Consider the following 57,671-nt stretch of genomic DNA (forward strand, 5'->3'; position numbering starts at 1 on the left):
TAGGTTGTTTTTGTCCTCCGTTAGAAATATGATTATAATTTCCAGATAGGTTGATCGCATATTTATCATTGATATGATAATTAAGCGTTAAGGACAAAGCTAGATAAAAGCTAAAATGTGTACTAAAAAGGACATTGTCAGGATTCGATTCTTCATCAAAAATAGTATCCAGATATGTTGCTCCTATTGATCCTCTTAAAGAAAGTTTTAAAGGTCCACGATATATAAAATAGGGTTCTACAAAATAATTTAGATTATAAGAATTACCTAAAACTTCTGGATTAGCATAATTGAAATATGCAAAAGAAAATCCGCTTCTTCCATAACAAAAACAAGTTTTCCAAGCCTTATCACTTGTTCGTAGTTTGCTCATTTCTATCTGAAATCCATAAGGATTAGTTTGCGAAATCGGTTTTAGATCTGGAGTATGCGCAATAATAAAACCATAGTGAGATTTTACACCATAAAATTTAGAGTTTACCTGTGCAAATAGCACCTGAGATAAACAAAAAAATACTAATAATCCTATAATTCGATACATCAATATAAAGATACGTTACCATTCGTATAATATTGAATATTAGTTATCTTATTTTTTTAATCAAATAGTTATTAATACTATAGATTTATTTTGACATTATTAGCTGTAAGGTTGCTTAGTTTTTTATAAATATAATCAATGTTAATATTGATGATTTTTATAAATAACCTATATTATAAAAAATATTAAAAATTTAGATATTACTTGACTTAATAATGAATCTTATGAATGTAGAATATGACATAGTTCTAACATGGGGTAGTCTTATTTTAGTTTTAGGATGCGTAGTCGTTCTATATTTTAATAAACATAAAATACAATATTGGTCATTACTGCAAAATAAAAAAAGAATTGAAGCCGCTAATTGTATTGTAGAGAAAGATCATATTTATTTCCCGAAAGGTTACTATTTTAAGTTCGGTTATTTAAAAAATAAAGATAAGTTACCTTTTTCGGTTATTAATGAAATAAGGACCAATACATTCCCAATTACTGCAAGGATAAATACAAATGAAATAGTATTTCTCTTAGGTTTGGATGAAGAAAAATGTATCCAACTTAAAGATCAAGCTAATATAATTTTAACTAATCCAATGGATAACTGGTCATTGATATGTGAAGAATTCCTGGATACAGAATGTAGTGTTGAACTTAAGGAAAGAATACTACAGCAGCTAGAGAAAAACGGAATTCATCCAAATGAGGTTGCTCAAATCAAAAAACATATTGCTTCAAGAATGTTGTTTCGAACCTTTATTTCATGGGAGTGGCAATATTATGGACAATTTGATGTACTTAAAGTGTTATGGTTTTTGAATTCAAAAAAATACTGGTGGACCATGGATATTGCTCTAAGAACTCATAAAAAACAATAAAAGCGAGTAAACTACAAAAGTATACTCACTTTTAAACAGGGATTATGTTTTTTACATCAAACTATACTATATGTTCTTTTTATTGTTTTACCATTTTAGTAATTATTTGCGAACCGTCATTTCCTTCAAGATTGACCAAGTAAATTCCAGGTCTGTATCCACTAATACTAATATTTATTTCCTCTCCAGAAGTATAGTTAAACCTTCCAACGATTTTGCCTCCAACGCTATATATTTCCCCTTGATAGGTGACGGCGCCTTTGGCTGTTGAATTAATTGTAAAGCTATTGGGAGTTGGATTAGGATAGATTATAAAAGTTTCCTTTTCCACAATAGGAGTTGGTTCGATAGGCGTCTCTTTTGTGTTTAAGGTAGCTTCAAACATTCCGCGACCATGTGTTGCAGCAACAATTTTGGCATCAGATTTTCGTATAGCAATCATGTCGGTTCTCACATTGGCCAAAGTCTCATTTTTAGGAAACCATTCGACATCTTCTGATTTTATATCGTCGGTAGACCATACCCCAATCTCAGTAGCTAACCATACTTCATCACTATTAAAAGGGTTAAAAAGTCCCCATCGTATGGGCATATCAGGGAGATTACTTTCTTTTTCAATCCAGGAAATTCCTCCATCGTTAGTGTACCAAACAGAACTAATCCCATAGTTAGAAAAAGTGACTAAAATTTCCTCTTCATTTTCTCCTAAATCGATACTGGATATATTAGCAGGAGGAAATAAGTCGCTTCCAATTTCTATTGTACTTGGAGTATCACTTTGCGCATTTGTAGTTTTAAAGAGTTTCCCCGATTGGGTTCCGATAAATAAGGTAGAAGTACGTGTTTTATCATATGGAGACACTTTTATACTAGAATATGGTACAGTGGATCCAGTGTTTAAAGGTGTAAATTTTGAAGTAATTTCGCTTCCTTTTATCTCTATTCGTAGAAGCTCATCAATATGCTGGTTATCTGTAGAGGTTATTGCACCACCAAGCCCCATCCCATTTGCAAAAAGCGTATTGGTTATGGAATTATAATCCGCGGCATTAATAAAAGTACCACTAAGTGCATTTACAAACTCAGAAGTTGCTCCTGCATCTCTAGAAACAATATATTGGTTGTGATAGACTGAAGTTATCACAATATTAGGTTCATTAATATCTACAAACGCAAATGCTCCATCACCTCCACTTACCATATCGTTTACATCAATAGGTGATCCATCATATCGTAAAGTACCATTATCTTGTGTCCCACCATAATAAGAATTAAACCCTTTGTTTGGGTGAATTCCAACAGTGTAATATTGTACAGTATTTAATCCTTTATTGACTTCAACAAAAGAAGGAAATACATTTGCAAGGTTTCCAATTTCGGCTACGTTGGAAGAAGTGATATCGTTTGAATAAAATACCCCTCCGTCTGTAGAAATAAATACTTCATCAGAAGAACCGGGTCTATACATGATAGTATGATGATCGGCATGAACAAACTCAGGGTAAAACTCTTGATTGGGTATCCAATAGGACATAGATTGCCATTTTAATCCTGTAGTTTCTGTATTGTCAGCTGTATCAGTTCCCGTTAATTTAAAAGAATTAAACCCTCCAAGCATAATTGTATTTTCATCATTAGCATCTACCCCTAAGGCCATTGCATGCCAGGTAAGTGATCCCCAACGTCCCCAGCCTAAATTAAGACTTGGTCCTGCAAATTCTGACCAGGTTGCACCAGCATCAAAAGACTGTAAAAGAATACAAAGACTACTAGAATCTCTAATAAAACCAGAAGGAAATTTAAATCCGCCACTAATCACTGCATATACTCTATTAGAATTAGAAGGAGCAACTGCAAATTTTATTCTTCCCGGATATATGTTGTTCATTGGATCAAACTTGTCATTAGCAAAAGAATCATTGATGGTCCAGTTTATACCATCCAAAGAACTTAATATCACTCCAGCACCATTTTCATCGGTATTTCTCATCGTACCGACAAGTAATTTCCCGCCTGCTATTTCTTCTATATCTGATGGGGCATAAGGAGTTGTATCTCCAATAATATTTGGTAATACTTGAGTCCAAGTTTGTCCTCCATCAATAGATCTATATAGTCCGTTCGTAGTATTGGATCCTTGTAATTCACCTTTATAAGTCCCAGATACAACAGCCGCATATACTACATTGATACCAGCTTCATTTCTTATCAAGATATCATTAACATAAGCAAAATCTGTGCTAGATGGTATAAGTTGCCACGTCTCACCATGATCTGTAGATTTCCATATACCAGTACCCTTACCAGACGATTCTCTATAGATATTTACAGCGGTATAGGATTCACCGGTTCCAACATACATAATGTCGTTATTGTCAGGATCAAAAGCAATAGCACCTACAGCAAGATTTTCAAAGAACCCTGAAGCATTTTCCCAAGAAGAAGCAGGGTCTGTAGCATCATTATTAAACCAAAGTCCACCTGTAACTGATCCTGCCCAAATTTTCTTATGAGTAGCATCAGAGGGGTCAAATACAATTTTTCGTACTCTACCTGCTATATTAGCTGGTACATTTTCCCATTGTATATCATCCTTTCCATCCTTTTTTATCAACTTACTTTTAAGTGCTTGTGCTTTGGTAAATTGATATGATTTTAACAAACGTTCCTTAGGTACGTTTCGGGTATTGGGATCTAAAGTAGTAAGATATTCATGCAGAGCTGCATAATCAGGTTTGTCAGGCTTTTTGCTATTTAATTCACCTTTTTCTAGATATGCCTTTTGGTAAGTATCTACAATAAAACTTTCATGAGATGTTCTGTCATCTTTGGATAAACTAGAGTGTAACAACAACCCGAATACTACAAATGTAAAAACTAGTGTTGTTATGCGATAGTACGTTGTTTGTTTTTTCATTTTACAATTGAATGTTGTTGAGTTAAATTATTGAAAATAAGATAATTGTGTTTTTGGTATTGTAAAATTACGAAAAGATATCTAAAATCATTTATTTTGATTGATAAGCTTCCGATTTAAGTGTGGTATCTAAATACTTTTAGACTAAAATAAGTGAATAAAAACCGATATAACAATTCAGTGTATCGGTATCGAATAGAATAAGATCGAAAAGATCTGAAAAAACGGTAGTTGCCATTAATTTAACACACTTCCACTGTTACCGAATTGTGAACCAATTACATTTTTCACAATTTATTTTTTTAACTCTCATTTACGGTTGGCCCATGTGTTAATTGAGAGCAATGGTACTCGGTGTTTTTTCAGATCTTTCGATTATTTATGCAGCAAGCTCCCCATTGCCTGCTGATTCTTTGCCCGTTTCGATTGCCCCCCATTTTGAATTTGTATTAAATTTAATCGTTACAGGACTTTCATGTCTAAGGGTTTCAAGGATAGATTGTAATTCGGCCTCATGAAAATATATATTCAAATTGCCATTGTTATGTTTTGTATTTTGTGGTAAAGTATTTCCATCTTTTATAATACCAAGATATCCAAGGTATTCCTGGTTCTCACCGTAGAGATATACAAATCCCATTTGGTACCCGCCGCCGCCAGCATAATTGCTTACAATTTGAAGACTAAAACGCTCTACTTTATATGAAATTAGCATTACTTAAGTTTTTAAAAATGAGTTAGATGATTTGTTACTTCAAAAGTAGTCTATAAACTATTATTGTGGTAGAGGGAAAACACGGAATTTGTACAGGGGATATTGCCCCTATACATTTTTTGACTTGATTTCTATTGAGCAATATGTTTACGTTAATTGAATAATTAAAATGATTTTGAAAGATAAAACCCTAAAGAATTTCCTGAAAATTGCGGAGCTACTGTCATTCCATTTAATTTTTTAAAAGGATTCCACGAGATAAGATGTTCAAAATGATAAACTAGTTTTACAGATAATATTCCTATTCCCGCTCCTACCAGAACATCAGATAGATAATGCATATTGTTAAGCATTCTTAAAGTTCCTGTAGTAATAGCAAAAAAATACCCACTATACGCCAAAAGGGGATTAGTATCCTTAAATTCTTCGTATAATACTGTAGCTGTTGTAAAAGCCGTGGTTGTATGACCCGATGGGAAAGAGTTAGAATTGGTAGAATCCCCAGGTCTTTTTTTATAAACTTCTTTTTTTAATAATGCCGTGGTACCATTGCTTATAATAGAAGATAGAATGAGATTTTTTGTTTGATCAAACCAATGATTTCTTGATCGTACTCCCAGTATGTCTGCGGTATATAATTGGACAACCGGAGCATACCTGGTATAATCATCTATATTTAAATAAAAATCATCGCCTACCATTTTTCTTAAATCTGTCTGAAGCGATTTTTCAAAATCACTTGTGGATAAAAGAAATCCTGTCGTAATAAGAGTAATTGGAATAATTCTTTTGGTAAATAAACTATTTTCTTGGTTAAGTTCTATTTGGCCAAAGTTAGCAAGACGAGTACTTGTAATCGGTACATCAGTAAACTGAGCATTTATAACATTGATATATAGCAATATCAATGCTAGAGGAAACATTTTTTTCATAGTATTTTTTTGGGGCTGTAGGTAATTTTTGAAATGATATATCAAGAAATACCTTATGAAATATACTATATATTTATTAAAAAAATGTTAAAAAAATATATTTTGTTAATAAATAATTAACAAATGTTACGAACTTCGAAAAGAATACGTTTTGCATTCTAATCGAATGTATAATTTGATGATTATGATGCATTCTTTTTTTTTAAATTATAAAGATGAAAATAAAATTGTATCCTCCTAGTATTCTTTAAAAAAGACGTATATTTGCACGCAATTAAATTTTAATTGCGATGACAGCACACGAATCCAAAATCGTTGGAGAAGGTTTAACCTATGACGACGTTCTTTTAGTTCCGGCATTCTCTGAAGTTCTTCCTAGAGAAGTAAGTATCAGGACTAAATTCACAAAAAATATAATACTTAATGTTCCAATCGTTTCTGCAGCGATGGATACTGTTACAGAGAGTCGTATGGCTATTGCTATGGCTCAGGAAGGAGGTATTGGTGTATTGCATAAAAATATGACAATCGAGGAGCAGGCAATTAAAGTTCGTAAGGTAAAACGAGCAGAGAGCGGGATGATCATAGATCCAGTAACGCTACCAAGAGATGCAAAAGTAATTGATGCCAAGAATAATATGCGCGAGCATAGTATTGGAGGAATCCCGATTATAGATGGTAATAATAAGTTGATTGGTATTGTTACGAATAGGGATCTTCGTTTCGAAAAGAATGATCAACGCCCAATATCTGAGGTGATGACCAGTGAAAACCTAGTTACTGTTGCAGAAGGTACATCACTTCAACAAGCAGAAGTTATTCTACAAAACAATAAAATTGAAAAATTACCAGTAGTAGATAAAGAGAATACTTTGGTAGGTCTGATCACATTTAGAGATATTACCAAACTAACACTTAAACCAATGGCAAATAAGGACGAATTTGGACGTCTGCGTGTTGCTGCAGCTATTGGTGTTACGGGAGATGCTGTTGAACGTGCAGAAGCCTTGGTTAAATCTGGTGTGGATGCTGTAGTCATTGATACCGCTCATGGTCATACTAAAGGAGTAGTAACCGTATTAAAGCAGGTAAAAGAAAAGTTTCCAAAATTAGAAGTTATAGTAGGTAATATTGCTACTGCTGAGGCGGCAAAATATTTGGTAGAAGCGGGGGCTGATGCGGTTAAAGTTGGAATAGGGCCGGGGTCTATTTGTACAACTAGAGTAGTAGCTGGTGTAGGATTTCCACAGTTCTCCGCGGTTCTAGAAGTAGCTAATGCAATAAAAGGATCAGGTGTTCCTGTAATTGCTGATGGAGGAATTAGATACACAGGAGATATCCCTAAGGCTATTGCCGCTGGTGCTGATACTGTAATGCTAGGTTCTCTCTTAGCAGGTACTAAAGAGTCTCCTGGAGAAACTGTTATTTATGAAGGAAGAAAATACAAGACGTATCGTGGTATGGGCTCTGTAGAAGCTATGAAGAAAGGATCTAAAGATAGATATTTTCAAGATGTTGAAGATGATATTAAAAAATTAGTTCCGGAAGGAATTGTAGGACAAGTGCCATATAAAGGGGATCTTATTGAAAGTATCCATCAGTTTATAGGCGGATTACGAGCGGGTATGGGGTATTGTGGAGCAAAAGATATTGCAACATTACAAGATAAAGGACGTTTTGTTAAAATTACAGCAAGTGGTATTCATGAAAGTCATCCTCATGATGTTACAATAACTAAAGAAGCTCCTAATTATAGTAGACGATAAAATTTTAGGTATACGTTACTTTAAAGTATAAAAAAAACGCATCAATTATTGATGCGTTTTTTTATAAATAAAATCCTGAGATTATTTTTTTGCTTCTTCTATTTTGATTCCCAATTTTGTCATTACCTTTTTAGTAAGATCATAATTAGAGTCTATATACGCTAAGCCACTACTTGTAATAGTAAATACTTGAGTATATTTTTCTGCTTTAGCAATTTCTTCTAGAGCTTTTCCTATTTTCTCATATAAAGGCTGTAATAATCTATTTTGTTCTAATTGAACAAGCTTAGCCCCATTTTGACGAATTTTTGCGATATCATTTTCTAAGGTAATAATTTCGTCTTGTTTTGTTTTTTTCATTGGCTCTGTAAAAGAAGCAACTTTTTCCTGATAATCTTTTACTTTGGCTTGATACTCATCAATCTTAAGTTTTAATTCTGCTTCTATTTTGCCATTATATGCTTTTAAATCCTCTTGAACTTTTGTAAGTTCCGGCATTTGAGAAAGAATATATTCTGAGTCTATTGTTCCGGTCTTAGCCTGGGCGTTGATTTGAAAACTAGCAACCAAAACTAAGATTAATGTTATTACTTTTTTCATCTTATTTTTTATTTTCTGATTTTAAAATTCTTGCAAATATATAAGGTCTTAGACAATATACGTGCCATGAATTATATTTTTTAAAAATCTATTCTTCATATAGTTGTCCGCGGTGAGGTTTTAATGCATCTCGAACAGTTTTCATCTCAGAATCTGTTACTACCATATATGCTATACTATGCATGTCATTAAGTTCTTGACAACCTGTTATGTTGAGAGATATCTTTTCTAAAGAAATATATTCTTTAAGATGAATTTCATGATGTTGCGCAGTCTTACTTGCAGTAGATCCCCTAAAATCCCAAATTAATTTCAGTTTTCGTTCCATAATGTGTTCTTAGTTTTTTAACTATAGTCCTATGTTAGCTTTAAATTGTAGAGCCTGCTATTTCGTTGTTTAAATCCTAATTTCGAATATAAATGTATAGCTGCTTTTTTTTCATTTTCTGTAAATAGATAAATTTCAGTAAGTCCTTTTTCTTTTCCAGTACTGATTAATTTTTGAATTAACTTTTCACCGATTCCCTGACCTCTGTAATCCAAATCTACAACCACATCTTCAATCCAACCTTTATGTCCAGAAATTACTTTGTAAGAGCATAATGAAGCAATTCCGACTATTTTTTTATTTAGTGTATAGCAAGCAAAAATTAGAGAGTCGTTTGTTTCTGATAGTAGGTCTTTTATTGGGATTTGTACTTTATTAGGGCTTAACTGTCTAAATAACTTTTGGATATCTTCTAAGATATAAGAGTTTATAGTTTTTTTACTTAAAATTTCAATCAATCTTTATCAATTTTAGAATTACTAACTGTTGAGTACACTTTTTCCTTCTTCAGCAAAAGATTTAAAATCCTGCATATACGAATATGACTGTTTCTTAAAGGCACTTGGCATGATAAATCCCATAAACTTCATAAAACCACTAAATTTGAATTCATTTTTTGAAGTCCATTTTGTATTTCCATTAGAAAGTTCTTCAAAATAATTTTCTTGAATATTATATACATTTTTAGCATCAAATGTAAGGTGAAGCGCCTCAGGAAGATCAAGAAAAGTAATTGTTTCAATCATTTCTATTTCTCGTTTACCCATTTTGTACGTTAATTTTGAAATAGCTCCCGTTTTTCCTTTTTGACCGCTAAGATGTTCCATGCCTATAAAACCTTTTTGCCAATATTTTAGGTTTTCTTCATTGTCGAATTTTTCAATCACCTGATTTCTAGGTAATTTGATCTCTATGTCTAGTGTATATTCCATTGTGTGATTTATTGTTTGTTAGTTGTGTAATTTGAATACAATATACATAGATCATAAAAATTTTAAAAGCTAATACTACAGCAGTATTTATGTCGTTAGAAAAGAAGCTTGTAAAACGTCTTAATATTATTATTTTTGTCCGATTAAGGACTTCATTATACACAAATCATGCGCAAAAAGTCATTATTGTTTTTTTTAGGAGGTGTTTTTTTAACATTAACTTATGCTCAGGAACCCAAAGATGTATTATTTACTATAGATAATTCTCCGGTTTATATTTCCGAATTTAAAAAGGTATATCTAAAAAATATAGATCTTGTTAAGGACGATTCGCAAAAAGATGTAGATGAATATTTAGATCTTTTTATAAACTATAAACTAAAACTCAAGGAAGCAAAGAAACTTGGTTTAGATAAGAAAGAGAGTTATTTAAAGGAATTAGATGGGTATAGAAAGCAATTAGCAAAGGGATATCTTACAGACACCAAAACGTCTGATGCGTTGATAAAAGAGGCATATGATCGATCATTGGAGCGAATACATGCAAGCCATATATTGATCACTGTGAAACCAAATGCATTAGAAAAAGATACGATAGCAGCTTATGAAAAAATAATTGAAGCCAGAAATAAGATTATTAATGGAGATTCATTTGATGCTGTAGCCAAAGCCTATAGCCAGGATCCATCTGCCATCAAAAATGGTGGAGATTTGGGATGGTTTTCTGCTTTTAGAATGGTATACCCATTTGAAGATGCAGCATTTAAAACTAAGGTCGGTGAAGTTTCTGAACCATTTAGGACACAATTTGGATATCATATTGTAAAAGTTAATGGTATAGAGAAAAAAAGGGAAGAAGTCACAGTGGCACATATAATGGTTGCTATTAATGGAAATAGAACAGCAGAAGAAGCGAAGAGTAGAGTTCAGGAAATCAATCAGCAACTTCAACAAGGAATTTCTTTTGCTTCTTTGGCAAAACAGTATAGTGATGATCCCAGTACAGCTATTAATGGGGGTAAAATTCGACGTTTCGGACAAGGAGCATTAAATTCTGAGAAATTTGAAAAAACAGCATTTAGTTTAACAGAAAAAAATGAAATTTCTGAGCCAATACAAACAAAATATGGTTGGCATATTATTCAGTTAATAGAGAAACATCCTCCAAAAACTTTTGAAGAACAAAAAGAAGAGCTTACCAAAAAAGTGAAGAGAGATAGCAGATCTAAACTCGTTACCGCATCATTTATTAATTCACTAAAAGAAAAGTATGCCATCAACAGAAATGAAGAGGCTATTTCGTATTTCAAAAAAATTGTTCCTGATGCTTTTCTTACTACAGAATGGAATATTCCTGAGGATAAGAATCTAGAGAAGCAATTTTTTAGGATAAAGGAAAAAGGATTTTCATACATGGATTTTGCAAAATTCTTACAGAATAATCAGGGCAGGGTAGCTGGTTACCAAGATGTTTCTGTTTTTCTAGAAGAAATGTACGATCGATTTGAATCTTCTTCGTTACTAGAATATTATGAGAATCATCTTGAAGAAGATAATCCAGATTTTGCAAGTGTCATTGGAGAATATCGTGACGGACTTTTACTTTTTGATCTTATGGAATCCAAAATATGGAATGTATCTAAGACTGATTCTGTTGGGCTTAAGAAATTTTACGAGATTCAAAAAGATAAGTATACACAGAATGAAACGTATAAGGTAGTCAAGGCTTCTTCTTCAAAACCAGAAGTGATAACTAAAGTAGAGAAGTTGTTAAAAGCTCAAAAATCAATAGAAGAAATCAAAAAAGAAATCAATAAGGATGATATTGTTCTAGTGATTTTTTCTGAAGAGGAATTCATAAAAGGTGAGGATACATTCCCTAAAGATTTGTCTCCAGAAAAAGGGAAAATAATGATTACAGAAGGAGAGAGTTTTGTGACTTTGATTATGATAAAAGAAATCTTACCTTCAAGAATCAAAACATTTGAAGAAATCAAAGGCGAAGTTATTAATGATTTTCAAGAAAATGTAGAAGAACTATGGCTTAATCAATTGAGAACAAAATACTCGGTAAAAGTCAATAAGAAAATATTAAAAAGGGCTAAAAAAGAATTATCTATATAAATAAAGTAAATATAATAGCCTCTAAATATTTACTTCAAACCGAAATTATTATTGGTTTTACAATTTTTGGGATTGTTTTTGGATAAATAAAAAGATTAAGACTTGTGAAATATTATAACTTAATACTATTGTTATTAATAGTTGTTTCTTGCCAGAATTTTAAAAATCAAATTAAAAAAGAAGCAATAGCCAGAGTAAATGAGACCTATTTGTATAAAGAGGACATCAAAACACTAGTGCCCAAAAACACTTCTGAAGCAGACAGTGTAAATATTGTCAATAATTACATCAATACCTGGGCAACTCGTCAATTATTTATTGATAAGGCTAAACTAAACCTTACTGAAGAAGAATTAAAAGAATTTGATGATTTAGTAGAAAGTTACAAAAGCACTTTATATATCAATGCGTATAAGAATGCTGTTATTAATAAAGCGATCAATATGGATATAACAAATCAGGATTTGGAGACGTATTATGATCAAAATTTGAAAAATTTTAATCTCAATGAGGAGTTAGTAAAATTACGTTACTTACATTTGCCACCTGATTATGGAAATATTGTTGCAACGCAACGACAATTAAATCGTTTTAATGAAGAGGATGTAGAGGAATTAGGAGGAAAAAAAAATGAATACCTATCCTATTCTTTAAATGATTCTGTCTGGATAAAGCTAGAACAGGTGTTTAGTAAAATACCAGTTTTAAGAAAACAGGAGAAGACAAAATTTCTGAAAGAAGGAAAATATATACAACTTAGAGATTCTACTGGGGTATATATGGTAAAAATAAAAGATGTTTTAAAACATAATGAAATAGCTCCATTAGAGTATATAAAACCTACAATACGGCAAATTATCCTGAATAGGAGAAAGCTGGAACTGATTAAAAAAATAGAAAAAGATATTACAAGAGATGCAGTTGAGAACAAACAATTTGAAGTCTATGATTAAAACTACCGCGCTTTGCGTTATGTTCATTATTGGTGTAGGAGTAGAACTTTATTCCCAAGAGATTATTGAAGAAGTATCTCAGGATACCATAGTGAAACAAGATACCATCGCAGGCCAGAGCGCTGCTATTGTTAATGATAGTATTAACCCAAAGATCGATACTGTAAAACCACCTTTCCAAAGAGTAAAAATAGATGGTGTAGCGGCAGTGATTGGAGAAAATGTGATTCTGGATAGTGATGTTGATATAGCTTACAGACAATTACTTAGTGAAGGAGTTTCGTCCTCGGATGTAAGCCGTTGTGAGCTCGCCGGAAGTTTGTTTGAAACAAAATTATATGCGCATCATGCCGTTCAGGATAGTATAGTAGTAAAAGATGCCGAAGTTAATTCTATGGTTGATCAACAGTTAAACTATATGACGAATGAGTTGGGGACTGTAGAAAAAGTATTAAGATTTTATAAAAAAGATAACTTAGAAGATTTTAAGAAAGAACTTTTTGAAATCAACAAATCAAATAGGTTATCAGAGCAGATGAGAGCTAAGATTATTGAAGATATTGAAATCACACCAGAAGAAATTAGAGAATTCTTTGATGATATTCCAGAAGAAGAAAGACCGCTTTTTGGAACCGAACTCGAGCTAGCTCAAATTGTAATAGAACCAGAAATTCCTCAAGAGGAAGAACAAAAGGTGATCGATAGGTTAAATCAGTTTAGAGAAGATATTGTTGAGAATGGGAGCAGTTTTGCAACCAAAGCGGTACTGTATTCTCAAGATCCGGGATCTAAATCTACAGGTGGTAAATATACATTAGATCGCCAGACAAACTTTGCAAAAGAATTTAAAGATGTTGCTTTTAGCTTACAAGAAGAAGAAGTAAGCGAACCTTTTAAAACAGATTTTGGATGGCATATTGTAAAAGTAGATAAAATAAGAGGAGAAGAAATAGATGTAAGACATATACTTCTTGTTCCTGATGTAACAAGAGCAAGTGTAGACGAAGCTAAAAGATTAATAGATTCTCTTCGTACAAGTATCGTTTCTGGTTCTATTGAATTTAAGGAAGCTGCTAGAAAATTCAGTGATGAAAAAGAGACTAGAGAAGACGGTGGACAACTACTTAATCCAACTACAGGAGATACTCATTTTGAACTTACCAAAATTGACCCTATATTGTACGATCAAGTATCCAAATTAAAAACGAATGACATCTCTTTGGTTATTCCAGATCAGGATCGTCAAGGTAGAAAAAAGTTTAAATTGATTACAGTACTTAACCGATATGATGAACATATAGCAGATTATGCTAATGATTATCGAAAAATACAAGAATTAGCGTTGAGGAAAAAACAAATTGACGCTATTCGTAAATGGCAGAGTGAAAAAATCATGGATACCTATATAAAAGTAAACGGTGAGTACAGAGACTGCGAGTATAGTGGTAACTGGTTAAAAAACGAAAAATAATATGTCAGACGACGTAGCAGCTATTGAAACCTTAGTAAAAAAACATTCAGAACTTAAAAAAGAAATTTCCAAAGTAATTATTGGGCAGGAGAAGGTTATCGATCAGATACTTCTTTCAGTTTTTTCTGGGGGGCATGCATTACTTATCGGTGTGCCTGGTTTGGCTAAAACACTCATGGTAAATACAATTTCGCAAGCTCTGGGATTAGATTTTAAAAGAATTCAATTTACGCCGGATTTAATGCCTAGTGATATATTAGGTAGTGAGATTTTAGATGAAACAAGGCATTTTAAATTTATTAAAGGTCCTATTTTTTCTAACATTATTCTTGCAGACGAGATAAACCGTACTCCTCCTAAAACTCAAGCTGCACTATTAGAGGCTATGCAAGAAAGAGCTGTAACCGTTGCAGGACATCATTATAAACTTGATTTACCCTACTTTGTTTTGGCAACACAGAACCCTATAGAACAAGAAGGGACATATCCTTTGCCAGAAGCACAATTGGATAGATTTATGTTTGCAATAGAATTAAAGTATCCAAGTTTTCAGGAAGAAGTAGATGTTGTAAAGAGTACCACAGGAGATAAAACTAATACTGTTAATTCGTTATTTAAAGCACAGGAAATTATTGATTTTCAACATCTGATTCGTAGAATACCAGTTGCAGATAATGTAATCGAATATGCAGTAGGTATGGTTGGTAAAACAAGACCTAATGGAGAAACAGCTACAGAATTAGTGAAAAATTATATTGACTGGGGAGCAGGGCCAAGAGCATCTCAAAACCTTATTCTTGCTGCCAAGGCTAATGCTGCGGTAAAAGGTAAATTTTCTCCTGATATAGAAGATGTGCAAGCAGTTGCTATGGGAATTCTTCGCCATAGAATTATAAAGAATTATAAAGCTGAAGCTGAAAATGTAACTGTAGAAGATGTGATTAGTAGCTTATTCTAAAAAACTACTATAATTATTATCTTAATGTAAGAAACTTATAAAATTTTTGCTCTTGTACGAATAAAATTTACAGATTCTTCACTAATTACTATTGTGTCAATCAAAATTAAACCTTCTTTATTTTTGAAAGTCTAATGTATAGAACGTTCAAAAGAAATGTATTGTTTAATAAAAAGATAATAATAGAATGAAAAATTATGTAATATATGCTTTGGTGTTTTCGGTATTTATTGGAGTTTCATCAGTCTCTGCACAATCAAATGAAGAACATGTAAAGCGTAAAGAATTAAGAAAAGAGTTTCATCAAAGTCTCTCAGAAAATCAAAAGGCTCAATTAGAAACCAAAAAGAAATTACGAAAGGAGCATAAAAATACTATGAAAGCTACCTTTACCGAAGAACAACTTGCGATTGTTAAAAATCGCGAGATTTCTAGAAAAGAGAGAAAAAAAACCTTGGACTCTACCTTAAGTGCCGAACAAAAAGAATTGTCTAAAAACCATAAAGAAATGATGAAAATAGAGGATGAAAAATTTAAAGCAACACTTTCAGAAACTCAATTGGTACAATATGAAGAATTAAGGAAGAGAAAAGGTAAAAAAAGAAGAGGACGTAAATAAGGATAATTAATATTTGTAGATAAAAATGAAGTTATAATATGACTTCATTTTTTATATATAGACAATTTTGCTATTATTTTAATTAATTTTTAAGAGTTAACTATAACGTTTTCGTAAATCGATTTAATGAGCAAGTATTTTCTTTTATAAAATTTTATTGATTCTGTAGTATTCATAAATTTAATTTGTGAATTTCGATAAATGACCCCCCTATTTTTTTTAAAAACGTAAAAAGATAGGATTAGAACTATTCATTTAAGAAAATCCTTTAAAATTCGTATTTTCGCAGGACTTTTCAATACTTAAAAATAATAAGATATGGCATTCGATATCAATATGATAAAAATGGTATATGCCTGAATTGTAGAAGAAGTATGTATTACTTGTAAAGTCTTACATATCTGTTATTATATGTTGAAAAAGTTTTATGTTCACACCTTTTGAAAACTAAAACAATTAAAATATATACAAGCTGTAAGGATGATGTAGATTTATCTACTGATTTTATAATTTGTCATGAGACAACTATACAAATTGAATTGTTGTAATTTCAAGAGGCAAGAAAAGGAAATTTATGTGCTATCTAAATAATCACATTTGACATTCGAAGAATTCTATTTTATACTATATGAACACTTATAAGGATTACATCAGGGAGATCGAAGAAAGAAAATCTCAGGGATTACACCCCAAGCCAATTGATGGAGCTGAGTTATTAAGCGAAATTATTTCGCAAATCAAAGATAAGAATAACGAACATCGAGAAGATTCCCTTAGTTTTTTTATTTATAATACTTTACCTGGGACGACAAGTGCCGCTAGTGTAAAAGCTAAATTTTTAAAAGAAATTATTCTTGGTGAATCTGTTGTTGAAGAGATTACGCCTGCTTTTGCATTTGAGCAATTATCACATATGAAAGGTGGTCCTTCAGTAGAAGTATTATTAGATTTGACTTTGGGGAATGATGAGGCTGTTTCTCAAGAAGCAGCTAAAGTTTTAAAAACGCAAGTTTTTCTTTATGAGGCTGATACAGAACGTTTGAAACTGGCTTATGATGCAGGAAGTGTTGTTGCTAGAGATATTATTGAAAGCTATGCTCAAGCAGAATTTTTTACTAAATTACCAGAGATTGATGAAGAAATAGAGGTTGTTACCTATATCGCGGGAGTAGGTGATATTTCTACAGATTTATTATCTCCGGGAGCAGATGCACATTCAAGATCAGATCGTGAATTACATGGTCAGTGTATGTTTGAGCACAATAAAGATATGCAAAATGAATTGTTAGCGCTAAAAGAGCAACACCCTGATAAACGTGTAATGTTAATTGCAGAAAAAGGAACCATGGGAGTGGGATCTTCACGAATGTCAGGTGTAAACAATGTAGCATTATGGACAGGTATTTCATCTAGCCCATATGTTCCATTTATTAATATAGCGCCAGTAATAGCTGGTACAAATGGTATTGCACCAATTTTCTTAACAACAGTTGGGGTAACAGGTGGTATTGGTATTGATTTAAAAAACTGGGTGAAGCAAAAAGATGCTGATGGAAACACGGTCGTTGATGAAAATGGAGAACCAGTATTAAAGCAAACATATTCCGTTGATACAGGTACAGTGCTTACCATAAATACGAAGACAAAGAAATTGTATAACGGAGATAAAGAATTAAAAGATATTTCAACAGCGTTGACTCCTCAAAAAATGGAGTTTATCAAGGCAGGAGGTTCTTATGCCGTCGTTTTTGGTAAAAAATTACAAACGTTTGCCGCTAAAACTTTAGGAATTGATGTTCCTCAAGTATATGCTGAATCAAAAGAAATCTCTATAGAAGGACAAGGGTTAACTGCTGTTGAAAAAATATTCAATAAAAATGCAGTAGGAACTACTCCGGGTAAAACATTACATGCTGGTTCTAACGTTAGAGTTGAAGTAAACATTGTAGGTTCTCAAGACACTACTGGTTTAATGACTTCTCAAGAATTAGAGATGATGGCTGCTACAGTAATCTCTCCAATTGTAGATGCAGGGTATCAATCAGGATGTCATACAGCTTCAGTTTGGGATGATAAGTCTAAAGCTAATATTCCAAGATTAATGAAGTTTATGAATGACTTCGGATTAGTTACTGCGCGTCATCCTGAAGGGAAATATCATGCAATGACTGATGTAATTCATAAAGTATTAAATGATATAGCAGTTGATGATTGGGATGTAATCATTGGTGGAGATTCGCATACACGTATGGCAAAAGGTGTTGCCTTTGGAGCGGATTCAGGAACAGTTGCTTTAGCATTGGCTACAGGTGAGGCTACGATGCCAATTCCACAATCTGTAAAAGTAACTTTTAAAGGCAATATGAAAAGTTACATGGATTTCCGTGATGTTGTTCATGCTACTCAGGAACAGATGTTAAATCAGTTTGAAGGTGAAAATGTTTTCCAAGGAAAAATTATTGAAGTGCATATTGGTACATTAACTTCTGATCAAGCATTTACATTTACAGATTGGACTGCCGAAATGAAAGCAAAAGCATCTATCTGTATTTCTGAGGATGATACTTTAATCGAGTCATTAGAAATCTCTAGAGATCGTATTCAGATTATGATTGATAAAGGGATGGATAATCCGAAGCTGGATCTTAAAGGGTTAGTTGATAAAGCAAACAACCGTATCACTGAAATTAAAACAGGAACTAAACCGGCATTAAAACCAGATGCAGACGCTAAATATTATGCTGAAGTTGTCATTGATCTAGATAAGATTGTGGAACCAATGATAGCTGATCCAGATGTGAATAATGAAGATGTATCTAAGCGTTATACGCATGATAATATTCAACCATTATCTTTCTATGGAGGAACAAAGAAGGTAGATTTAGGTTTCGTAGGATCTTGTATGATCCATAAAGGAGATATGAAAATTTTAGCTCAAATGTTAAAAAACATTGAAGCTCAACAGGGTGAAGTTAACTTTAATGCTCCCTTAGTTGTAGCGCCTCCAACATACAATATTGTGGATGAGTTAAAAGCAGAAGGCGATTGGGATGTTTTAGTTAAATATTCAGGTTTTGAGTTCGATGATAGTGCACCAAAAGGGTTGGCACGTACAAAGTATGAGAATATGTTATACTTAGAACGTCCTGGATGTAACCTGTGTATGGGTAACCAAGAAAAAGCAGAACCAGGGGATACGGTGATGGCTACTTCTACACGTTTATTTCAAGGAAGAGTTGTTAGAGATGCTGATGATAAAAAAGGAGAATCTCTGTTATCTTCTACGCCAGTTGTGGTTTTATCTGCTATTTTAGGCAGAACGCCTACTATGGAAGAGTATGAAGCTGCTGTTGATGGAATTATATTAACTAAATTTAAACCCTCACAAAAACAATTAGTAGTTTAGTAATTAAGTTACTTTTTTAAAAATAAAAATAAAGCCTGAGTGAAAACTTGGGCTTCTTCTATTTATAAATCATGTTTCTTTTGTGATAAGTGTACTATCAATTTTTTGCTTATTTATAATCGATATAATCAATAGCATTCTGGGTGTTTTCAATTTGTTTTTTTGTTAAATTCGTAGAGATAACATAAATAAAATAATTGTCCTATGGCATTCGATATCGAAATGATAAAAAAGGTCTACAATCAAATAGCTGATCGTGTAAATGCGGCACGTGAGGTTACCGGTAAGCCTTTAACATTAGCAGAGAAAATTTTATATGCCCACCTTTGGGATGGTAAAGTAGAAACCGCATTTGTAAGAGGTAAAGATTATGTTGATTTTGCCCCCGATCGTATTGCTTGTCAGGATGCTACAGCTCAGATGGCGTTGCTTCAATTTATGCAAGCGGGTAAAAACAAAGTTGCAGTTCCAACAACCGTACATTGTGATCATTTAATTCAAGCTAAAGTAGGAGCTGATAAAGATTTGCAATCTGCATTAAACACGAGTAGTGAAGTATTTAATTTCTTAGAGTCTGTATCAAATAAATATGGAATTGGATTTTGGAAACCTGGTGCAGGTATTATTCATCAGGTAGTGTTGGAGAATTATGCATTTCCAGGAGGTATGATGATAGGAACTGATTCTCATACTGTAAATGCAGGAGGTCTAGGTATGGTTGCTATTGGAGTTGGTGGAGCAGATGCGGTAGATGTAATGGCTGGAATGCCTTGGGAATTAAAGTTTCCTAAGTTAATAGGTGTAAAATTAACTGGTAAGTTATCAGGTTGGACAGCACCAAAAGATGTGATATTAAAAGTAGCTGAAATTCTTACTGTAAAAGGAGGAACAGGAGCTATTGTAGAGTATTTTGGTCCTGGAGCCATTGCAATGTCATGTACAGGTAAAGGTACAATTTGTAATATGGGTGCCGAGATTGGAGCTACTACATCAACATTTGGTTATGATGAATCTATGGAGCGTTATTTGAGAGCTACAGATCGTAGTGATATCGCTGATGCAGCTAATGATGTAAAGGAACACCTTACTGGTGATGCCGAAGTATATGCAAATCCAGAACAATATTTTGATCAGGTAATTGAAATTAACTTATCTGAATTAGGCCCATTATTAAATGGACCTTTTACTCCTGATTTATCTACAGAAGTTGGTGATACAATGACCGAAAAAGCAAAAGCTAATGATTGGCCATTAAAAGTAGAATGGGGATTAATAGGTTCTTGTACAAACTCTTCTTATGAAGATTTGTCTAGAGCGTCTTCTATTGCTCAGCAGGCAATTGATAAAGGCTTGAAAATGAAGTCAGAATTAGGAATTAACCCTGGTTCTGAACAAGTACGTTTTACCGCAGAGCGAGATGGGTTGTTAGATATTTTTGAAAAATTAGATGCCAAGATTTTTACGAATGCTTGTGGACCTTGTATCGGGCAATGGGCTAGGTATAGTGATCCTAAAAATGCACCTAAGAATAGTATTGTCCACTCTTTTAATAGAAATTTTGCAAAACGAGCAGATGGTAATCCAAATACACATGCTTTTGTTGCATCTCCAGAGTTAACTGCGGCAATAGCCGTTGCAGGACGTTTGGACTTTAATCCGTTAACAGATAAATTAATTAATGAAGATGGACAAGAGGTAATGTTTGATGAGCCTACTGGATGGGAGTTACCTCCAAAAGGTTTTGAAGTAGAAGATGCAGGATATATAGCTCCAGAAGAAGATGGGGCAGGTGTTGAAGTTTCTGTAGATCCAAACTCAGAACGTTTAGAATTATTAACTCCTTTTGAGCCTTGGGATGGTAAAAACATAACAGGAGCTAAACTATTAATTAAAGCATTTGGTAAGTGTACAACAGATCATATCTCTATGGCAGGTCCTTGGTTACGTTACCGTGGTCATTTAGATAATATATCGAACAACTGTTTAATTGGAGCTGTAAATGCATACAATAAAAAAACCAATTTTGTAAAAAGCCAGTTGAACGGTGAATATGATGGTGTACCTAATGTGCAAAGAACATATAAAGCTGCAGGAGTACCTACTGTAGTTGTAGGAGATTATAATTATGGAGAAGGATCATCACGTGAGCATGCCGCTATGGAACCTCGTCACCTTGGTGTACGTGCAGTAATTGTGAAATCATTCGCACGTATTCATGAAACAAACCTTAAAAAACAAGGAATGTTAGGTTTAACGTTTGCAAATGAGGCAGATTACGATTTGATCTTAGAAGATGATACTTTTAACTTTACAGATTTAGATCAATTTGCTCCTGGTAAACAACTAACATTAGAAGTTGTCCATGCAGATGGTTCCAATGATACTATTATGCTTAATCATACATATAATGATTCGCAAATAGATTGGTTTAGAGAGGGGTCTGCGTTGAACTTAATCAAGAAACAAAATTAATAAGAGATAAATAAATTATTAAATAAAAAAACTCCTAAGATTTAAATTTTAGGAGTTTTTATTTTAAGCTATCATATATTTCTAAGTTATTCTGAATAAGAAATAATGTAGTGCTTCAAAATGGTGATTAATTAAATAGGAAAGCATTCTACGCTAACCATAACGCAAAATTTGTATTCTGGAGGAAGTGCTTCATATTCACTGCAAGAAACTACTATCGGTCCTGTGTAACCACTGCAAGGTCCGCCTCCGTTAATTTTCTTTTGTTGAGCTCTGTTTAAGCTTTTTCCAAAATTTAAAAGTGTTTTTTTCATATTGTTTTTGTGTAATACTCCCCGAACTTAAATAAAACACTCAGGGAATGTGTCTCTATACTAAAATAATGCTTTTTCTAAAGGAAATTATTAGAGTAATGTTAATATGATATAGTTTATAAAACTTTAAATAAAGTTGTGTAAATAATAATGTAAGGATGCTAAGCGTTTTACGACTTAAGTGTATAACTAACATCTTAAAACATAATCATCATGGGTGCTGTCTGGTTTTTCGAGGATGCAAACCTCTTCAAAGTATTATGTCCTCATAAATTTAAAAGGTATAAAAAAGACCACGATTTTGACGCTTATCGAAAGAATGACTATATCTATTTTGAGGAAGATTCTGCTAATAAAGTATATCTTATCGAAAAAGGAAAAGTTAAGATAGGATATTATGCAGAAGATGGTTGCGAAGTCGTAAAAGCAATCTTAACTAAGGGAGAGATTTTTGGAGAAAAAGCTATTTTAGGAGAAAATATAAGAACAGAATTTGCTCAATCTGTGGATAATACAACTTCTATTTGTCCTATTGGAGTAGAAACCATGCACGGGCTTATGAGAGATAATCAATCTTTTAGTCTTAGAATTTATAAATTTATTGGTATGCGTTTTAAACGTTTAGAAAGAAGATTGCAATTACTTCTTTTTAAAGATACTAAAACAAGATTGTTAGAATTCTTAAACGAACTTAAAGAGGATTATGGACATTGCTGTCCTGATACAGGAGATATGGTAATAGAACATCCTTACACTCAAAAAGATATCGCAAACTTGATAGGAACATCAAGACCTACCTTAAATATCATTCTAAACGAATTAAAAGAATCTAATATTATCGATTTTAATAGAAAAGAAATTCGATTAAAAATTGTTGCCTAATGTTAGATGGCTAACATTTTAAAAGTATAGTTGTTAATATTTTTATGGTCTAATAATCATAAAAACAAAGCAATGTTAAAAAAACTAATTATAGGGGTGTTAGCTGTAGGTTTTATAGCTGTCTCTTGTAGTGATGACGATGACAATACAATAGTGGTCAACGCGGGAACTATCTCAGGAGGTCCTTTCTCCTTTGATGTTGATGGAGAACCTGATCTTGTAACAGGTATATCTTTAGATGATACAAATGTTTCAGGATCTAATAGTACTTGGGTAATTACAGATGATGCAGGAACTATTCTAGGATTACCACCAAATATAACAGCGGTAGAAGGAGTAAATTTTGATGACGCAGGTACAGGAACTTGTTTTATTTGGTATTTACGTTATGAAGATGGATTGGACGGATTAGAAGCTATGAGTAATACTAGTGATCTAAACGGAACTTTTGATTTTTCGAATTCTATTGAAGTAGTTCGTAATCAGGTAACTAATGCAGGAAGAATCTCAGGAGGTCCATTCGAATTTAATGTGGATGGAGAGGCAGATATGGTAAGGGGTATCGAATTAGATGATTCTAATGTTTTTGGAGCTAACGGTACTTGGGTGATTACCGATGATATGGGTACAATTCTTGGGTTACCACCAACACTAGCAGATGTAGAAGGTGTGAATTTTGATGGAGCAGGAGCAGGAGTTTGTTTCATTTGGTATTTACGTTATGAAGATGGTTTACAAGGATTAGCGGCTATGAATAACACCAGTGATCTAAATGGAACATTTGATTTTTCAAATTCTATTGAAGTAGTACGTAACCAGGTAACAAATGCTGGGACTCTATCAGGAGGACCTTATACTTTTTGTGTAGATGGTATGCCAGATATGGTAAGCGGTATTATGTTAGATGATACTAATGCATTTGGAGCTAATAGCACTTGGGTGATTACTGATGATATGGGTAACATTCTCGGATTACCACCAACATTGGCAGATGTAGAAAATGTAAATTTTGATGATGCAGGTGGAGGTACATGTTTTATCTGGTATTTACGTTATGAAGATGGTTTGCAAGGATTAGCAGCTATGAATAATACTAGCGACCTTGTTGGTACATTTGACTTTTCTAACTCTGTTGAAGTGGTGCGTAATAAGCCTGATGGAGGAACAATTACTGGAGGTCCTTTTACCATTACGGTAGATGGTACACCTGATATGGTAAGCGGTATTGCATTAGATAATACTAATGTTTCTGGTAAAAACGGAACATGGGTAATTACTGATGATACTGGTGTAATTCTTGGGTTACCATCAACAATAGCAGATGTAGAAAATGTAGATTTTAATGCAGCAGGAGTGGGAACTTGTTTTATCTGGTATTTACGTTATGAAGATGGATTACAAGGGTTAACAGCAATGAGTAATACTAGTGGTCTTGATGGATGTTACGATTTTTCAAATTCTATTGAAGTTACTCGTAATCCTGTCCCTTAAAAAAATACACAAACAATCGGTTATACAATTGGACTTAATGATTTAACCTTTTTTATAAAGGTATAAAATAATAGTTCGTTGTTTATTTGTTAGTTTTTAAAGCGCAATCTAAGATTGCGCTTTATTAGTTTTACAATTGAGTTAAATATAAAGTATGTGGATACTATAACTTATTAAGATCTCTGGGGTATCATAATTTTGTTTGTGTAATTTTGTAAGTTGCAGTGTTTTTTAAGACGAAACATGTATTGAATAATTTTTGGAATATGAAATTTAATAAAAAGAACATTTTTAACATCGTTTTTGCTATCGTATTGGTATTGTTTTTTATCCCAAATACTAGAGGGATGATGCAGATATTTCTAACTAGAATTTTCTCCTTTAGTCCAGGAATTGTTGAAGTAGATGAACGAACACAAGTTGCTTCTTATAATTGGAAATTACATGGTGTAAATACAACGTCGATTAATTTTGATACAGCCAAAGATAAAGTTGTTTTAATAAATTATTGGGCTACATGGTGTCCACCATGCATTGCTGAAATGCCTTCTTTGCAAAAACTCTATAACGATTATAAGGATAAGGTTGTGTTTTTATTTGTTACTACAGATGACGACCCCGAGCTTCATAAGTTTATGAATAATAAAAATTATGATTTCCCTGTGTATAGATCTTTATCAGAACTACCAAAACCATTTGTAAATAATCCTATTCCTCAGACCTATATTATTAGTAAAAAGGGAGATATAGTTATAGATAAAACAAATGCTGCAAATTGGAATTCATCCAAAGTAAGAGAAACAATAGATAGACTATTGTTAGAATAAGTATAAGTAATCCTATCCCATTAATCAATTTCTTTTTTATTCGATAAAAGAAGATTTCGTGTTTTTTAAAGTAATGTTTGCCCTTTTATATTGAACCTAGAAAATTCTTGAGGCTCTTTCTTTAGATTAGCTAATTTCAAAAAAAGGATATTTTTCATACCATTTTCGGGGGTGTAAAATTCACTGAAAATGGGGAGGAGGTAAAAAGACGAGGTCTACTATATTTGTTTCAGTATTAAATTTTTTAATAAATAATAATAATTAAGATTAATTATGGGATTAGCAGAAAGAAGAATTGTAAAAGCATATCAAGAAGGTGAATATGTTTCTTTAGTGAATGAAATAAATTCATTGATGGGAAGTGAGATTGAATTTGATATAAATTGGGATAGTTTATCCTCTAACGGTCAATATTCTCATATATGGGAGGAGTCATTCACAAAAGTTTATTTTACACCAATTATAAATGCATTTAATGAAATTACCGCAGATGATATGGGTAAAGAGGCACTTCAGGAAACATTAGTGAAAATAGTAATAAAAGATGATAATGACATTTATAGTGCTAATAGATGTTATGCTTTTGTAGATGGTGTACTTACAGTAGATCACTCAAGCTATTCGAATGTGGGTAATGTTGATGAGCGTACCTCTGCTCTTGTTGAGATTTTAGAATCTCAATTATAATATAGAAATGTTGATATGTTAAAAAACAAAATTAAAAAAGTTCCTGTTTATAATAAACAGGAGCTTTTATCATATTTGGCAGAGAAAGAAGAATCTACATTAGTAATTATAGTAACTTCTTCAGGGAAGACTTATAAGGGAATTGTAGTGAAAGTGGAAGGAAAAGATAAAGACGTAATACTTCTGTTACAAATTGTTAGTCCTGAGGATATAATAACCGAAAATATATTACATATTACAATTGATAAGATTGAATCTCTTGAGTTTATAGAAAGCCAGAATGTTCTCAATATTTTGTCTAAAGGTACTGTCTTTGACAAAATTTATGATACCTCAGGAAAATTACAAGTTAAAAAAGCATTACGAAGATTTTCAGACGTTCTTCAGGATACTTATGGTTTGAAAATAGGTGCTCCAAAAATAATACTTCCAACCAATGGATATGAGTTAAATAGAGTTTTGCAACTTACAGAACAACTTCAGCATATAATGGTGAATATATTAGAAGAAGAAGATGCTCTTATAAGCTGGAAAGCCTCATATGACTCAATCACTTTTATAGATGATGATTCTTTAAAAGTTATTCAAAATTATAAAACTATTGAAATCCATTTTCCATTCACAAACATTAATCTCCCAGAAATGCCTGCTAAAGAAGTAACCGCTATGATCTTAAATGTTTTGTAAGGTAGGTTTTGAGTTCTAAGGTTATTTTTTGAAATATTTAAATGGAACTACCAGCATTCCAAAGCATTCTCCTTTTTCTTTGCCAATATTTTTATGATGCATTTTATGAGCTCTTCTAACACCTTTTGCGTACCAATTATTTGCATTTCTCAATAGCTTAAAACGTTGATGAATAAAAATATCATGAACCACAAAATATGCAATACCATATGCCAAAATCCCTAGACCTATCGGTCTTCCTACCCAAAATGTGAGGGAATCATGAAATAAAATACAAGACATACTGACTACTGCATAAAACACAAAGAATAAATCATTGCGTTCCCACCAGCTACCATGATCTTTATGATGATGATCTCTATGCAAAGACCATAAAAAACCATGCATTACATATTTATGAGTAAACCAAGCCATAAACTCCATAATAGAAAATGCGGCTAGAAAAACTAATATTTGAATAAAGATTTTCACAAGCATAAGATTTGTACAAAAATACGGTTAAATTAGATTTAATCTATAGTCAAAATATGATTTGGCTAATAAACCAAATTTTTGGTAATTTGGGACTCGTATGCGAGCATTTTTTATTTCCAGAGAAGGAGTTTTTTTAAGTTTTTTTAACAATTTACGATAATAAATAAATGCAGTATATACCCCAAACTTTGCTTCGACAGGAAGTTTTAAAATTCCTTTAAGCCCTTTTTCAAAATCGTCTTCTATCTCTTTTATAATCCTAAGTTTTGAATCTTCATCTAACCTGTTAAGATCAGTATTAGGGAAATAAGTTCTTTCCAAATTTTCGTAGTCGGCTTTAAGGTCCCGTAAAAAGTTAACTTTTTGAAATGCAGATCCTAAATGCATTGCACTTTCTTTGAGTCCGTCATACTTATTCTGGTCTCCATTAACAAAAACCTTTAAACACATCAATCCAACCACATCTGCAGATCCGTAAATATATTCTTTGTATTCTAAATCCGTTAGGTATTTGGTCTTATGAAGATCTAGTCTCATGCTTTTCATAAAGGCTTCATAAAGTTCGGGATTAATATTGTATTGATGTACAGTTTTTTGAAAAGCATTAAGAATAGGGTTTAAGCTAATTCTATTTTCAATTGCTTTATACATTTCTTCTTCAAAATCATTAAATAATTTTTCTTTGTCATAATCATGAAATGTGTCTACAATTTCATCTGCAAACCTTACAAAACCATAAATATTGTATATGTCTTGTCGTATAGAATCTGATAACATTTTTGATGCTAGCGAAAATGAAGTACTGTATGAATTGGTGACAATTTTACTACAACTATAGGATACTGTATCAAAAATTGCTTTCATATGGATTGAGTTTAGTTAAGAGTTGTTGAGATGGTTTATGTTGTGATTAGTTCTAGTTCTTTATGTTGTTGATATTCGGCTTCAATTAATCCTGCTACTAGCTTACCAGAAATTAGTGATGGTGGCACCCCAGGGCCAGGAACGGTAAGCTGTCCTGTGAAGAATAAATCTTTTACTTTTTTACTTTTCAATTTGGGTCTAAGGAAAGCAGTTTGTAAAAGTGTATTCGCCATTCCATATGCATTTCCTTTATACGAATTATATTCTTTAATAAAGTCTTTTACACAAAAGGACTCTTTAAAGATAATATTATTTTTAACATTTTGTTCTGTTAAAGCTTCGAAACGGGTAATAATTTTATCAAAATACTGTTCTCTTAATTCATCTGTATCTTCTATACCTGGAGCTAATGGAATAAGAAAAAAACCATTTTCATTACCTTCCGGAGCAGATTTAGCATCTGTTAATGAGGTGAAATTAGCGTAAAATAGAGGTTGATCAGGCCATTTAGGAGAATCATATATATCTTTTGCGTGTTTATCAAAATCAGTATCAAAAAATAAGTTATGATGATTTATGTTTTTTAATTTCTTATCAAAGCCTACATAAAATAATAAGGAAGAAGGAGCAAAGGTTTTTTTGTCCCAATATTTTTCAGAATACTGTCGATGTTCTATATTTAATAATGTTTCTCCATGGTGATAATCTGCGCCACATAATACAATATCGGCATCGATCTTTTTATCATTTACTACAATACCATTAGCTTTTCCGTTTTCAACGACAATTTTTTTGACATTAGAATCCGTATGAATTTTAACACCCAGAGATTGCGCTAATTTTCCCATTCCAAGTATTACTTGATACATACCTCCTCTTGGGTGCCATGTTCCTAATCCAAAATCTGCATAATTCATGAAACTATAAAATGCAGGAGTATCGCTTGGTTTGGCTCCCAGAAACAGGACTGGAAATTCGAGTATTTGAATTAGTTTTGGGTTTTTGAAATCTTTACGAACCTCTTTAGAAATTGTGCTGAAAAACTGACCTATCCTTTGGATGGTTTCTTTAGTTACTAATTCTAATGGAGAAACCCCGGGTCTATAAACCAGATTTTTTATGGCTATCTCATAATTGTTTTGAGCAGTAGCGATAAATTTTTTCAATTTAGTAGAACTCCCTTTTTCTTCATTCTCAAAGGCTGTATATATTTTGTCTAACGTGTCTTCTATCGCAATGCTTTCTTTGTTTTCAAAAAATACTTTGTATGCTGGGTTTAGTTTATCAAGAGTGTAAAAGTTAGAAGCAGTTGTATTAAAATCATTGAAAAAACTCTCAAATACGTCGGGCATCCAATACCAAGAAGGGCCAATATCAAATGTGAACCCCTCCTTTTTTAATTGTCTTGCTCTCCCTCCAATAGTAGAGTTTTTTTCATAAATAGTAACCTCATATCCTAGTTGTGCGAGGTAACACGAAGCAGAAAGAGAAGAGAAGCCAGAACCAATGATCGTTATTTTTTTTGACATAACTAGAGAAATGGATGTTTACTTTTTAAAGTTCGGAAATTAATGCACTAATTGTATTGAAATAACGATGATTTTGCACATTACTTTTATCAATATGCATAATCTGCTTACCTAGCATCCAAAGTTCATTTGCCTTTTCTGTACAGACAATTTTGTTAAAATCATCTACATAACTAGAAATATTATCTTTTTCAGGTTTTATAGTAAAATAGGATACAAATATAGTTTCTTCATGAAAAGAAAGCATATTAGGTAAACTATCTAAAGGAATACTTGGCCCGAGATATATCGCTTTGTACCCATGTAATAAAATCTCATAATTTACATATAATAACCCCAATTCATGTATTTCATTCTCGGGAAGAAATAATACAAATGCTTTATCTTGTTTTGTTGGTTTAGAATATTGAAGTTTTTCTATGTTTAATAACAATTTTTGTTTAATCAAATTAGTGATAAAATGTTCATGCGAAGGACTAATAGTATTCGTTTGCCATAATAATCCTATCTCTTTGAGAAGCGGTATGAAAACATCTACAAATATTTGCCTGAAATTTCTCTTACTTTCAAGTTGTTCGTAGGTTCCTAAAAATAATTCAAGATCATAATTAAGCATTGCAATCTTAAAGGAATTTATCGCTTGATTTTTAGTACTGTTATCGGATACAATACTTCTAACATATTCATTAATTTGTTGTTCATCCAGTTTAGAGATTCTGGATATTTTGTATCCACTATTAACCAAATAGGTAACATTAAGTAGCTTTTGAAGACTCTTTAGGTTGTAAGTCCTTATATTAGTTTCAGTACGATTAGGAGAAAGTAGATTATAGCGTTTTTCCCATATTCTTATGGTGTGAGCTTTTACACCACAAAGATTTTCTAAGTCCTTAATACTAAAAATTTGTTTAACGTTGTTCACCTTTTTTTAAAAATAGTTAAACAAACTTAAGCAAAAGAAAACACTTATTTTTCCATTATTTGTTAAAATAATTAAGATAATTGTTAAAAAAAGATTCTATTATGGTAATAACTGCGTTTTCTTGATGGTATCTAATACTAAAGTTTAATAAAAATTAATTTTTTTAAAAATGAAATTAAAATTTTGATTTTGAATTGTTTATAAGAAAAAAATAGAAACATTAGTTTTTAGAAAGCGCAACGCTTTACTAATATGAACTTCGACAGTTTTGGTAGAAATCCCCAAAATAACAGCAATTTCTTTATGTTTTTTTTGTTCTAATCGACTTAACTTAAATACTTCTCTACATTTTTTTGGGAGCTTTTCAATAGCTTTTTCAAGTTTGGACCAATCTGTGTCTAATTGACTTTCTTCTATCTCATTGTATGTATCAAATATTACTTCCCACTTTAACGTATCCAAAGCATCGTATTCTTTCTTCTTTTTTCTTAGATGCATCAAGAATTCATTATGACAAGCTCTAAAAAGATAGTTTTTTAAAGAAGTAGTAATGTTTAATGAAGACTTTTTTTCCCAAAGTCTGAGTAGAACATTTTGCACAAGGTCTTCTGATAATGAAGAATCGTGAGATAGTTTATATACATAGTTATAAAGCCACGAATAATATCTATCAAATAATATTCTATAGCTATGCTGATCCCCTTTTGTAAGCCCTTGAATCAGTAACTTTTCTATGTCACGTGTATTAGTATTCATTATGAAAATCGTAGACTAAATTAAAAAAAATAAAATAAAGTAAGGGATTTGTGGTTTTTCTGCATCTTTTAATTAGAAAATGCAAAGAATGGATAATTATTTAACAATAATTGAAAAATATCTTGAAGGGAGCATCTCAGCTTCAGAGAAAAAAACTTTACAAGAATGGCTTGCTGAAGAAGAAAATCATGAGATACTTTTCAGACAAAAAATAAAAGAATGGTATGCTAAACAAAAAGATATCCCGGTAGATTCAAATGATGCTTATATACGTTTTAAGCAAACTATAGATGAAAAGGCTAAAGAAGAAATTGTATTTAAACCATGGATTAAGATTATAAAATATGCTGCAATTTTAGGAGGAGTAATTTTAGCAGGATACTATTATACTACACTAGACAGGTTTACTCATAAGACAAATACTGATATTGTAGAGTCAAGTACATCATCAATGGATAAGATCAAAATAACGGATGAAGAAGGTACTATAACCTTAATGAGTTTTGATGATAAAACAGATATAACAAACGCAAGTGGAAATTTAATAGGGAAAAAAGATCAACATCAATTTATAGTGCAGCCAAATGAGGCTACAACTGAGACTAAGTATATGGAAATCTCCATTCCGAAAGGAAAGCTTTTTCAACTAACACTGTCTGATGGGACAAAAGTCTGGTTGAATGCGGCTAGTACTCTAAAATTTCCACAACATTTTATTGCATCTGAAAAACATAGAACCGTTTACCTCGAAGGAGAAGCATTTTTTGATGTCACTACGAATAAAAAACAACCTTTTGTTGTAAAAACATCTACTGTGGATGTAGAAGTGTTAGGTACACAATTCAATGTGTCTTCTTATGCAGAGGATACAACAGTAAAGACCACTTTGGTAGAAGGTGCAGTAGTTGTAAATGATCAGAGTGAAAATACAGGTTCATTAAAACTCTCTCCAAGTTATCAGGCTATTTATAGTAAAGAAAAGAATGTTTTAGATAAAAAGAAAGTAAACACCATGTTATATACTTCATGGATGGATAGGAAGATTATTCTACAAAATGAATCTTTTGCAGAAGCATATAAAAGAATCGAACGAGCGTATAATGTTACTATAATTAGTCAGAATAGAAAATTAAATAACACAAATTTTACAGGAGAATTTGACATAGAAAATATTGAAGAAATCCTAAAAACATTTTCAGGAACTTTAAAATTTACTTATGAAATAGATCAAAATAAAATTTTAATACATCCAGAAAACTAATGGCAAGATTCATTAGTAATATTAAAAACAATAAAAACCTCATTGCTTATGTAAACACAAAATGATTACAATTTATCAGTAAAAAAAAGGAAGTGCTGCTACACTTCCCTTACTGATTCGATTATTATATAACTGAGTACTTAACAATCAAACTTTTCAAAAATATGAAAAAAATGGGTAATCGTGCGCTATTTTCACACATAGCACACCAATCAATTGCATTAAAAATGAAACTCACACTAGTCTTATTTTGTTTTTCTATCTTTCAGATGATGGCTACATCTGGCTTTTCGCAAGGTAAAATAGAACTAGACTTTAAAGAAACTCCAATATCAGAAGTTCTTGAAGCTATTAAAAATCAGACATCTTACAAATTTTTCTATATTAATGATGAAATAAACCTTAAAAAAAAGACGACCATACGAGTTGATCGAGAAACCTTAGATAATGTTTTGCAACTCTTGTTTGACCATACAGATATTTCTTATACCATTATTGGTAAACAAGTTGTATTGAAAAAAACTCCATTACTTGAAAATAAAACGGAGGTTCAACAAGAGATTAAAGGAAATGTAAAAGATTCTAATGGAAGTCCCCTACCAGGAGCAAACGTACTGGTAAAAGGAACGTCAACTGGGACGCAAACAGATTTTGAAGGTAACTTTGTTATCGATTTACCAGAAGAAAACAATATTTTGGTGATTTCTTATATTGGTTTTGAGACTGTAGAAGTAGATGCAGAAGGTAAAGACTTTATATCGGTAACTTTAAAAGATGCATCAGCACAATTAGATGATGTTGTAATAGTTGGTTCTAGAAACCCTAGTCGTACAGCTACAGAGACTGCAGTAGCTATTGATGTTATCGATATTACAGAAATTGCATCACAAGGCCCGCAGACTTCTGTAAACGAAATCTTAAATTATGTTGCTCCTTCTTTTACTTCTCAGACTCAAACTGTTTCTGACGGAACAGATCATATAGATCCTGCATCTCTACGAGGTCTGGGACCAGATCAGGTTTTGGTATTAATCAATGGAAAAAGAAGACATAATACTTCTTTGGTTAATGTAAATGGTACTGTTGGAGCTGGTAGTGTGGGAACAGATATGAATGCAATTCCTACTGCTGCTATTAGACGAATAGAAGTGCTACGTGATGGAGCTGCAGCACAATATGGTTCGGATGCTATAGCAGGTGTGATTAATATCGTATTGAAAAAAGCAACCGGGAAATTAGATCTTACCGTTACTACAGGAGCTAATTTTAGTGAAAATTCTAATCAGTTTGAAGGAGGGAGTGATGGTGAAAAAGTAAAATTAGAAGCTAATTATGGTTTAGCCATAGGAGAAAATGGAGGCTTTATAAATTTTACGGGATCTTTGTCCACAAGAGAACCTGCATTACGTAATCGTGATTATCAAGGAGATATTTTTAGAGGATTTCATGGTGCAGAACGAGTTTTTGCTACAGGTGGAGGAAATGTGGCAGAAATGACATTAGCAGATTACCAAACAGCAGCACAAGGGATAACCTATCTTGATCAAGCTACTAGAGACCAAATAGCAACATTAGATGTTGGTAATGCAGCAGATGTAGAAACTTTAAGAGGTTTACTGGATGTTGATGTTGATGAAGATGAATTAACAGCCCGTGGGTTAACTCGTGAAGATTTTAGATTTAAAGTAGGAACGGCCAAATTAAGAGAAGGTAAATTCTTTGCAAATATGTCAATTCCGCTTAGTGAAGATACAGAGTTATATAGCTTTGGGGGAATTAGTTATCGACAAGGATTAGCTTCTGGATTTTATCGAAGACCAGCACAAGGAGATGGTAGAGCAAATACTCCTGCTTTTCCTAATGGTTTTTTACCTAGTATAGGAACCGATATTGTTGATAAATCAATCGCATTAGGAATCAAAGGTAAAATTAAGGATTGGAATATAGATTTTTCAAATACTTATGGTATTAATATTTTTGATATCACTGTTGGTAATTCGAGTAATGGAACCTTGGGAGTGGCAACACCCAGAACTTTTGATGCCGGTGCATTAAGCTTTATGCAAAATACCACGAATTTGGATATTACAAAATTTCATGAGGATATTTTTAGTGGACTTAACGTGGCAATGGGTGCAGAATATAAAGTTGAAAATTATACCATCACAGCGGGAGAAGAAGCTTCTTATACTAGTTATGATGTTAATGGGAACCCCGTAACTAGTATTACTACTGATGCAGAATTAGTTCGTAATAATTTTACTGGAGCTCCACTTGGTGGAGGGTCACAAGTATTTAGAGGGTATGATCCAAATAACGAAACCGATAAATATAGAAATAGTATTGCAGGGTATATAGATCTCGAAGCTGATTTTACAGAGAAATGGTTAGTAAGTTTAGCAGCCAGATATGAAAACTTTTCTGACTTTGGAGATACGTTTAATTATAAATTAGCTACTCGCTATAAAATAACAGAGAATTTTTCTGTTCGGGGAGCAAATAGTACAGGATTTAGGGCGCCATCATTACATCAACAATTCTTTAGTAGAACAAGTACTGTTTTTGTGGATAACCAACCTTTTGAACAAGGTACTTTTACTAATGATAGTAGAGCGGCAGCTCTTATCGGAATTGCAGAATTAAAAGAAGAAACTTCTGATAGTTATAGTGTTGGTGTCACTGCAAAAATTCAAAATTTTACAATTACCGCAGATGCATATTTGATCAATATTGATGATAGAATTGTGTATAGTGGTAGTTTTGGAAATGGAGGAGATCCTGAACTTACAAGAATATTTCAAGATGCAGGAGCGACGAGTGCTCGTTTCTTTGTAAATGCAATTGATACAAAATCACAGGGGATTGATGTTGTAATCTCACATAAGCTCGATATTGGATCAAATGCAACATTGAGGAATGACCTCTCTGGTACTTTTGCAGAAACAGAAGTTGAAGAGATTCGAGTGCCTGAAAGAATAGCCAATGCTGGCGAAAGTGGTAACTTTTTTGATGCTCAGGAAGAGGCTTTTTTAACATTAGCACAACCAAGAACCAAGGTGAGTCTTACCAATGCTTTATCTATAGGTAAGTATAATATACTGTTGAGAAATGTATTCTTTGGAGAAGTTACTGATCCTGATGATTTTAACGGAGATCCACGAGTAGAAGGAACTACAGTAAGCGATGATGCCGTTTATGGAGGAAAAGTAGTTACAGACCTTTCTTTTTCTACCACGATCTTTGAAAATTTGAATATTACAATAGGAGCCAATAATTTATTAGACGTATATCCAGATGAAAACCGAGCTGGAGGGACAGCAGGTGATCAATTTGTGTACTCTAGAAGGACATCACAATTTGGATATACTGGAAGATTCTTATTCGCAAGAGTTAATTTTAGTTTATAGCTAGAATTGATATTGTTAATTTAGTTTTGTTTGCAAAAACAGGCAAGGATCGTCATTTGTCCCTGCCTGTTTTTTTATAACATCATTACAATAGCCAAAAGTGATGCTGCGCTGAATAAAAGACAAAGTTTAGCAACAAAATAGCTGTCAATTTTTAGAACAGTTTTCATAGTTGATGGTTTTAATAGTTAAGAAGATAAATACCGATTTTTTTTAATGAATTATCTGTGAATGGCATGACTGCAAGCTCCTGGGAGACTTGATAAAAATTCTAGTACAGCTTTGAAATTGAATCTGATTTTGGTTTTAAATGGATTCATAATGTATTTTTTTTAATATCTGATATTGAATTAAAATTCTTAAGTTTTAAATAACTTGGTGATGCAAAGGTAATTAGAGACTTTATTGTTGTAAATACGTGGGGATACGTAATTTTATGTAATGACACGTAGAGTTTTTTTTATGATGAATATGATTGTTTTGATGCTATAATGAGTATAACCAGATTAGTAACGAATAGAATTAAGTTCAATAAATAAAGGTTTCTGTTTTTTTGAAAAGACTAAAGAAAGTGTTCTAATTAAATTTTATTTTTTTAAACCAAATATCCTTAAGGCTTAAGTTGATATTAATGAGGTTGAATTTTTCCTCTATCAGAATACCTTCTACACTACCTCTTTGCCCAGAGGTAAAAGATATGTTGAGCATAGAATTACCACTTCTACTTATTGGAAATCCTATTCCTGCACTAAAACTGTAATTGTCGATAACTTCGGTATTTACTTTTAGATATCCAGAATCATAATTGATTCCCGCTCTAAATTCTACGTTTTGCCAATATTTAAGACCTCTCTCTCTTGCACGATATTGTGCTCCAAGACTAATAATGGATTGATCCACGAATTTTCCTATTTCATCTTTTTGATCGGTAGTACTCCATAAATTTCTTTTATAGTCAATGTTTAAAGTTAAACCATTCATAGGTTTTGCACGTACGCCAAAACCAATTTCTAATGGTAATTTGAAATTAGAAATATCTAGTCCTTTTTCACTTTCCTCATCAGTGGCAACAAAATCTAAAGTTTTAGTTACAAATCGATCTTGCGAACCATTTAATGATGTTGGTAGATCAGTTGTAAAGCCAATTGTATAGGTGTCATTGATATCATACTGAAACCCGAAACCAAATCTAAATCCGTTATAAAAATTCTCTTCAGTAATATTCAGGAAAGCTTCTCCGATTACAACATTTTCTGTTTCCTTAATAGATCCAAATAAATATGAAGTGGTAAGGCCAATTCTGAAGTTGTCAAAGAGCTGGTAGCCATAGTTCAGTTTTAAATCACTAAGCCCTCCAGATCCTGTTATGTTACTAACAAATTCGTTTTGAGATCCCTCGATATTACTCCTTATGCCAACTAATGAATATCCCACATCTGTAAACGGAATGATAGATATGCCCAGCCCAGAACGATCACTTACACTAAAAGCAAAAGCCAGATTAGAGAAATTAGCAGCTAATCTTAATTCATCTTTACTACTGTTCGAAACTTCATTTAGTTCTCCTAAAAAACCAATATCGAGTAAAAAACTTTGTTTAGGAATTGAAGCGAAAGAAGCTGGATTATAAATATTAATTAGATGATTGCTTTCGAGAGCTATACCACCTCTTCCTAATGCGTTATTTTTTCCAATGTTGGAGTTCGATTGAACACCTAAACCAAAGAGAGAATAAGGAGACCCTGTAAGGTTATTGGTTTGAGCAAACATACAATGTGTTGACCAGAAAATTAAGAGGATGCTTAAATGTTTATTCATCTTTACCATATATCGCATAGGTGATAATTAATTGAGCTTCAAAATCGGTACTGTTTTCTCCTTCTAGTACAATTCGGTTTACCGTATCATTAAAATTTTGAGGAAAAATAGCAATGCCATTATCAATTTCTGGAGCTTCTGATATTTCACTTTCTAAATAAACACCAATAGGAATTTCATACACGATTTCATTAAATTCTTTATCACTTTCATCGATTGTAGCAAACACATTGTTTGTTCCATTGGCTAATTGATTTCCTATGTTGTTATTTTGGTCAATGTTGTTGACAAAAAGAGAATCACGTATCGGAAGAATATTGCTATGAACCTGTAGAGGTGATTTTATTCGTAGTGTTGCATCCACTATTGTACCGGTACCTGGAATTTCTTGAATTTTTTTTATCGTAGGAAATTGAATTTTTGTGATAATTCCAACTCCAGCTTGGATATAGCTTCGGTTATTAGATTCTGTAGATGAGAGGTTTATTTCTTGATCGGTAAGTGTAGTAAAAAAGGTTCCATCTGTGTTGCTTTGAATATTATTAAAATAGGTAGGGAATGATTCGCTTACATTTATACCCAAGTCAAAAGTTTGTTCATCATCTTCGAACTCAGAGTCTTCGAGTGTATAGAAAAATCTAAGATAGGTTACAGTATTATCTGTTGAAAAGCCAATTATTGAGGAGTTGTCTAATTCGCCAGGTAGTAATGCAAAACCTTTTAGCTCATTACGCAACTCCTCTTTATCATTTATATCCCCTTCTTGTATTTTGTCAAATAACGTTTGGCCAATATCTATCGGAATCGAAATATGAAGAGAATCCTCACGTATCGGTTCGGGTTTATAATTTTTTGTTGCAATTGGAGCCTCTTCATACGGTATTGTGCTTGTATTGTAAAATACATCATCTTCGGGTCTTACTTCATCTTTTAATAAGTGTACATTAATAGATGATGTTTTTAAGGTGTCATTGTAAAAATAGTTGTCATAATTAAGGATTAATGCAATACTATCTAATTTGGCGTCATTGGGAATAGAATAACTTTCGGGTGTGAGTTCCATATAGCTTTTTGCTATAGTGATGCCAAATATCTCATCGATATACTGACCTACCAAAATTCGACTTGGTGATGATGTAGTTATACTATCTATTTTGTATGTAGATAATTCTACTGTAAATGTATCTATAGATATTACTCTAACATTTGAGCTAGTAAAATCTTGACCTACTTCTAATGTAGGTATATCTTCTTCTTCAGAACAGGCTATTGTTAAAATGCCACAACACAATAAAAATGGTAAAAATTTCATTTAGACTATTAATTTCTCTAACAAATGAAATAGAGAAGCTTCTAATCTGAAACTATATTATACCTATTCATAATATGTATAGACAGATATGTGTTTTTTAGAGACGAAACATATATCTATAGATTGGTAGATAAAAAATACAATTCTGTCTATAGAGTTCTAATCTCGGTATATTTTTTTTTCTTCCGTAAGACTACCTAAATACTTTTATCAAAAATTAATAATGCAACGTTGTTTAAAATACATTGTTTTGGTATTTGGAGTAGGGAATGTCTTGTGGGCGCAAAATCCTGATATGGAGGTTGCGGGATTTGAATATACTGTTATTCCCGGTCTAGGAGAGGTTGGTATAGAAAAATATACTGCGAATCTAAATTTTGGAAAGAAATTCAATAAAAGTGTTTTGGGCTTTGGGGCATCATATGACTCCTACAATTTTATGTTTAATAATGCTGCCATAGATTTTGATACCCAATCGTATGAAACTATACATACCATAAAGACACGGTTGTTTTATAGGTATTCTATAAATAATTCATGGTTTGCTACTGTACTGTTTTCTCCGTCATTATCATCCAATTTAGAGGGGAGTTTGAGCAGTGAAGACTTAATAATGAGTTCTGCGGCTACGGTCTCAAAAAGTTGGGATAATGAAACCAAGTCATCCGTATTGACTTTTGGAATCAGCTTCGGTACTGCATTTGGTAAACCTCAATTTATTCCTGTGATCTCATATCAGAAAAAGATAAATACACAGTGGAGTTATAACTTGGGTATACCTCAAACAAAGCTTAATTACAGTTTTGATTTACGGCATAAAGTTTCTATATCCGCAAGTTTTAAAGGGCTCTTTGGAAATATATCTTCCACAATGAACTTTAAAGATTTAGGGAATTTAACAGATACTAAATTGCAATACAATGCGCTGGATACTAGTGTAGAATATAACTATAGAATACAACCTAATTGGACTACTGTAATCAGAATAGGGTATTCTCCATGGAATCAATTAAAAATCCTGGATAAAGAAAATAAAGAAATATATGATTTTGAGATAGATAACACTGTGTTTATATCTATGGGGTTAAAATTTAATTTAAACAAATAAAAAATGAAAACAAATGACAAACTAATGCAATTCGTAAGTAAAGAAGCTAAAACTGTATTATACTTCTTCATTACTCTTTGTATGCTAAGCTGCTCTAGTGATGATGATGATAGTAGATTAGGAAATTGGGTAGATAGCTCAGTTTTTGACGGAACACCAAGAAGTAGCGCAGTAGCATTTACAATTGGAGATAAAGGATATATGGGTACTGGTTATGATGGAGATGACTATTTAAATGATTTTTGGTCCTATGACATGACAGGTAATTTTTGGAGTCAATTAGCAGATTTCTCAGGAAGCCCTCGTAGTTCTGCCGTAGCTTTTGCTGTTGGTAATCAAGGGTTTGTAGGGTCTGGTTTTGATGGAGATAACGAATTAGGAGATTTTTATAGATATAATCCCTCAACAAATAGTTGGAATCCAATTGCTGAATTTAAAGGACTTCCAAGACGTGCAGCAATAGCATTTAATTCTGAAACCACAGGATATGTTGGGACAGGTTTTGATGGAGATAATGATAGAAAAGATTTTTGGAAATACTCTCCAGAAACAGATACATGGGAAGAATTAGTAGGCTTTGGAGGTGATAAAAGAAGAGAAGCCACCACATTTAGTATAGGCGATAAAGTATATATGGGAACCGGAATTTCTAATGGATTAGATCAGGATGATTTTTGGGTTTTTGACACTACTACAGAAGTATGGAGTCCTTTAGGAGATCTTGATACAGATGATTATGATGTTAAACGTAGTAGCGCAGTTGGATTTAGTATTGGGGATAAAGGATATTTGGCAGGTGGAAGTATTAGTGGTGGAGTTACAACATCTATTTGGGAATACAACCCGGTAACAGATTTTTGGGATGAAAAAACATCATTTGAAGGAGCTTCAAGACAAGATGCAATAACATTTTATAATGGGACAAAAGCATTTGTAGCTCTGGGAAGAAGTTCTAATTTATATCTAGATGATAATTGGGAGTTCTTTCCCCTACAAGAAGAAAACGATGATGATTAATTGATTGATTGTGTATTCATTTGTTTGTTTGTCAGTCAGCTCCTAAACCTTTTTTTCAAGAGAAATGAAAAGAACATTAACTTATTTATTGATTTTTGAAATTATAGTATTCGGCGTATTAGCAGGAAATTATTTTCTCGAAAGAAAAACAAATCCCGATTTATATTCTAAATATTATAGGGTGAAGGTAAAGGAGCTCTCTGATGACAACGGGTGGTATTATGAGATATACAAGGATAGTCGTTTGTTTATACAACAAAAAAATATACCCGGAGCTTTGGGAAATCAATATTTTAAATCTAAAAAAGATGCTCAAAAAATAGCTCTTCTGGTGGTTGATAAGCTAGAATGTAGAATTTTACCATATATAACCAAAGCAGAATTGGATAGTTGTAACATAGATTTTAAAAATTAGTTATGTATAAAAACAATGATTTTGAAAAAGACTTTTAGAATTAAAGAGATTTGGGTTCATGTTATCTCTTGGGTTTGTCTATTATCATTCCCTTTGGGAATTTCTCTTATTCAAGTTGGGACAATACGACCGGGTTTCTTTACACAAGTTTTCTTTAATCCAATTGTGTTTTATGCTAATTACTCTATACTAGCGCCAAAACTTCTTTTAAAAAAGAAAATTGTATTCTATATTATTAGTTCAATAGGATTTTTGCTCATATTTAATTTTATAGTTAGTAACTATATTCCTAAACATTTTCCTCTAGGTAGATTTGACAGTATTATTCAATATGGTAATGAATTTCCAAGAGCAGGACATTTAAAACACACCATACGAGGTGTTTTTTTCTTTGCTTTTTTTCTTTTGGGAGGAATCTTCTGTCTAATGAGGGACTTTTATAAAAGAGATAAAATGACCAAAGAAACCGAAGCGCATCGTGCAGAAACTGAGCTTCAGTTCTTAAAAGCACAATTAAATCCACATTTTCTTTTTAATTCTTTAAACAGTGTATATTCTTTAGTTCGTAATAAATCTAATGATGCCCCAGAAGCAGTATTAACGTTGTCAGAACTAATGCGATATATGCTCTATGAAGCCAATCAGGAGATTGTGCCTTTAATTAAAGAAATTGAGTATATTAAAAATTATGTTTCCCTGCAAAGATTACGTCTTTCGAATAGTGAAGATGTAAAATTGTCAATACGAGGAGAATATGAAAAGAAAAATATATATCCACTGTTATTGATATCCTTTATAGAAAATGCATTTAAATATGGTACTGATTTTAAAGGAGTAACTGATATACTTATAAAAATAGAAGTGATAGAAAATAGGCTCACGTTTAATGTAAGTAATATCATAGGAGTGTATAGAAAGAATATAGATAATTCTGGAGTTGGTTTAACTAATATTAAAAATCGATTAGAACTTCTATATCCAGATTTACATACTCTTGATATTAGAGAAGAGAATAATCGTTACATAGTAGATTTAACCCTAATTCTTGAATGATATGAGATGTATAATAATAGATGATGAACCATTGGCTTTGGGAATTATTAGGTCGTATTGTGAGGATATTGGAACTCTGGAAATTGTAGGAGCATTTACCAATGCATTAGAGGCTATTCCGTTTTTGAATGATACTCACGTGGATCTTGTCTTTCTGGACATAGAGATGCCTCAAATCAATGGAATTGATTTTATCAAAACGTTAGACCATAAACCTCTCTTTATTTTTACTACAGCGTATTCTCAATATGCATTAGAAGGGTTTGAGATTAATGCAGTCGATTATCTGGTAAAGCCAATTTCTTTCCCAAGATTTGTAAAAGCAGTAAATAGGGCAAAAGAAATTTATGAACTCAAAAAAAGAAATAAAAAATCATTAAAGATTTCTATGTCTGATGCTAGTTCGACTGCCATGTCTCATATAGATCAGTTTGTTTTTGTAAAATGTGATTACGGTACAGTAAAGATCAAACTAAAAGGCATTAAATATATTCAAGGATTGAAGGATTATTTAAAGATTCATGTTTTAGAGGAAAAACCAATACTTACCCTAATGACGTTTAAAGATTTACAAACAAAATTACCAGATGATCAGTTTTTAAGAGTACATAGATCCTATGTTGTTAATATCAGAAGTATTGATGCAATTCAGCGAAGCAAAGTTATTATTGATAATGTAAGAATTCCTATTGGCGATAGTTATAAAACAGATTTTCTAAAAAGAATAGGAGTGTAGTTATAGGTAAATAGAGTGTGACTACTTTTGATGTCTAAAGAACACGTTTTATTCCTTCAAAATCTTTTTTGTATTCAGTAGGAGTACATCCTTTATGTGCTTTAAAAACACGATTAAAATTAGAAACGTTATTAAAACCACAACCATAAGCAATTTCAGAAATAGAAACTTTTTTTTCAAGTAACCATTGTGAGGCAAATCCCACTCTAACATCATTTAGGTATTCAATAAATGTTTTACCTGTTCTTTTTTTGATAAACCGGCTAAAGGATACTTCAGTCATATTTAACATAGAAGCCATATCTTGAACCTTTATTTTGGTATGAAAATTTTCTTGCAAATAATTATATACGATTTTGATCTTATCACTATTATGAAATTCTTCTGTCGTAGGAGAGTAAATTGAAAGCTTTTGTTGCCCATTCGATATTGCCAGGAAATGTAAAATAGAAATAAAAGAGAGGAAATACTCTAGCCCTTGAAGCGTGGAAAGATTTTTAATTTTAGGATATATCTCTTCAGCTGTAGATTTTGAAAAAAGGATACCATGCGATGAGCGTTCGAACATATCCTTAATGGGTTTCATTATTGATCTGCTTAAAAGTTGATCTTGAAGTAAATCATTGTGAAACTGAATGGTGATTTCATGAATATTCTTTTGAGTACAATTATGTAATGTCCAGCCATGAAAAAGGTTTGGCCCTACCAGAACCAATTCGATATTGTCTATCTCCATCATATGATCCCCTATAATACGACGTACTCCTTTGCCATTATGTATAAAATTAAGCTCGAATTCTGGATGAAAATGTATAGGGAAATCAAAATCATCTTTTACCCTGTCAAAAACAAGAAAACAGTCTTTAGAAGTTAAAGGAGTAATTTCTCTATGTATATTTTGCTCTAAAAGCTTCATTTTTTAGAATTAGCTTACAAATTGACAAAATAGTGCTAAATCTTCAATTAATACAACACTACTTTTGTAAAAATATAAAATTGATCGAACTATGTACCCTTAGCGCAAAATGTAACATTTGCCTGAAAATGATGTTCGACCAGAGGTAAAGTTAAGCAAATGGATATATTAGGAAATCTAAAAAAACATCTTACAACAGAATTAGAAAGTATACTTAACTATTGGAAAAATAATACAATAGATAATAAGTATGGAGGTTTTATTGGTCATATAGATTATCCTGATATTAAGAAAACTAAAATGAATAAAGGGATTATTCTTAATTCTAGAATATTATGGACATTCTCGGCAGCTTCTAATTTCTATAAAGACAATAGATATGCTGATCTGTGTGAAAGAAGCTTTTCTTATCTCAAAGATTTTTTTAGAGATAATGAAGAAGGAGGAGTATTTTGGGAAGTTGATTATAAAGGCGTACCAATAAATAAACGAAAACAAATCTATGCACAGGCATTTACAATTTATGCACTTTCTGAATACTATCTTTTTTCAAAAAATGAAGAAGCAAAATCTTGGGCTATAGAAATTTTTGAAACCATAGAAAATATAGCTTTAGATACTAAGTATGGTGGTTATATCGAAGCGTTTAATCAAAATTGGAATACCATAGAAGATATGCGTTTAAGCAAAAAAGATGATAATGCGGCCAAAACAATGAATACCCATCTTCATATTTTAGAAGCTTATACTACATTATATAAGATTTACCCCATCAAAAAAGTGCAAATGGCTTTGCAGAACTTATTGCAAATATTTACTGATAAATTACTTAGTCATGATGGACATTTTAATTTATTTTTTGATGAACACTGGAATTTAAAAAGTTCAATTTACTCTTATGGGCATGATATAGAAACCTCTTGGTTATTGGTTGAAGCAGCGAAAACATTGAATAATGAAGAATTACTTGAAAAAATAGAAAATATTGCTATTCTAGTTGTAAATACCTTTGTTAATGAAGCTATTGATGATAAAGATGGAGTGATGAACGAAATAGATATTACCACAGGAAATATAGATACAGACAGACATTGGTGGCCACAGGCAGAAGCTATTGTTGGATTATACAACGCATATAGAATTACTAAAAAAGACAAGTATCTCGATATTGCATTTAAAATATGGAAATTTACCAATACATACATTATTGACCATAAGTATGGTGAATGGCATTGGTTGGTAGATAAAAATGGAAAATATAACCCCCAACATGAAAAAGTCGGAATGTGGAAATGCCCATATCATAATAGTAGAGCATGTATCCAAATTATAAAATAAATAAACCCGTGTTTTCTTTTCTAACTCAAAAATCAACCTAAATGGAGTTTATTTCGTTGAATCTGTATAGTAAATGATAAAATAGTATTACATCTGTATTTGTTCTGAAATTACTTTTGTGACATCGATTTTGATAAGAATATTTTATAGATTTTTAAATATTGTTATCAATTATTCAAAATAATGAGTTTAATGATGTTAAAAAAAATTCTGACTTTGTGTTTAAGTAGTAATGGGTTTTTAGTAAATGTAGATTTTTCATTACTAAGAAATAATTTAGTTTTCATTTTTGTTTTTATCTATTCATTATTTCTCATGTCTTGTAAGCCTACTTCTGATTTGATGAAAAAAGAAGCTTTTTTAGTAGATATTAAAGCCAAACAACAAACAAAATATTTATATCATAGAATTAAAGAAATTTCTAAACTAGGATATGCTTTTGGTCATCAGGATGCAACTGCTTATGGTATAGGATGGAAAAATGACGGAACGATGTATAAAAGTGATGTTCAGGAGGTTTCTGGTCAGTATCCTGCAGTTTATGGTTTTGATATTGGTCATATAGAGTTAGATCATGAACATAATTTGGATACGGTTAATTTTAAATTAATGAAAAAATTAATCAAAAAAGCACATAAGAGTGGAGGTATAGTCACCATAAGCTGGCATCCAGATAATCCTTTATCTAATAAGAGTAGTTGGGATACTACATCTACAGTAAAGCAAATTCTTAGAGGAGGAATATTGCATGATAAATATAAAAATTGGTTAAAAAGAGTAGCTAATTTTATGAATGGACTTAAAAAATTTATTGGGCCGCAAGTTCCTATTGTTTTTCGACCTTTTCATGAAATGAACGGAGATTGGTTTTGGTGGGGTGCAGCAAGCTGTACAGAAGAAGAGTATAAACGCCTATGGCGAGAGACTGTTTACATTCTTAAGGATGAATATAAAGTTCATAATTTATTGTATTTATACTCTCCAAACACATTGAACACCGAAAGTGAATTCCTAAAATATTACCCAGGTGATGAATATGTAGATATGTTAGGAGTGGATATATATCAATATGGTACAGAAGCAGAGTATATGAATACGTTAAAAAGAGATATTGCTGTATTGAAAAAGGTAGGTGCAGAAAAAGATAAGCCATTTGCTCTTTCAGAAACAGGATTTAGTATGCTAAAAGGAGTACCGCAGTGGTGGACAAAGGTTTTGGATAAAAGTGTTTCGGATTCAGGAATTGCTTGGGCATTATTCTGGAGAAACGCATGGATGAATCATTTTTATGTACCTTATAAAGGACAGGAGACTAGTAAAGATTTTTTAAATTTTAAAAAGTTACCGCACGTTCTTTTTTTGGATGAAATACAGAAAATAAAATAGATTAAATATCGAAAATAATATTCAATAAAAACTTAATAATGCAGCAATTAAAACTCAAAGAAAAAGTGGGGTATGGGTTTGGCGATTTCGCCTCATCTATGTTTTGGAAACTCTTTTCAATGTATTTGTTATTCTTCTACACCGATGTCTTTGGGATTTCTGCTGCAATGGTAGGGACTATGTTCCTGGTTACAAGAATATTTGATGGTGTAAATGATCCTATAATGGGAATTATAGCAGATAGAACAAATACCAAATGGGGTAAATTTAGACCTTATCTCCTCTGGATGGCTATTCCGTTTGCAATAATAGGTATACTTACTTTTACAACTCCAGATCTTGAGACTCCCCATAAATTGATATATGCTTATATCACATATACACTTATGATGATTGTGTATACAACTGTAAATGTGCCTTATGCATCATTATTAGGAGTAATGACTTCTAATATTAAAGAAAGAACTTCATTAGCAACGTATAGATTTGTTTTTGCCTTTGCAGGAAGTATTTTGGTTCTTGCTTTTGCAGAGCCATTAGTAAGTATATTTAGTAAAACTGATTCGGGGATAGAAGATGCTGCAAAAGGATGGCAATATGCTGTAATTATATTCGGAATTATTGCTGCATTACTTTTTTATTTTACATTTTCCTTTACCAGGGAAAGAATTAGTCCTCCTAAAGGACAAAAAATATCCCTTACCTCAGACTTGAAGGATCTAGCCAAAAATAAACCTTGGTTTATTCTTTTGGGAGCGGGAGTATGTTCTTTGATTTTCAATTCACTTAGAGATGGTTCTACGATATATTATTTTAAATATTATTTTGAAAATCAAGATGCTTTCCATCTTCCTGTTATAAATGTTGACATAACATATAGCACTTTGTATCTGGTACTTGGGCAAATAGCAAATATTATCGGTGTTGTATTGGCTAAGCCGGTTTCAAGCAGAATTGGTAAAAAAGATACATTTTTATTCGCTATGATTTTGGCTACAATACTAAGTTGTATTTTCTTTTGGTTTAAAGAAAGCAACATAGAACTCATATTTATTTTTCAGTTTTTGATTAGTATATGTGCAGGAATTATTTTCCCATTGTTGTGGTCTATGTATGCAGATATAGCTGATTTTTCAGAATGGAAAACAGGAAGAAGGGCGACGGGATTAATTTTTTCATCTTCTTCGATGTCTCAAAAAATGGGATGGACTCTGGGAGGCGCTCTCACGGGTTGGATGTTGGCGTACTATGGATTCGAAGCTAATGCCGTTCAAACCGAAGATGCAAAAGTTGGAATTCGAATGATGCTTAGTTTTATTCCCGCAATTGGAGCAATTGGCTCTGCGATCTTCATCTATTTTTACAAGCTTGATGATCAATTTGTGCTACAGATTAATAAGGAATTAACAGAAAGAAGAGAAAAAGAACTTTAATATTAATATGATATGTCGAACGAAATACAGCTACCTCCAGTAAAAGGGTTTGAGGAATTATTTAAAGAACACGAAAATTTACTAAATACAAGGAATAATCCAATAACAGAAAATAACGGAATTTATCAGAGATATGAATACCCTATAATAACTGCTGATCATGTTCCATTACATTGGAGATATGACTTAAATATAAAAACTAACCCATGGAGACAAGAGCGTATTGGGGTTAATGCGACTTTTAATGCAGGTGCAATTAAATGGAATGATGGGTATGTTTTATGTGTAAGAGTAGAGGGGTATGATCGAAAATCCTTTTTTGCTATTGCAGAAAGCCCAAATGGAATCGATAATTTTCGATTTTGGGAAAAGCCCATTCATATGCCCGAAACAGGAGATCCGGATACTAATGTGTATGATATGCGTTTAATACCTCATGAGGATGGATGGGTTTATGGGGTTTTTTGTACAGAACGAAAAGATCCTAAAGCTCCTTTGGGAGATGTTTCTAGTGCTATTGCAAATGCAGGAATTGCAAGAACTAAAGATTTATTGCATTGGGAACGACTCCCGGATTTAGTAACACCATCAAATCAACAACGAAATGTGGTGTTGCATCCCGAATTTGTAAACGGAAAATATTGCTTATATACAAGGCCACAGGATGGTTTTATTGAAACAGGATCTGGAGGAGGAATAGGAATAGGATATGCTGAATCAATGAGCAAAGCTATTATCAAAGAAGAGAAAGTCATTTTTAATAAAAAGTTTCATACCATATATGAGCTAAAAAATGGTTTAGGTCCAGCGCCTTTAAAAACAAAAGAAGGTTGGTTGCATATGGCTCATGGAGTACGTAATACTGCTGCAGGTCTAAGATATGTGCTGTATGTGTTTATGACCGAATTAGAAGATATTACAAAAATAAAATATCAGCCTGGAGGATATTTTATGGCACCTAATGATAAGGAGATTATTGGTGATGTAGGTAATGTATTATTTTCAAATGGTTGGATCAAAGATGAGGATGGAACAGTCTTTATTTACTATGCCTCTTCTGATGTTCGTATGCATGTAGCAGTCTCTTCTATAGATAAATTGATTGATTATTGTAAAAATACTCCAGAAGATTCTTATAGTAGTATAGGATCAGTAAATTCTATTTTTAAACTTATAGAACAAAATCAGCATTATCGATAAAGAGATGATTTATACGCGAGTTTTGATTCCAGAGTTTTAGCATAAAGGATACAATTACTATCTATTTGAAAAAACCGAATTGTGATTGTAAAAAGTAATAAATTTTGATAAGTTTAAAATTGATTATAGTAGTCTGAATTTAACCGAATTGATAGATTTGTAGATATTTGCAATTAAAAATTGAAGATTTTATATATATTAGTCTCTATTTTTTAAAATTCAATAAAGTTTTTAAAATTTTATTTAAACTCAACGGCTAATGAAGATTGATGAAAATTTAATAGTAGAGTACGTGCGAGAAGCAATGAAAAAAGGCTATTTGAAAATTGTTGACCATCGTAAAAATATATTAGTCATTGATGATGGGGTCTTTAAATTAAATGGTTGGCAACAGCCAAAAGAAAAAAATGCTCTCGAATATATTTTTCTAGAAGCTTTTAGATTAACCCGATATATTAAATTTAATACTTTAGAATTTGAAAGAAGAGGTTCTAGGTGGTCAAAGAAGAGCTAGCTACTTATTTCTATTTCAAGATATTCTTACTACTCCGTTTTAGCTATTAATTATAGTTCATTTTTGAAATAGTGCCCAGAGCGGGAGTCGAACCCGCACGCCCTAATGGACACATGGCCCTCAACCATGCCTGTCTACCAATTCCAGCACCTGGGCAATAAATTAACACTACAATATAACATAAAACTAAAAAAGTATCGTAGAAACTACGATACTTTTTAGTGACCGGGCTGGGGCTCGAACCCAGGACCCTCTCCTTAAAAGGGAGATGCTCTACCAACTGAGCTACCAGGTCATAGATAATTTATTTATCAAAATATTTTAAGAACTAAATAGATAATACTATATATAAAATAATTAGTATCTATTTCTTAGTGACCGGGCTGGGGCTCGAACCCAGGACCCTCTCCTTAAAAGGGAGATGCTCTACCAACTGAGCTACCAGGTCATACATTCTTTTTCCTTGAATGCGGGTGCAAATATACTATCATTAATTTATTTTTCAAGAAGAAATTGATATAAATTTGCATTTTATTTTAAATGATATTTCTTTTGAGCAATATCAACTTAATTTTTATGATATGAGTATAGTTTTAATTGGGTATATGGGGAGCGGAAAATCCTTGGTAGGCAGAGACTTGGCAAAAAAAATGAAATTAGAATATCTTGATTTGGATGAATATATAGAAAATCAAGAAAAAAAAACAATTTCAAAAATTTTTGAAGATCACGGCGAGATATATTTCAGAAAAAAGGAATCATTATACCTAAAAGAGGTCTTAGATAAGCATACTGATAGTGTAATTTCACTTGGCGGAGGTACACCTTGTTTTGCGGGAAATCTTGAAATTGTGAAAGAAAATGAAAATACAAAAAGTATTTACTTACAAACATCATTGGATGAACTGACAAAAAGATTATTTGCAGAACGGAATAAAAGACCGCTAATTGCTCATATCACAACGATCGATGAACTTAAAGATTTTGTTCGTAAACATCTTTTCGAAAGATCCTTCTACTATAATCAAGCCGATTATAAGGTGGTTACAGATCAAAAAGATGCAAATCAAATAAGTGAAGAAAGTATTTCTGCGTTATTTTAGATATGCACGATCTTCTCCTCCAAATTGTACTATGACATGCTCATGTAATGAAGTGGATAAAGAAATACCTTTAAAATCTGCCTTGATAGGATATTTCTTGTGATTTCTGTTTACTAAAACCGCGGTTTTAAACCTAATTAAAGGAACATCTAAAAAGTGTTTTACACCATAGATAAGAGCTGTTCCCGAATTAAGAACATCATCAGCAAGAATTAAAGACTTGTTTTTATATTCAGAAGAGTTTAACGATGTCTTTACAGTATTTTGAGGAGATTTTTTATCCATTGTGACTGTGCATAACGTAACCTGGATGTTTGAAATATCTTCTAATGTCTCTTTTAATCTCTGTGCAAAAACGTATCCGTTTTCTGCAATTCCGGCAATTATGATTTCTTTTTCGTCTACATTAGTTTCGTAGATTTGATATGCAATTCGTTTTATTTTATGTTGTATTTGCTCGTGCGTAAGGATTATATTGTGGTCTGTTTGCATACTTAGATTCATTAGTCACTATTATAGAATAACAGGTAGACGATTAAAGATTTTCAAATATAAAAAAGAGTTTGTTAACCTTGATGCAATCTATCAAATTCTAACGGTTTTGCGAATTTTAGAAACTTTTACCTAAACTATTCTTCTTCTTCACTCGCAGTATTCGTGCCATCAGTATACCAATCATCGATATCTCGTCTATCTTTTTTTGTAGGCCTTCCAGTCCCTTTTTTTCGATAATAATCTTTAGAATACTTTAAAAGGTCTAATTTTTGCAACGCTTCCTTAGGAGTGGTGTCTTTACGGTATATATCGACGAGCTTTGCTCCAATTCGATTATCAGGTGTATCTAATACAACAAGTTCATAGTTGATTTGATTTTTGCGAACGGTAATTTTATCCATTGGATAAATTTCTCTGGAAGGTTTAATAAGGGTGTCATTTACCCTAACTTTACCTTCTTTACATGCTTTTGTTGCGATACTTCTTGTTTTAAAGTATCTGATACACCATAAATATTTGTCAACTCGCATAAAAAAATATTAAAATGCGTTTTTATATTAAATAATTGTAAAGCAAAAGTACAAGAAAATCGTATCTTGCGCCTTCAAAAAAGTAATTAGATGAATGTAAGAAAATATATTTTTGCCATTATGTTGGTTGTGGTATCTTTATATGCTTGTAAAAGTGATGATGACGATGAAGCAGCAGCAGCTGTTCCTGCTAGAGATAGAGCAGAGCAACAAGTTACTGATGATGCAATGCTTCAGGAGTATTTAAAAACTCATTTTTATAAAGTTGAAGATGTGTTTATAAATGGAGATACTACTCCAGAATATCAAATTGTCAAATTAGATACTATCGAAGGAGCTAATAGTGGAGAGCCGGCAATTTTTGATTCTGACCTTTTGACTACCAAGAAAATCACTAGTAATGATGTAGAATATAATCTTTATATTCTAAATTTAAATAGAGGAGAAGGACCGCAACAACCCAGTTTTGCAGATTCTACTTTGGTAACCTATAAGGGTGAATTGTTATTTGATGATGATAATGGATTCGATAGTGCGGTTACACCAGTATGGTTTAATCAGGTTAATTTAATAGAGGGTTGGAAGGAAGCTGTAGTAGATTTTAAGGGGACTCTTAGTGAAAATTTTGTTGAGAATTCTGATGGTACAGTATCAGCAATCGGTTTTGGACATATGGTGATATTTATTCCTTCGGGACTTGGGTATTTTAATACTTCTCAGCCTGGAATCCCATCATACTCACCTTTGATCTTTAATATACAACTATATAAAGTAAATCAAGCCGATCATGATAGAGACGGAATTCCTTCTGATCTTGAAGATCTTGATGGTGATCGTATAGTTGCAGATGATAATACCGATGGAGATGTATCTCCAAATTATCTTGATACTGATGATGATGGGGATGGTACACTAACCAGAGATGAAATTACAGTTACGGATAGTAATGCTGATGGTATTATAACAATAGATGAAATTACATTTTATGATGATGATGGGGATGGAGTGAGTAATCATCTCGACCCTGATGATAGAGATGTGAAAAATAATTAACAAAAAAACTCCGGTATATGTACCGGAGTTTTTTTGTTGGCTATTATAAATCCAGAGAGACGCCTATTATAAATTGATTAGGTCTAGAATCTACTCTAATTCCATCATCTATAGATTCTGCTCGGTTTTTACTTAACCCTCTCTCATATCTAATGTCTGCATTAAAACTCCCTAATTGTAAACCGGCTCCAAATTGTAGGCCAACGGTAAACTCGTTTTTGACATCACCAAGCCTTACGTCTTCCAGATCGTTTTCTACTATATATTGCAAAGAAGGTCCTCCAAAGACATGTATAGGCCCTAAAACAGAAATTCCCAGAAGAATAGGCAAGTCTAGTTTTTTGATATTATAATCAAGATCGGTTCCTCCAACATTAGTATATGTACTATTGTTTACAGTGTATTGTAATTCTGGTTTAAGATAAATATTGTCAGTTAATTTTCCTCTCAAAAATACACCTAGATGGTAGCCGACTCGATCGTCTGCCCGAACACTGGTTACATCTGCAACTTCGATTTTACCATTGTCTCCATAATTAAGACCAGCCTTTACTCCAAAAGTTATTTTTTTCTCCTGAGCAAAAAGAGAGCAAGAGATAAATAACAAAAAAAATACAAATACATTTTTCATTGTAAAATAATTTTACTTTAAAGATTAATAAATAATTTGAGTGATTTTGGTGTAATGGCTAGTGTTTATAAAACGATTAGAATACCTTTTTATTCTTTCTAAAAACAAAAAACCTTCTGAAATAAATCAGAAGGTTTTCTTAAATATGCTTTATTTTATAAGTATTATTTTCTTTGTATTGCTTTTTGAGAAGCTTTAACGATGGCTTCAGCGTTTAAACCATATTTTTCCATAAGTTGTGCAGGTGTTCCACTTTCTCCAAAAGTATCATTAGTAGCAATGAATTCTTGTGGAGTAGGATGATTTTTAGTTAGAACTCTAGAAACACTTTCTCCTAAACCTCCCAAGAAATTATGTTCTTCTGCAGTAACAACACAACCTGTTTTCTTTACAGAATTTAAGATTGCTTCGTCATCTAATGGTTTTATCGTGTGTATATTAATAACTTCTGCACTTATTCCTTGTTCTGATAATGATTCAGCGGCTTGTAATGCTTCCCAAACCAAGTGACCAGTCGCCACAATAGTAACATCAGTACCTTCTTGTAATAGAACGGCTTTTCCGATTTCGAATTTTTGATCTTCCGCAGTAAAATTAGCTACTTTTGGTCTACCAAAACGCAAGTAAACAGGACCTTGATGATCCGCTATGGCAATTGTAGCTGCTTTTGTTTGGTTATAATCACATGTGTTGATTACAGTCATCCCAGGAAGCATTTTCATAAGACCTATATCTTCAAGGATTTGGTGTGTAGCACCATCTTCTCCTAAAGTTAATCCAGCATGAGAAGCACAAATCTTTACATTTTTGCCACTATATGCGATAGATTGACGTATTTGATCATAAACGCGACCAGTCGAAAAATTTGCAAATGTTCCTGTAAAAGGAATTTTACCTCCTATGGTTAATCCGGCTGCAATTCCCATCATATTTGCTTCAGCAATACCTATCTGGAAAAAACGTTCAGGATGATTTGCAATAAAAGCATCCATTTTTAAAGAACCAATCAAATCAGCACATAAGGCTACTACATTTTCATTAGTTTTTCCCAATTCTTCCAAACCGGCTCCAAAACCAGAACGTGTATCCTTTTTTCCTGTATCTATATATTTTTTCATTTTGTTTTTAATTTGGGTAATTTAATAGTCACCTAATGTTTCAGGGTTTTGCTCTAATCCAATTGCTAGTTGCTCGTCATTAGGAGCTTTACCATGCCATGCATGAGTATGCATCATAAAATCAACTCCATTACCCATTACAGTGTGTAATAATACACAAACTGGTTTCCCTTTTCCTGTTCTGCTCTTAGCTTCCTGAAGTCCTTCAATTACAGCGTTGATATTATTACCATCTTTTACTTCCAAAACGTCCCATCCAAAAGCTTCAAATTTACCTTTTAGACTTCCCATAGCAAGTACATCATCGGTAGACCCATCAATTTGCTGACCATTAAGATCAATAGTAGCAATAATATTATCTACTTTTTTTCCAGCGGCATACATAATAGCTTCCCAATTTTGACCTTCTTGAAGCTCTCCATCACCATGAAGGCTATATACAAGATGAGGATCATTGTTTAGTTTCTTGGCTTGTGCTGCTCCCAGAGCGACAGACATTCCCTGTCCTAATGATCCAGAAGCAATTCTGATACCAGGAAGTCCCTCATGTGTAGTAGGGTGTCCTTGTAATCTGCTGTTGATTAGCCTGAAAGTGTTAAGTTCTTCTACAGGAAAGTATCCGCTTCTTGCCAATACGCTGTAGTACACAGGTGAAATATGACCATTAGATAGGAAGAAAATATCTTCACCTATACCATCCATGTCAAAATCGTCTTTTCGTTCTAAAACCTCTTGAAAAAGGGCGACAAAAAATTCTGTACAACCTAAAGAACCACCTGGATGACCAGAATTGACTTTGTGTACTTGTCTTAAAATGTCTCTGCGAACCTGTGTTGCAAAATCCTCTAATTGTTTTGTTTTTGGCATTATAATGCTGATTTCTTGATAATAAAAGCCCAAAAATACAGGTTTTGTATACGGTGACAAAATGTATACAGCGCTTTTAATTAAGAAACTATTGTTAATAACGAAAAGTTTTCGAAAACCTAAGTTTATCAAAGTGATTTTAGTTAGTTATCTTTGCGCTCTACCAAATAGGAATTATGCAATTTGACCTTTTGTCCAAAGACTCTCAAAGTAAAGCGAGAGCAGGAAAAATAACCACAGATCACGGTATTATCGAAACTCCAATTTTTATGCCGGTTGGTACTGTAGCTACTGTAAAAGGAGTACACCAAAGAGAGTTGAAAAATGATATTAACCCTGATATTATATTGGGAAATACATATCATTTATATTTAAGACCTCAAACACCAATTTTGGAAAAAGCAGGAGGACTGCATAAGTTCATGAATTGGGATAGAAATATTCTTACAGATAGTGGTGGATATCAGGTGTATTCTTTGTCAGCTAATCGTAAGATAAAAGAAGAAGGCGTAAAGTTTAAATCGCATATAGATGGCTCTTATCATGTTTTTACTCCAGAAAATGTAATGGAGATTCAGCGTACAATTGGAGCAGATATTATTATGGCTTTCGATGAGTGTACTCCGTACCCTTGTGACTATAGATATGCAAAAAGAAGTATGCATATGACTCATAGGTGGTTGGATCGTTGTATGCAACATTTAGAAAAAATTCCGGTTAAGTATGGGTATGATCAAGCTTTTTTTCCGATTGTGCAAGGAAGTACATATAAAGATCTAAGAGAACAATCTGCAGAGTATATTGCAAATGCAGGAGCTGTGGGTAATGCAATAGGAGGATTATCTGTAGGAGAACCAGCTGAAGAAATGTATGCAATGACAGAGGTTGTCACTAATATTTTACCAGAAGATAAACCAAGGTATCTTATGGGAGTGGGTACGCCTATTAACATATTAGAAAATATTGCTTTGGGGGTAGATATGTTTGATTGCGTTATGCCTACGCGTAATGCGCGAAATGGAATGTTATTTACGGCACATGGTACTATTAACATAAAAAATAAAAAATGGGAAGATGATTTTTCTGCAATTGATGAGATGGGAATCACCTTTGTAGACACAGAGTATTCAAAAGCTTATCTAAGACATCTATTCTCTGTAAATGAATTGTTAGGGAAACAGATTGCAACCATACATAATTTAGGCTTTTATTTATGGTTGGTTAGAGAGGCAAGAAAACATATATTAGCTGGGGATTTTAATTCCTGGAAAAATATGATGGTTAAACAAATGGATAAAAGATTATAGATTGAAGATATTAGATTGGTACATACTTAAAAGGTATTTAGGTACATTTTTTACAATGATTCTGTTGTTTATTCCGATAGGAATTATAGTAGATCTTTCTGAAAAAATAGATAACATGCTAGAACATAGTGTTCCTTTTAATGCTATAGTTGGGTATTATCTTGATTTTACGGTCTATTTTGCCAATTTATTATTTCCACTTTTTGTATTTCTATCTGTAATTTGGTTTACATCTAAGCTGGCAAATAAAACCGAAATTATTGCTTTTTTGAGTTCAGGGGTTTCTTTCTGGAGGTTTCTTCGCCCTTATATGATTGGAGCTGTTCTCATTTGTCTAGGTGCATTGGTTATGGGATTATTTCTAGCACCAAGAGCTAGTAAAGGGTTTAATGAATTTAAATATTCTTATCTTAAGAAAGGACGAAAAGTACAGGATACTAAGAACATATATCGTCAACTTAATGATAGTGTCTTTCTATATGCCAATAATTTTAAACCTTTAGATAAATCTGCGACTAACTTTACTATAGAATATTTTAGCGGTAATACATTAACAACAAAGATATCTGCCAAAAAAATTACATTTAAAGACAGTATTTATGAATTACAAA

The 57,671-nt window shown here is 32.4% G+C and carries 52 protein-coding genes and 3 tRNA genes (2 of these 55 cut by a window edge); 30 read left to right on the forward strand and 25 right to left on the reverse strand.

Translation table 11 applies throughout. From position 1 onward, the window contains the following. Nucleotides 1-541, reverse strand: partial view of an acyloxyacyl hydrolase gene (locus tag DK442_RS21925; RefSeq protein ID WP_109438060.1) — the 5' portion only. 536 nt of this gene lie to the left of the window's left edge; 541 of the gene's 1,077 nt are visible here — the first part of the coding sequence; it begins with the start codon at nucleotides 539-541; the stop codon falls past the left edge of the window. A gap of 224 nt (nucleotides 542-765) precedes the next feature. Here DK442_RS21925 and DK442_RS21930 point away from each other — a divergent pair, with 224 nt between their 5' ends. Next, nucleotides 766-1,416, forward strand: a complete 651-nt coding sequence (locus DK442_RS21930) for a hypothetical protein (protein WP_160114294.1) — start codon at nucleotides 766-768, stop codon at nucleotides 1,414-1,416. Nucleotides 1,417-1,495: 79 nt separating this feature from the next. Here DK442_RS21930 and DK442_RS21935 read toward each other — a convergent pair whose 3' ends face one another. The 3 genes from DK442_RS21935 to DK442_RS21945 form a co-directional block, all read right to left on the reverse strand. Continuing rightward, complete coding sequence (locus tag DK442_RS21935; RefSeq protein ID WP_109438062.1) at nucleotides 1,496-4,333, reverse strand: T9SS type A sorting domain-containing protein; 2,838 nt, start codon at nucleotides 4,331-4,333, stop codon at nucleotides 1,496-1,498. A 379-nt stretch (nucleotides 4,334-4,712) separates the two neighbouring features. Beyond that, nucleotides 4,713-5,048 (reverse strand): hypothetical protein, encoded by a 336-nt coding sequence (locus DK442_RS21940; protein ID WP_109438063.1) that lies wholly within the window; start codon nucleotides 5,046-5,048, stop codon nucleotides 4,713-4,715. A 164-nt stretch (nucleotides 5,049-5,212) separates the two neighbouring features. Then, nucleotides 5,213-5,980: a phosphatase PAP2 family protein gene (locus DK442_RS21945; RefSeq protein WP_109438064.1), complete on the reverse strand. Its 768-nt coding sequence runs from the start codon at nucleotides 5,978-5,980 to the stop codon at nucleotides 5,213-5,215. Nucleotides 5,981-6,270: 290 nt separating this feature from the next. Between DK442_RS21945 and guaB the strand changes: the two genes are divergently transcribed. Beyond that, a complete protein-coding gene (guaB, locus tag DK442_RS21950; protein WP_109438065.1) occupies nucleotides 6,271-7,746 on the forward strand; it encodes an IMP dehydrogenase in 1,476 nt (491 codons plus the stop codon). Nucleotides 7,747-7,827: 81 nt separating this feature from the next. Here guaB and DK442_RS21955 read toward each other — a convergent pair whose 3' ends face one another. The 4 genes from DK442_RS21955 to DK442_RS21970 all read right to left on the reverse strand — a co-directional run bounded on the left by DK442_RS21955 (nucleotide 7,828) and on the right by DK442_RS21970 (nucleotide 9,606). After that, nucleotides 7,828-8,346, reverse strand: coding sequence for an OmpH family outer membrane protein (locus tag DK442_RS21955; RefSeq protein ID WP_109438066.1), 519 nt, complete (start codon nucleotides 8,344-8,346; stop codon nucleotides 7,828-7,830). Between the two features lie 88 nt (nucleotides 8,347-8,434). Beyond that, on the reverse strand, nucleotides 8,435-8,674 hold the full coding sequence (locus tag DK442_RS21960) for a hypothetical protein (RefSeq protein ID WP_109438067.1): 240 nt from the start codon (nucleotides 8,672-8,674) through the stop codon (nucleotides 8,435-8,437). 29 nt (nucleotides 8,675-8,703) lie between these two features. Further along, nucleotides 8,704-9,132, reverse strand: coding sequence for a GNAT family N-acetyltransferase (locus DK442_RS21965; RefSeq protein WP_109438068.1), 429 nt, complete (start codon nucleotides 9,130-9,132; stop codon nucleotides 8,704-8,706). A gap of 21 nt (nucleotides 9,133-9,153) precedes the next feature. Further along, a complete protein-coding gene (locus DK442_RS21970; protein ID WP_109438069.1) occupies nucleotides 9,154-9,606 on the reverse strand; it encodes an SRPBCC family protein in 453 nt (150 codons plus the stop codon). A 168-nt stretch (nucleotides 9,607-9,774) separates the two neighbouring features. On the opposite strand from DK442_RS21970, the gene DK442_RS21975 reads away from it, so the two are divergent. From DK442_RS21975 to DK442_RS22005, 7 genes are all read left to right on the forward strand, one after another. Beyond that, on the forward strand, nucleotides 9,775-11,730 hold the full coding sequence (locus tag DK442_RS21975; RefSeq protein WP_109438070.1) for a peptidylprolyl isomerase: 1,956 nt from the start codon (nucleotides 9,775-9,777) through the stop codon (nucleotides 11,728-11,730). Nucleotides 11,731-11,834: 104 nt separating this feature from the next. Beyond that, on the forward strand, nucleotides 11,835-12,683 hold the full coding sequence (locus tag DK442_RS21980) for a peptidyl-prolyl cis-trans isomerase (protein WP_143917750.1): 849 nt from the start codon (nucleotides 11,835-11,837) through the stop codon (nucleotides 12,681-12,683). After that, entirely contained in the window at nucleotides 12,676-14,154 is a 1,479-nt protein-coding gene (locus tag DK442_RS21985) for a peptidylprolyl isomerase (RefSeq protein WP_235011006.1), read from the forward strand. The genes DK442_RS21980 and DK442_RS21985 overlap by 8 nt, the downstream gene beginning before the upstream one ends. A 1-nt stretch (nucleotide 14,155) precedes the next feature. Further along, the gene (locus tag DK442_RS21990) at nucleotides 14,156-15,112 is read left to right on the forward strand and encodes a MoxR family ATPase (protein ID WP_109438073.1); all 957 of its coding nucleotides are present in this window, start codon (nucleotides 14,156-14,158) and stop codon (nucleotides 15,110-15,112) included. Nucleotides 15,113-15,299: 187 nt separating this feature from the next. Then, complete coding sequence (locus DK442_RS21995; protein WP_109438074.1) at nucleotides 15,300-15,731, forward strand: hypothetical protein; 432 nt, start codon at nucleotides 15,300-15,302, stop codon at nucleotides 15,729-15,731. A 628-nt stretch (nucleotides 15,732-16,359) separates the two neighbouring features. Beyond that, nucleotides 16,360-19,137, forward strand: a complete 2,778-nt coding sequence (locus DK442_RS22000) for a bifunctional aconitate hydratase 2/2-methylisocitrate dehydratase (protein WP_109438075.1) — start codon at nucleotides 16,360-16,362, stop codon at nucleotides 19,135-19,137. 204 nt (nucleotides 19,138-19,341) lie between these two features. Beyond that, on the forward strand, nucleotides 19,342-21,609 hold the full coding sequence (locus DK442_RS22005) for an aconitate hydratase (protein WP_109438076.1): 2,268 nt from the start codon (nucleotides 19,342-19,344) through the stop codon (nucleotides 21,607-21,609). Between the two features lie 131 nt (nucleotides 21,610-21,740). On the opposite strand, the gene DK442_RS22010 is transcribed toward DK442_RS22005, so the two are convergent. Beyond that, complete coding sequence (locus DK442_RS22010; protein WP_109438077.1) at nucleotides 21,741-21,923, reverse strand: hypothetical protein; 183 nt, start codon at nucleotides 21,921-21,923, stop codon at nucleotides 21,741-21,743. 213 nt (nucleotides 21,924-22,136) lie between these two features. On the opposite strand from DK442_RS22010, the gene DK442_RS22015 reads away from it, so the two are divergent. From DK442_RS22015 to DK442_RS22035, 5 genes are all read left to right on the forward strand, one after another. After that, the gene (locus tag DK442_RS22015) at nucleotides 22,137-22,805 is read left to right on the forward strand and encodes a Crp/Fnr family transcriptional regulator (protein ID WP_109438078.1); all 669 of its coding nucleotides are present in this window, start codon (nucleotides 22,137-22,139) and stop codon (nucleotides 22,803-22,805) included. Between the two features lie 72 nt (nucleotides 22,806-22,877). Then, complete coding sequence (locus DK442_RS22020; protein WP_109438079.1) at nucleotides 22,878-24,296, forward strand: hypothetical protein; 1,419 nt, start codon at nucleotides 22,878-22,880, stop codon at nucleotides 24,294-24,296. A 266-nt stretch (nucleotides 24,297-24,562) separates the two neighbouring features. After that, a complete protein-coding gene (locus DK442_RS22025; protein ID WP_109438080.1) occupies nucleotides 24,563-25,123 on the forward strand; it encodes a TlpA disulfide reductase family protein in 561 nt (186 codons plus the stop codon). 273 nt (nucleotides 25,124-25,396) lie between these two features. Further along, entirely contained in the window at nucleotides 25,397-25,810 is a 414-nt protein-coding gene (locus DK442_RS22030) for a hypothetical protein (protein ID WP_109438081.1), read from the forward strand. Between the two features lie 15 nt (nucleotides 25,811-25,825). Further along, nucleotides 25,826-26,497, forward strand: a complete 672-nt coding sequence (locus DK442_RS22035) for a hypothetical protein (protein ID WP_109438082.1) — start codon at nucleotides 25,826-25,828, stop codon at nucleotides 26,495-26,497. 21 nt (nucleotides 26,498-26,518) lie between these two features. On the opposite strand, the gene DK442_RS22040 is transcribed toward DK442_RS22035, so the two are convergent. The 5 genes from DK442_RS22040 to DK442_RS22060 form a co-directional block, all read right to left on the reverse strand. After that, nucleotides 26,519-26,974 (reverse strand): beta-carotene hydroxylase, encoded by a 456-nt coding sequence (locus DK442_RS22040; RefSeq protein WP_370444677.1) that lies wholly within the window; start codon nucleotides 26,972-26,974, stop codon nucleotides 26,519-26,521. A gap of 21 nt (nucleotides 26,975-26,995) precedes the next feature. Further along, nucleotides 26,996-27,835: a squalene/phytoene synthase family protein gene (locus tag DK442_RS22045; RefSeq protein ID WP_109438083.1), complete on the reverse strand. Its 840-nt coding sequence runs from the start codon at nucleotides 27,833-27,835 to the stop codon at nucleotides 26,996-26,998. Between the two features lie 35 nt (nucleotides 27,836-27,870). Beyond that, nucleotides 27,871-29,364, reverse strand: a complete 1,494-nt coding sequence (locus DK442_RS22050; RefSeq protein WP_109438084.1) for an NAD(P)/FAD-dependent oxidoreductase — start codon at nucleotides 29,362-29,364, stop codon at nucleotides 27,871-27,873. A 25-nt stretch (nucleotides 29,365-29,389) separates the two neighbouring features. Beyond that, complete coding sequence (locus DK442_RS22055; RefSeq protein ID WP_109438085.1) at nucleotides 29,390-30,286, reverse strand: MerR family transcriptional regulator; 897 nt, start codon at nucleotides 30,284-30,286, stop codon at nucleotides 29,390-29,392. Nucleotides 30,287-30,484: 198 nt separating this feature from the next. Then, entirely contained in the window at nucleotides 30,485-31,042 is a 558-nt protein-coding gene (locus DK442_RS22060) for an RNA polymerase sigma factor (RefSeq protein WP_109438086.1), read from the reverse strand. Between the two features lie 88 nt (nucleotides 31,043-31,130). Here DK442_RS22060 and DK442_RS22065 point away from each other — a divergent pair, with 88 nt between their 5' ends. Further along, nucleotides 31,131-32,303, forward strand: a complete 1,173-nt coding sequence (locus DK442_RS22065; protein ID WP_160114295.1) for a FecR family protein — start codon at nucleotides 31,131-31,133, stop codon at nucleotides 32,301-32,303. A 164-nt stretch (nucleotides 32,304-32,467) separates the two neighbouring features. Beyond that, on the forward strand, nucleotides 32,468-35,710 hold the full coding sequence (locus DK442_RS22070; protein ID WP_235011007.1) for a TonB-dependent receptor: 3,243 nt from the start codon (nucleotides 32,468-32,470) through the stop codon (nucleotides 35,708-35,710). Nucleotides 35,711-36,286: 576 nt separating this feature from the next. Here the strand turns inward: DK442_RS22070 and DK442_RS22075 are convergent. Beyond that, a complete protein-coding gene (locus DK442_RS22075) occupies nucleotides 36,287-37,528 on the reverse strand; it encodes an OmpP1/FadL family transporter (protein WP_160114296.1) in 1,242 nt (413 codons plus the stop codon). Continuing rightward, nucleotides 37,521-38,840 (reverse strand): DUF4270 family protein, encoded by a 1,320-nt coding sequence (locus DK442_RS22080; RefSeq protein ID WP_109438090.1) that lies wholly within the window; start codon nucleotides 38,838-38,840, stop codon nucleotides 37,521-37,523. Before DK442_RS22080 ends, DK442_RS22075 begins: the two co-directional genes overlap by 8 nt. Nucleotides 38,841-39,063: 223 nt before the next feature. On the opposite strand from DK442_RS22080, the gene DK442_RS22085 reads away from it, so the two are divergent. The 5 genes from DK442_RS22085 (at nucleotide 39,064) to DK442_RS22105 (ending at nucleotide 43,169) form a co-directional block, all read left to right on the forward strand. Further along, complete coding sequence (locus DK442_RS22085) at nucleotides 39,064-39,948, forward strand: DUF6268 family outer membrane beta-barrel protein (RefSeq protein ID WP_109438091.1); 885 nt, start codon at nucleotides 39,064-39,066, stop codon at nucleotides 39,946-39,948. 3 nt (nucleotides 39,949-39,951) lie between these two features. Beyond that, the gene (locus DK442_RS22090; protein WP_235011008.1) at nucleotides 39,952-40,965 is read left to right on the forward strand and encodes a kelch repeat-containing protein; all 1,014 of its coding nucleotides are present in this window, start codon (nucleotides 39,952-39,954) and stop codon (nucleotides 40,963-40,965) included. Between the two features lie 64 nt (nucleotides 40,966-41,029). Further along, nucleotides 41,030-41,380 (forward strand): DUF4907 domain-containing protein, encoded by a 351-nt coding sequence (locus DK442_RS22095; RefSeq protein WP_109438092.1) that lies wholly within the window; start codon nucleotides 41,030-41,032, stop codon nucleotides 41,378-41,380. Nucleotides 41,381-41,401: 21 nt separating this feature from the next. Continuing rightward, on the forward strand, nucleotides 41,402-42,433 hold the full coding sequence (locus tag DK442_RS22100; RefSeq protein WP_143916559.1) for a sensor histidine kinase: 1,032 nt from the start codon (nucleotides 41,402-41,404) through the stop codon (nucleotides 42,431-42,433). Between the two features lies 1 nt (nucleotide 42,434). Further along, complete coding sequence (locus DK442_RS22105) at nucleotides 42,435-43,169, forward strand: LytTR family DNA-binding domain-containing protein (RefSeq protein ID WP_109438094.1); 735 nt, start codon at nucleotides 42,435-42,437, stop codon at nucleotides 43,167-43,169. Nucleotides 43,170-43,203: 34 nt separating this feature from the next. On the opposite strand, the gene DK442_RS22110 is transcribed toward DK442_RS22105, so the two are convergent. Next, nucleotides 43,204-44,085, reverse strand: coding sequence for an AraC family transcriptional regulator (locus DK442_RS22110; RefSeq protein WP_109438095.1), 882 nt, complete (start codon nucleotides 44,083-44,085; stop codon nucleotides 43,204-43,206). A 159-nt stretch (nucleotides 44,086-44,244) separates the two neighbouring features. Here DK442_RS22110 and DK442_RS22115 point away from each other — a divergent pair, with 159 nt between their 5' ends. From DK442_RS22115 to DK442_RS22135, 5 genes are all read left to right on the forward strand, one after another. After that, nucleotides 44,245-45,423: an AGE family epimerase/isomerase gene (locus DK442_RS22115; RefSeq protein WP_109438096.1), complete on the forward strand. Its 1,179-nt coding sequence runs from the start codon at nucleotides 44,245-44,247 to the stop codon at nucleotides 45,421-45,423. 315 nt (nucleotides 45,424-45,738) lie between these two features. Then, nucleotides 45,739-46,809 carry a glycoside hydrolase family 26 protein gene (locus DK442_RS22120; RefSeq protein ID WP_160114297.1) on the forward strand — a complete coding sequence of 357 codons (1,071 nt, stop codon included), beginning with the start codon at nucleotides 45,739-45,741 and terminating at the stop codon, nucleotides 46,807-46,809. 38 nt (nucleotides 46,810-46,847) lie between these two features. Beyond that, a complete protein-coding gene (locus DK442_RS22125) occupies nucleotides 46,848-48,242 on the forward strand; it encodes an MFS transporter (RefSeq protein ID WP_235011009.1) in 1,395 nt (464 codons plus the stop codon). 12 nt (nucleotides 48,243-48,254) lie between these two features. Further along, nucleotides 48,255-49,442, forward strand: a complete 1,188-nt coding sequence (locus DK442_RS22130; RefSeq protein ID WP_109438099.1) for a glycosidase — start codon at nucleotides 48,255-48,257, stop codon at nucleotides 49,440-49,442. A gap of 259 nt (nucleotides 49,443-49,701) precedes the next feature. Continuing rightward, complete coding sequence (locus tag DK442_RS22135) at nucleotides 49,702-49,956, forward strand: hypothetical protein (protein ID WP_109438100.1); 255 nt, start codon at nucleotides 49,702-49,704, stop codon at nucleotides 49,954-49,956. A gap of 72 nt (nucleotides 49,957-50,028) precedes the next feature. Here DK442_RS22135 and DK442_RS22140 read toward each other — a convergent pair. The 3 genes from DK442_RS22140 to DK442_RS22150 all read right to left on the reverse strand — a co-directional run bounded on the left by DK442_RS22140 (nucleotide 50,029) and on the right by DK442_RS22150 (nucleotide 50,404). Then, nucleotides 50,029-50,112, reverse strand: a tRNA-Leu gene (locus DK442_RS22140). Nucleotides 50,113-50,178: 66 nt separating this feature from the next. Then, nucleotides 50,179-50,251, reverse strand: a tRNA-Lys gene (locus DK442_RS22145). An 80-nt stretch (nucleotides 50,252-50,331) separates the two neighbouring features. Further along, nucleotides 50,332-50,404, reverse strand: a tRNA-Lys gene (locus tag DK442_RS22150). A gap of 133 nt (nucleotides 50,405-50,537) precedes the next feature. Here DK442_RS22150 and DK442_RS22155 point away from each other — a divergent pair. Then, on the forward strand, nucleotides 50,538-51,059 hold the full coding sequence (locus tag DK442_RS22155) for a shikimate kinase (protein ID WP_109438268.1): 522 nt from the start codon (nucleotides 50,538-50,540) through the stop codon (nucleotides 51,057-51,059). Here DK442_RS22155 and DK442_RS22160 read toward each other — a convergent pair. Next, entirely contained in the window at nucleotides 51,051-51,551 is a 501-nt protein-coding gene (locus tag DK442_RS22160) for a phosphoribosyltransferase family protein (RefSeq protein ID WP_109438269.1), read from the reverse strand. The genes DK442_RS22155 and DK442_RS22160 overlap by 9 nt on opposite strands. Nucleotides 51,552-51,688: 137 nt before the next feature. Further along, on the reverse strand, nucleotides 51,689-52,084 hold the full coding sequence (locus DK442_RS22165; protein WP_109438101.1) for an RNA-binding S4 domain-containing protein: 396 nt from the start codon (nucleotides 52,082-52,084) through the stop codon (nucleotides 51,689-51,691). A gap of 90 nt (nucleotides 52,085-52,174) precedes the next feature. Here DK442_RS22165 and DK442_RS22170 point away from each other — a divergent pair, with 90 nt between their 5' ends. Then, nucleotides 52,175-53,137, forward strand: a complete 963-nt coding sequence (locus DK442_RS22170) for an FKBP-type peptidyl-prolyl cis-trans isomerase (RefSeq protein WP_109438102.1) — start codon at nucleotides 52,175-52,177, stop codon at nucleotides 53,135-53,137. Between the two features lie 43 nt (nucleotides 53,138-53,180). On the opposite strand, the gene DK442_RS22175 is transcribed toward DK442_RS22170, so the two are convergent. From DK442_RS22175 to DK442_RS22185, 3 genes are all read right to left on the reverse strand, one after another. After that, the gene (locus DK442_RS22175) at nucleotides 53,181-53,768 is read right to left on the reverse strand and encodes a porin family protein (protein WP_109438103.1); all 588 of its coding nucleotides are present in this window, start codon (nucleotides 53,766-53,768) and stop codon (nucleotides 53,181-53,183) included. 164 nt (nucleotides 53,769-53,932) lie between these two features. Further along, nucleotides 53,933-54,886, reverse strand: a complete 954-nt coding sequence (locus tag DK442_RS22180) for a transketolase family protein (protein WP_109438104.1) — start codon at nucleotides 54,884-54,886, stop codon at nucleotides 53,933-53,935. Between the two features lie 21 nt (nucleotides 54,887-54,907). After that, nucleotides 54,908-55,753, reverse strand: a complete 846-nt coding sequence (locus tag DK442_RS22185) for a transketolase (RefSeq protein WP_109438105.1) — start codon at nucleotides 55,751-55,753, stop codon at nucleotides 54,908-54,910. Nucleotides 55,754-55,929: 176 nt separating this feature from the next. Here DK442_RS22185 and tgt point away from each other — a divergent pair, with 176 nt between their 5' ends. Then, nucleotides 55,930-57,060, forward strand: a complete 1,131-nt coding sequence (gene tgt, locus DK442_RS22190) for a tRNA guanosine(34) transglycosylase Tgt (RefSeq protein WP_109438106.1) — start codon at nucleotides 55,930-55,932, stop codon at nucleotides 57,058-57,060. 1 nt (nucleotide 57,061) lies between these two features. Further along, nucleotides 57,062-57,671, forward strand: the 5' portion of a protein-coding gene (locus DK442_RS22195) for an LptF/LptG family permease (protein ID WP_109438107.1). Its footprint extends 461 nt past the window's final position; the window shows 610 of its 1,071 coding nt (coding positions 1-610); it begins with the start codon at nucleotides 57,062-57,064; the stop codon falls past the right edge of the window.

The sequence above is a fragment of the Aquimarina sp. AU119 genome (assembly GCF_900312735.1).
GTDB classification, from domain to species: Bacteria; Bacteroidota; Bacteroidia; order Flavobacteriales; family Flavobacteriaceae; genus Aquimarina; species Aquimarina algiphila.

Bases quoted from the DNA above. Each gene is read 5' to 3' on its own strand.
- DK442_RS21930 (WP_160114294.1), top strand. From the start codon at position 766: ATGAATGTAGAATATGACATAGTTCTAACATGGGGTAGTCTTATTTTA.
- DK442_RS21935 (WP_109438062.1), bottom strand. From the start codon at position 4,333: ATGAAAAAACAAACAACGTACTATCGCATAACAACACTAGTTTTTACA.
- DK442_RS21940 (WP_109438063.1), bottom strand. From the start codon at position 5,048: ATGCTAATTTCATATAAAGTAGAGCGTTTTAGTCTTCAAATTGTAAGC.
- DK442_RS21945 (WP_109438064.1), bottom strand. From the start codon at position 5,980: ATGAAAAAAATGTTTCCTCTAGCATTGATATTGCTATATATCAATGTT.
- guaB (WP_109438065.1), top strand. From the start codon at position 6,271: ATGACAGCACACGAATCCAAAATCGTTGGAGAAGGTTTAACCTATGAC.
- DK442_RS21955 (WP_109438066.1), bottom strand. From the start codon at position 8,346: ATGAAAAAAGTAATAACATTAATCTTAGTTTTGGTTGCTAGTTTTCAA.
- DK442_RS21960 (WP_109438067.1), bottom strand. From the start codon at position 8,674: ATGGAACGAAAACTGAAATTAATTTGGGATTTTAGGGGATCTACTGCA.
- DK442_RS21970 (WP_109438069.1), bottom strand. From the start codon at position 9,606: ATGGAATATACACTAGACATAGAGATCAAATTACCTAGAAATCAGGTG.
- DK442_RS21975 (WP_109438070.1), top strand. From the start codon at position 9,775: ATGCGCAAAAAGTCATTATTGTTTTTTTTAGGAGGTGTTTTTTTAACA.
- DK442_RS21985 (WP_235011006.1), top strand. From the start codon at position 12,676: ATGATTAAAACTACCGCGCTTTGCGTTATGTTCATTATTGGTGTAGGA.
- DK442_RS21990 (WP_109438073.1), top strand. From the start codon at position 14,156: ATGTCAGACGACGTAGCAGCTATTGAAACCTTAGTAAAAAAACATTCA.
- DK442_RS21995 (WP_109438074.1), top strand. From the start codon at position 15,300: ATGAAAAATTATGTAATATATGCTTTGGTGTTTTCGGTATTTATTGGA.
- DK442_RS22000 (WP_109438075.1), top strand. From the start codon at position 16,360: ATGAACACTTATAAGGATTACATCAGGGAGATCGAAGAAAGAAAATCT.
- DK442_RS22005 (WP_109438076.1), top strand. From the start codon at position 19,342: ATGGCATTCGATATCGAAATGATAAAAAAGGTCTACAATCAAATAGCT.
- DK442_RS22010 (WP_109438077.1), bottom strand. From the start codon at position 21,923: ATGAAAAAAACACTTTTAAATTTTGGAAAAAGCTTAAACAGAGCTCAA.
- DK442_RS22015 (WP_109438078.1), top strand. From the start codon at position 22,137: ATGGGTGCTGTCTGGTTTTTCGAGGATGCAAACCTCTTCAAAGTATTA.
- DK442_RS22020 (WP_109438079.1), top strand. From the start codon at position 22,878: ATGTTAAAAAAACTAATTATAGGGGTGTTAGCTGTAGGTTTTATAGCT.
- DK442_RS22025 (WP_109438080.1), top strand. From the start codon at position 24,563: ATGAAATTTAATAAAAAGAACATTTTTAACATCGTTTTTGCTATCGTA.
- DK442_RS22030 (WP_109438081.1), top strand. From the start codon at position 25,397: ATGGGATTAGCAGAAAGAAGAATTGTAAAAGCATATCAAGAAGGTGAA.
- DK442_RS22035 (WP_109438082.1), top strand. From the start codon at position 25,826: ATGTTAAAAAACAAAATTAAAAAAGTTCCTGTTTATAATAAACAGGAG.
- DK442_RS22040 (WP_370444677.1), bottom strand. From the start codon at position 26,974: ATGCTTGTGAAAATCTTTATTCAAATATTAGTTTTTCTAGCCGCATTT.
- DK442_RS22045 (WP_109438083.1), bottom strand. From the start codon at position 27,835: ATGAAAGCAATTTTTGATACAGTATCCTATAGTTGTAGTAAAATTGTC.
- DK442_RS22050 (WP_109438084.1), bottom strand. From the start codon at position 29,364: ATGTCAAAAAAAATAACGATCATTGGTTCTGGCTTCTCTTCTCTTTCT.
- DK442_RS22060 (WP_109438086.1), bottom strand. From the start codon at position 31,042: ATGAATACTAATACACGTGACATAGAAAAGTTACTGATTCAAGGGCTT.
- DK442_RS22065 (WP_160114295.1), top strand. From the start codon at position 31,131: ATGGATAATTATTTAACAATAATTGAAAAATATCTTGAAGGGAGCATC.
- DK442_RS22070 (WP_235011007.1), top strand. From the start codon at position 32,468: ATGAAAAAAATGGGTAATCGTGCGCTATTTTCACACATAGCACACCAA.
- DK442_RS22075 (WP_160114296.1), bottom strand. From the start codon at position 37,528: ATGAATAAACATTTAAGCATCCTCTTAATTTTCTGGTCAACACATTGT.
- DK442_RS22080 (WP_109438090.1), bottom strand. From the start codon at position 38,840: ATGAAATTTTTACCATTTTTATTGTGTTGTGGCATTTTAACAATAGCC.
- DK442_RS22085 (WP_109438091.1), top strand. From the start codon at position 39,064: ATGCAACGTTGTTTAAAATACATTGTTTTGGTATTTGGAGTAGGGAAT.
- DK442_RS22090 (WP_235011008.1), top strand. From the start codon at position 39,952: ATGAAAACAAATGACAAACTAATGCAATTCGTAAGTAAAGAAGCTAAA.
- DK442_RS22095 (WP_109438092.1), top strand. From the start codon at position 41,030: ATGAAAAGAACATTAACTTATTTATTGATTTTTGAAATTATAGTATTC.
- DK442_RS22105 (WP_109438094.1), top strand. From the start codon at position 42,435: ATGAGATGTATAATAATAGATGATGAACCATTGGCTTTGGGAATTATT.
- DK442_RS22110 (WP_109438095.1), bottom strand. From the start codon at position 44,085: ATGAAGCTTTTAGAGCAAAATATACATAGAGAAATTACTCCTTTAACT.
- DK442_RS22115 (WP_109438096.1), top strand. From the start codon at position 44,245: ATGGATATATTAGGAAATCTAAAAAAACATCTTACAACAGAATTAGAA.
- DK442_RS22120 (WP_160114297.1), top strand. From the start codon at position 45,739: ATGTCTTGTAAGCCTACTTCTGATTTGATGAAAAAAGAAGCTTTTTTA.
- DK442_RS22125 (WP_235011009.1), top strand. From the start codon at position 46,848: ATGCAGCAATTAAAACTCAAAGAAAAAGTGGGGTATGGGTTTGGCGAT.
- DK442_RS22130 (WP_109438099.1), top strand. From the start codon at position 48,255: ATGTCGAACGAAATACAGCTACCTCCAGTAAAAGGGTTTGAGGAATTA.
- DK442_RS22135 (WP_109438100.1), top strand. From the start codon at position 49,702: ATGAAGATTGATGAAAATTTAATAGTAGAGTACGTGCGAGAAGCAATG.
- DK442_RS22155 (WP_109438268.1), top strand. From the start codon at position 50,538: ATGAGTATAGTTTTAATTGGGTATATGGGGAGCGGAAAATCCTTGGTA.
- DK442_RS22160 (WP_109438269.1), bottom strand. From the start codon at position 51,551: ATGCAAACAGACCACAATATAATCCTTACGCACGAGCAAATACAACAT.
- DK442_RS22165 (WP_109438101.1), bottom strand. From the start codon at position 52,084: ATGCGAGTTGACAAATATTTATGGTGTATCAGATACTTTAAAACAAGA.
- DK442_RS22170 (WP_109438102.1), top strand. From the start codon at position 52,175: ATGAATGTAAGAAAATATATTTTTGCCATTATGTTGGTTGTGGTATCT.
- DK442_RS22175 (WP_109438103.1), bottom strand. From the start codon at position 53,768: ATGAAAAATGTATTTGTATTTTTTTTGTTATTTATCTCTTGCTCTCTT.
- DK442_RS22180 (WP_109438104.1), bottom strand. From the start codon at position 54,886: ATGAAAAAATATATAGATACAGGAAAAAAGGATACACGTTCTGGTTTT.
- DK442_RS22185 (WP_109438105.1), bottom strand. From the start codon at position 55,753: ATGCCAAAAACAAAACAATTAGAGGATTTTGCAACACAGGTTCGCAGA.
- tgt (WP_109438106.1), top strand. From the start codon at position 55,930: ATGCAATTTGACCTTTTGTCCAAAGACTCTCAAAGTAAAGCGAGAGCA.